Below are 57,671 nucleotides of genomic sequence, written 5' to 3' on the forward strand. Positions count from 1 at the left end.
GATGTTCCACGCCAGACCGAGATCGTGCGTGACCACCAGCGCGGACAGGCCCAGTTCGTCCCTCAGTCGCAGCAGCAGCGCCAGGATCTCGCCGCGCACCGAGGCATCCAGCGAGGCCACCGGCTCGTCCGCCACGATGAGCTCCGGTTCCAGGACCAGCGCGCCCGCGATCACCACGCGCTGGCGCTGACCGCCCGACAGCTCGTGCGGATAGCGCAGGAAGAAACGCTCCGGAGGCCGCAGCCCCGCCCGGGAGAGGGCGTTCGTCACCGCCTCCCGCTCGTCGCCGCCGTACCGGTGGATCCGCAGACCCTCGGCCACCGCGTCGTAGACGGTGTGCCGCGGGTTCAGCGAACCGCTGGGGTCCTGCAGCACCAGCTGCACCCGCTTGCGGTACGCCTTCAGCGCACGGCTCCCGTAGTCGAGCGGCTTGCCGCCGAAGGTGACCTGTCCGCCCGTCGGCCGGACCAGGCCCAGCAGCGAGCGGGCCAGGGTCGTCTTGCCGCACCCCGACTCGCCGACCAGTGCGACGATCTCGCCGGGGCGGATGTCCAGGTCGACCCCGTCCACGGCGCGGGCCGGGTCGGCGCCGTGCCTGCCGGGGAACGTGACCTGGAGCTCGCGCGCACTGAGCAGGTCCGTGGTGGTGGTCATGATGTGCTCCTTGCTTCCTCGGCGCCCTGCGGGGCCGCGGCCCCTTCCGGCCCCACCAGCACGCAGGCGGCCTGCCGCCCGGGCCCCGCCACCCGCAGCACCTGGTCCTGCGTGGTGCAGGAGTCCAGGGCCACCGGGCAGCGCGGATGGAACGTGCAGCCGGCCGGCAGCGCCGACGGGTCGGGCGGATCGCCCGGCAGCCCCCGCGGCGCGAACCGCGAGGCGGGGTCCCCGATCCGCGGGAAGGCGCCCGACAGCGCCTTGCTGTACGGGTGGTGCGCCCGCTCGTAGACCTCGGACGCCGGACCCTGCTCCACGACCCGTCCCGCGTACATCACCGCGAGCCGGTCGCAGGTGTCCGAGAGCACCGCGAGGTCATGGCTGATCATGATCAGCCCGAGGTCCTGCTCGGAGACCAACTGCTCGATCAGCCTCAGGATCTGGGCCTGGATCATCACATCGAGCGCCGTCGTCGGCTCGTCCGCGATGATCAGGCCAGGGTCGCAGGCGAGCGCCATCGCGATCATCACGCGCTGCCGCTGCCCGCCGGAGAGCTCGTGCGGATAGGCGTCCGCCCGGGCGGCGGGCAGGCCCACCTGCTCCAGCAGCTCACCGGCCCGCTTCCGCGCCGCGGCCTGCGTCGTCTTCTTGTGCAGCACGATCGGCTCGGCGATCTGGTCCCCGATGCGGTGCACCGCGTTCAGCGAGTGCATCGCGCCCTGGAAGACGATCGAGGCGCCCGCCCAGCGCACGGCCCTGACCTGGCCCCACTTCATCGCGAGGACGTCCTCGCCGTTCAGCAGGATCTCCCCGGTGACCTTCGTGCCCGCGGGCAGCAGCCGCAGCAGCGCGAGCGCCAGCGTGGACTTCCCGCACCCCGACTCCCCGGCGATGCCGAGCTTCCTGCCCGCGTCGACCTCCAGATTCACCCCGCGGACCGCCTGGGCGCCGCCGGCGTACGTCACCGTGAGATCGCGTACTTCGAGAAGAGGCGTCTTGCGGATGCTCGTCGTGCTCAACGGGCCACCCCCAGCTTGGGATTGAGGACGGACTCGATGGCGCGGCCGCACAGTGTGAACGCCAGGGCCACCAGGGCGATGGCGATGCCGGGCGGCGCCAGGTACCACCAGTCGCCCGCGCTCACCGCACCGGCTTCGCGCGCGTCCTGGAGCATGCCGCCCCAGGAGGTGATGGTCGGGTCGCCGAGGCCGAGGAAGGCCAGGGTGGCCTCCGTCAGGATCGCGCTGGAGATCACCAGCGTGGTCTGGGCGAGCACCAGCGGCATCACGTTCGGCAGGACGTGCCGGAGCATGATGTGCCCGTGCCCGCCGCCCAGCGCGCGGGCCCGCTCGATGTACGGGCGGGACTCCACGGCGAGGGTCTGCGCCCGCACCAGCCGGGCCGTCGTCGGCCAGGTCGTGACGCCGATCGCGATGATGACCGTCCACAGGGAGCGGTCCATCACGGTGGCGAGCGCGATCGCCAGGACGAGGGTCGGCATCACCAGGAACCAGTCGGTGACCCGCATCAGCACCGTCGAGTACCAGCCGCGGAAGTGCCCCGCGACGATCCCGACGACCGTGCCGATGGCCACGCACAGGAACGCGGCCAGCAGCCCCACGGTGAGTGAGACGCGCGCCCCCCAGACCAGCAGGGCGAGGACGCTGCGTCCGAACTGGTCGGTGCCGAGCGGGAATTCCGCGCTCGGCGACTCCAGTGCGCCGCCCGGAGCCTCGGTGACGCTCTGTGCGTCGGGGCCGGTCAGCACGGGCGCGCACACGGCGATGAGCGCGATCAGGACGAGTCCGGCCAGGCCCCACAGGCCGCCCCGGTGGCTGCGGTACTGCCGCCAGAACCGGGCCAGGGAACGCCGCTTGCGGGCCCGTGCCAGTGCGCCCGGGCTCTTGGCCGCCTCGGGCCCGGATTCCTCGGGTGCGGGGGCCTCGGCCCCCGGCGTGGACGCGGGCATGGATTCGGTCGTCATCGGCCCACCCGGGGATCGAGCAGCGGATACAGCAGATCGGCCAGGGTGTTCGCCAGGATCACCGCGGTGGCGAAGACGAAGAACAGCCCCTGGACGAGCGGAAGGTCGGGGACGCTCAGCCCTTGGTAGAAGAGGCCGCCGAGACCCGGCCAGGAGAACACGGTCTCGACCAGGATCTGTCCGGCGACCACGTGGCCCAGGTTGACGAACATCAGGGTGAAGGTCGGGAGCATCGCGTTGGGGACGGCGTGCCGGCGGCGGACCGCGTCGTCGCGCAGCCCTTTCGCACGTGCCGTCGTCAGGTAGTCGCTGCCCATCTCGTCGAGGAGTGAGGAGCGCATCACGAGGAGCGTCTGCGCGTAGCCGACCGCGACCAGGGTGATCACGGGGAGCACCATGTGGTGCGCGACGTCGAGCACGTATGCGAAGCCCGACTCGTTGCCCGACTCCAGGCCGCCCGTCGGGAACATGCCCGGGATCGGGCCGACGCCCACCGAGAAGACGATGATCAGGAGCAGACCGAGCCAGAACGACGGCACGGAGTAGAGCGTGAGCGCGAGCGCGGTGTTGAAGCGGTCGCTCTTGGAACCGTTGCGCCAGGCGGTACGGGTGCCGAGCCAGATTCCCAGCGCGCTGTAGAGGACGTACGCCGTTCCGGTGAGCAGCAGCGTCGCCGGAAGGGCCTCGGTGATCTTGTCCATGACCGGGGCGTGGTACTGGAACGAGGTGCCGAAGTCACCGGTGAGCGCGTCACCCACGTAACTGGTGAACTGCTGCCACATCGGCTGGTCGAGGCCGAACTGATGACGCAGGGACTCGAGCTGCTCGGCGGAGACGCGACGCCCGCCGGTCATCTGCTTCACCGGGTCGCTGGGGATGAGCCGGAAGAGGAAGAAGCTGGTGACCAGTACGGCGAACAGCGAGACGGCCGCGCCGACGATCTTGGCGGCCACGTACTTCAGATAGGCCTTGGTGTTGCGCGCCCGTGGGCCGCGGGCGGCCGGTGTCCCGGCCGGAGCCGGGCCGTCCGTGTCCGCATCCGCCTGTTTCACGAGCGCCGGAGTGCTGTCAGCTGTCATGGGAACTCTCGTTACTCGTGCTGCACTTAGAGGGATCGGCCGACGGGGCCCGGCTGCCCGGGCCCCGCCGCCGATCGCTCTCATCCCGTCCGCGGGAACTACCCGCGGTCGGCGGAACTACTCGCGCTCGTCCGCGGTGGTGCGGCGGCGCCGGGAGAGGAGGAACCCGCCACCGGCGAGGACCACCACGGCGACGACGATGCCGATGACGATCCCCGTGGAACTCGAACCGGAGTCGCTGTCACTGTCACCGCTGGCGGCCGGAACGGCCGACCACCAGCTCCAGTAGCCGTCCTGGCCGTAGATGTTGCCGGCCGCCTCGGGCATGGTCGTGATCGACTTGATCTGGTCGGTGCGGTAGGCCTCGACCGCGTTCGGGTACGCGATGACGCTCATGTACCCGGAGTCGTACAGCCACGACTGCATCTGCCCGACGAGGTCCGCCCGCTTGGCGGGGTCGTACTCGGCGAGCTGCTTCTTGTACAGCCCGTCGTACGTCTTGTCGCAGATGAAGTTGTCCGTGGCCGCGCTCGCCTTGGCCTTGGCCGGCAGAGCGGCGCAGGTGTGGATGCCGAGGACGAAGTCCGGGTCCGGGTTGACGGACCAGCCGTCGAAGGCGAGGTCGTACTCACCGGCGTACCAGGGCACGGAGACGTCGTCGAGGCAGTCGACCTTGAGGCCGACGCCGATCTTGCCCCACCACTCCTTGAGGTACTTGCCGATCGCCTTGTCGTTCGGGTCCGTCGCGTGGCACAGGATGCGCAGGTCGAGCGCCTTGCCGTCCTTGCCGACGCGCTTGCCGCCCTTGAGCTCGTAGCCCGCCTGGTCCAGGAGCTTTCCGGCCTTGGCGGGGTCGTAGGCGAGGCTCTGGCTCGCCGACGGCTGCCAGTTGTACGCCGAGAAGCGCGGCGGGATGTATCCCTGGCCCTCGACGGCGTGCCCCTGGAAGACCTTGTCGATGATCGTCTTGCGGTCGATCGACAGGAACAGCGCCTGGCGGACCTTCTGGTCGAGCAGCGCCTTGTTGCCGTTGCCGAACTTCGTGCCGTCCTTGGTCTGCGCGCCCGGGTTGGTGGCCAGCGCGAAGAAGCGGCGGCCCGGACCCTCGTTGACCTTGATGTTCGCGTCACCCTTGAGCGACGCGGCCTGGGCGGGCGTCAGCGCGGGCGATCCGGCGACGAAGGAGACCTCGCCCTTGCGGAGTGCGGCGACCGCGGCGTCCTGGTCCTTGTACGTCTTGAAGACCAGCTCGTCGAACTTGGGCGTGCCGCGCCAGAAGTCCTTGTTGGCCTTGAGCTTCACGTACTGGTCGACCTTGTAGTCGCTCAGTACGAAGGGGCCGTTGCCCACGATCGGGAAGTCCGTGTCGTTGTTGAACTTCGAGAAGTCCTTGACCTTCTCCCAGACGTGCTTGGGGACGATCGGGACATCGAGCGCGGCCATCGTGGCCTGCGGTTCCTTGAGCTCGATCACCAGCTTCGTCGGGCTGGGGGCCGTCACCTTCTTGAAGTTGGTGACGAAGCTGCCGTTCGCCTGGGCGGCGCCCTCGTCGGTCATGATCTTGTTGAACGTCCAGGCCGCGTCCTCGGCGGTGGCCTGCTGACCGTCCGACCACTTGGAATTCGACCGAATGGTGTAAGTCCACGTCAGCTTGTCGGCCGACGGCTCCCACTTGGTGGCGAGACCCGGGACGGCGTGGTTGTCCTTGGGGTCGTAGTTCGTCAGGAAGTCGTACATGAGCCGGGAGACGCTCGTGCTCAGCAGCTTCTGGGCGAGGAACGGGCTCAGGGAGTCGACGCTCTGCGCGACCGCGACGGTCAGCGTCTTGTTGCCGCTGTCGGCGGCCTGCGCCTGCTGGGGCGCGGCCCCGAGGGGTACGCCCGGCACGATCGACCCGGCTGCGAGAGCAAGGGCGGCGGCGCCGGAGGCCAGGAGGACACGCCGACGTGAGCGTGGCTGGGCTGAGGACGGTGGAACTCTTTCGACCATGGTCAGGGACCTCGCGTCATGACTCGCACGGAGAAGGCGGGTTGATCTGTGGTTCGCCAGCTGGTGAAGCGAAGGTTTATCAGCGGTGGTCGAGCCGCGTCAACGGTCACCGAAACGGCGTGTGGTCTGCGGGAATGCAATGAGGGTCCACATCGCGAGAACGATGTGGACCCTCATTGGTTCAGACCTCTGACGCCTTACTGCTGAGGCGCTGGCGGAGGCTGCGGAGGCTGCTGCTGCCACCCCGCGGGCGGGACGGGACCCTGGAGTTCGGGGTGGGCGGGCTGCCCCGGTTGACCTGGCTGTCCGCCGTACTGCGGCTGCGGCGGCGGACCCGCCTGACCGGTCGTCGGCTGTGCCTGGGAGGGCAGCGACTGCTGCCAGTTCTGCCCGGCGCCGGGGGCCGGCTGCGAGGGGTAGGGCTGCTGCGGCTGGCCGCCGTAGGGCTGTTGCGGGTACGGCTGTCCGGGCTGCTGCGGGTACGGCTGCTGGGGTGCGTACGGCTGCTGTCCGGGTGCCGGTTGGCCCGGCATTTGCTGACCGGGCATCGGAGGGGCGTACTGCGGCGGCGGGTTGCTGCCGTTCGCCGTCCACAGCCCCTGCTGCTGCTGGGCGCGCGCGAAGTCCTCGGCGACGAGGGCCGAGAGGTGGAAGTACGCGTCCCGGGTCTTCGGACGCATCATGTCGAGGTCGACCTCGGCACCGGCCGACAGGTGCTCGTCGAACGGTACGACGACCACGCCGCGGCAGCGCGTCTCGAAGTGCTGGACGATGTCGTCGACCTTGATCATCTTGCCGGTCTCGCGGACCCCGGAGATGACGGTGAGGGACCGCTGGACCAGCTCCGCGTATCCGTGTGCCGACAGCCAGTCCAGCGTGGTGGAGGCGCTTGACGCGCCGTCGACCGACGGGGTCGAGATGATGATCAGCTGGTCGGCGAGGTCCAGCACACCGCGCATCGCGCTGTAGAGCAGACCGGTACCCGAGTCCGTGAGGATGATCGGGTACTGCTTGCCCAGTACCTCGATCGCGCGCCGGTAGTCCTCGTCGTTGAACGTGGTCGAGACCGCCGGGTCCACGTCGTTGGCGATGATCTCCAGGCCGGAGGGCGCCTGCGAGGTGAACCGCCGGATGTCCATGTACGAGTTGAGGTGCGGGATCGCGTGGACCAGGTCGCGGATGGTCGCCCCGGTCTCGCGGCGGACCCGGCGACCCAGCGTGCCGGCGTCGGGGTTGGCGTCGATGGCGAGGATCTTGTCCTGCCGTTCGGTGGCCAGGGTCGCGCCGAGAGCGGTGGTCGTCGTGGTCTTGCCCACGCCGCCCTTGAGGCTGATCACCGCGATCCGGTAGCAGGAGAGCACCGGGGTGCGGATCAGATCGAGCTTGCGCTGCCGCTCGATCTCCTCCTTCTTGCCGCCCAGCTTGAAGCGGGAAGCGCCGGACGGGCCCCGACTGCTCTTCGCCTTCTGCTTGCCCCGGACGAGCCGGTCGGAGGAGAGCTCAACGGCGGCCGTGTAGCCGAGCGGGGCACCCGGCACCGAACGCTCGCGCTGGTCGTGGGTGACCGGCGTGGGCCATGCGCTGCCGGTCCGCGGATCGGCGGGCAGACCCTGCGGCATTTCCTGCGGCGGGAGTTGCTGCGGGTGCTGCTGCGGGTGCTGCTGCTGTGGGTGCTGCTGGAGTTGCTGCGGCTGCTGCGGGGGAATCTGCGCGGGCAGATTAGGGGTGGGCTGAGCCGGCGGCTGGGCACCCTGGGGGAAGCCGTAACCGCCCTGCGGAGCCTGAGGGGCCTGAGGGGGTAGTGCCGCGCCCTGCTGCTGCGGGGGCCACTGGTGTGCCTGGGGTGCTAGAGGCGCCTGAGGCGCTTGCGGTGCCGGGGGCTGCGGGAGCTGCGCCGGAAGCGGGGCACCGGGCAGGGCCTGCTGAGGGTGCGGTTGCTGCGGGAAGCCGTACCCGCCCTGCGGCGCCGAGGCGGCCTGCTGGGGGAAGGCGGGGGCCTGCGGAGCCTGCGGGGCTTGGGGGGCCTGCGGGGCCGCCGGAGCCTGCGGGAATCCGTAGCCGCCCGGTCCTGCGTCGGCCGGGGCCTGCGGAGGCCAGTGGGACGCCGGCTGAGGTGCGGCGGGCTGCGGCGCCGCGGGCTGGAAGGAGGGCGGCAGCGGCGGCAGTCCGCCCGATGCCGGCGCGGGTGTCCAGGGCGCCGGTGCCACGTCCTGCGGGGCGCTGCCCGACGGTACGCCGAGGGGGGCCGCGCCGGTGAGGGCGGCTGGGGGTGCGGTGTCCGACGGTGTCGAGTCCGTGGGCGCGGCGTCGGCGGGCTCGTTGGCCTGCGGGTCGTCGCCGGAGGCGTCGTGGCTCGCGGCACCGTCCACCGGCGGGGTGTCGAAGGGGGCGTCCGCGCCGGGCTCGTGCGGCTCCTCCTCCTCGGCGGAGGGGGTAACGGTGTCGACGGGTGCCTGAGGCGCGTCGGTCGGTGCCGAGGAGGGTTCGGATGCGGAGGAGTCCGGGTCTGCCCCGGCCTCCCCGGAATCGGCCTCCCCGGATTCCCCGGAATCATGCTGCGTGGCCTCCGCGGCAGCATCGGCTCCGCCGTCCGCGGGTTCTCCGCCGGCCACGGGGTCGACACCGGCGGGTCCGGCACCGGCCGCAGGGCCGCCGGCCTCCGCCTCGGCAGGGGCCGCCGCAGCAGCCTCGCGCTCGGCGATCTCCCGCTTCAGCGCGGCGGACGAGAACCGCATGGTCGCGCCGCTCTCCAGATCGCCGCCCCCGAAGGGGTCCGGCGCATCGCTCGCGTCGTCCGCACCCGGCGCCGGGTGACCGACGGCGGCACCGTGGGCCGGTGCCGGTGGCGCCGGAGCCCAGTCGGGTTCGAAACCGCCCCCGGGCGGCAGCCCGGGCACGGACACCGGGGAGCCGCTGGGCGGCGGGGGCGGCGCCAGGTGCGTGCCGGCGCCGCCCGACGAGTCGCCCGGCGCATTCTGCGTGTACCAGGCGGGCGGGGTGTAGTCGATGGTGAACTCACCCGTCATCTCGGCGGGTTCCGCGTCGGACGACTCGTCGACGGGCGTGTTCCAGCCCCCGCGCATCTCGTCCCGATCGCCGTTCACTTTGCCTCCTGGTGTGGTCGAGCACCCTTGTGCCGTGGGGGTGGGGGCGACCGTTCCCGCAGTGCGAACCGCCCGGCTCTCCCCCTGGGACGCGCCTTGCCTGCCCGCTGGTTCTTCTGCCGCGCCCGGACCCACCCTAATCGTCATCGGGCTCACCACGGCAGGCCGTACGGCACCGCGACTGCTGTCCCCTACGTCACGTACTGCCCCCAAGTGGACTGAGTGCGGTCGGGAGTGAGGCATAAAGCGGTCAAACATGCGCATCTACGCAGGTAGATCTGAACAATTCGCACACGTGGTGGTGGGTCGTCAGTCCATTCTGCGGGCGCTGCCCAGCAGTCCCGATTCCGCATCGGTCGGATGGATCATCACGAACCGGCGGTCCTGACGGGTGCACCAGAGGGTGACTCCGTCGGTCAGAGTGGACAGAGCCCGGGTCTCACCGGGCCCCAGGCGCATGAGATGGCCGATCTGTTCCGCTTCGCCGGGAGACACCCGTTGAATGCCGACCAGGGACGACTTCTCCATCAACCCGGACGCCACCGGGCTCAGATACGGCAGCAGCGTCACCACCGACTGCCAAGGACCGGCCGCCACCCGCCCGCGCGGTGGCTTCATGCCGCAGTCCCGCACCACGACGACCGGCGATCCGGCCGAGGGGCCTTGCGGCGGCACCCGTCCCACCTCGTGCAGCGCGATGCCGCAGCCGTCACCGCCCGCCGCCCGCACCAGTCCTTTCCAGGCAGGGGCCCGCCCCGTCTCGACCACGATCCGGGACCCGGTCGCCGCCGCCCGCAGCGCGAGCACCTGTGCTGTCCAGAGCCCACCGATCAGCGTGACGTCGTACGGAGTGGGCCGGTTGATGCCGAGCACGGCGGGGCGTCCCTCGCCGTCCACGCCGATCACCACGCCGTCGTCGCCGACCGGCAGGGCCAGCGAAGCCAGTTGCTCGGGACGGACCGTGTGCCGGGGACGGCGCGGGCCCGTCAGCCCGAACCCCAGTCGCCCACGGCCCCGGACGGGTACGGACATCAGCGGGCACCTCCGAGTGGCAGGGTGGCGAGCACGCCGGGCAGCTGCACGTGGTCGAGTCGCACCAGTGAGGTCTTCACTCCGCGGGCCGTGCGTTCCAACTCGTGTCGCCCCGTCCGGAGTTCTCGCTCGTCGCGACCGGTGACGCGGATGTGCCCGGTGAGGGTGATCTCCTGCCGGTCGCCGTGCCCCAGCGTGAGAGCGAACGTCGTGGCCAGGACCGGGACCGAGGTGAGCAGCGCGACTAGCTGCGGCATCGGGGCGCCACCCCCGCCGAGCTCCGGCCAGCGGCGCACCCAGTACGTGGTGTGGAGCCTGTCGTCGCACTGCCAGGTGCGGGAGGTCTCCCGGGTGCGGCGGGCGGGCGCCCCGTCCAGGCCCGCCCGTGCCGTGGCCGACGGGCTCGCGCAGACGGAGGTGGCGATCGCCGCCCCGAGTTCCTGTTCCGTGAGCACCGTCGCATGCAGCCCTCCACCGGTCAGCCTGCCGGCCAGCTGGTCGGCCGCGCGCACCAGGCACTTCTGCGCACCGGTGAAGCCGCCGCCCCGCGCCCGTACGGCCTCCGGGCAGAGCTCAGGTGCCAGCTTCAGGGCGATCCAGGTGATCCGGACCGCGGGGGAACCCGTACCCGCCTGCAGGGGCGCGTAGCTGCGGGCCGCGACCGACTGCTCCGGCAGATGCGGCGCGGGCGCCGGCTGGGTGTGCTGCACGATCTGCGCCGACTCCAGCCGGATGCCGTCGACGTCCAGTGCGTCCCGCACGAGCGCCAGGGGAAGCGGCCGCGCGGACCGGTCCGGGCGCAGCGCCGTGCCGTCCGCGTCGATCCTGAGCACGGCCGTCAGGTACGTACCGTCGCCGATCATGCCGACCGGTCGCCGGTCGCGTCCCCCGAACGAGTGTGTACGCAGCGCCGGTTCGCACTCGACCACGGGCGCGATGCCCGGTTCGGTTCCGGCAGCCGGTCCCGTCGACGCGGACCTGCGGTTACGGGCCCGCAGCGCGAGGACCGCGTGCAGCAGTGCCGGAAGGGAGCGGCGGTGCCGGCGCACGACGGCGAGCATCACCAGCAGTGCGGCCGCAACCGAGGCCGGGGCCAGCAGCAGCGGATCCACGACCCCGGCGCAGAGCAGCAGCGCCCCCGCGATCTCGCACAGGACGAGTTGGTGCAGCCGGAACGGCCCGAACGATCCGGCCCGTCCGCCCCACCGCACGATGCCCGGACCGCTGCCGTGCACCGAGGTGTCCGGCGCTCCCCGGGGGGATTCCGGAGGCCGTGTGCCCCGGGCCGGAGCCGTCCGCGTCGCGGAAGCCGTCATCGCGGCACCCCCCGTTCATCCGGGTCCGGTGTCTCGCGCCCCGACCCGTGCCATGCCCGTCCCGCCGAGGTCTCCGGCGGGGTGAATCACCCTACCCGGCCCCACGACCCGTGGACCGACAGACGTACCTGGCCTGCAACACCCCTGAATCGACAGGCATAGTAGGAAGCCGGTCCGGCATCGGGGGGTCCGGTACGGGACGCCGGCCGCGGTCGCTCCCGGTGCCGCGCGGTCGGACACGGGAGACGGACGGACTCATGGCATCGCGGCGCGACGACCTCAACGCGTACACCTTCGCGAAGCGGCGCATGGTCGCGGCATTCCTCCAGCCCTCGCCCACCGGCTGCGACGAGGGTGCCCCGCGCCCCCTGCGCGCCGTCCTGCCGGGCCTCGTCGCCGGCGCCCTGCTCCTCGCGGGGTTCGGCGCGTACGGCATGTTCAGGCCGGCCGCCCCCGAGGACTGGGACAGCCCCGGTACCAAGGTGATCGTCGGCAAGACGTCGACCACCCGCTACGTGGTGCTCACCACCGGCAAGGGCGGGAACCGCAGGACACTGCTGCACCCCGTGCTGAACCTCGCCTCGGCCCGGCTGCTGCTGACCCCGCAGAACTACGGCGTCGTTCAGGTCGCCGACGACATCCTCGACGCGGGAAAGCTCCCGCGCGGGCCCGTCCTCGGCATCGCGTACGCCCCCGACCGGCTGCCCGAGGCGAAGGACGCGGGCACCGCCAAGCGCTGGGCCGTCTGCGTACAGCCCGGCAGCGGGAACACCGTGCAGAAGGCCGCCTTCGTCCTCGCCGGACGCGACAACGACCTGACCGAGAACGGCGGCCGGCTCAGCGGCGGCCAGGTGCTCTATGTCAGGGGACAGGACCGGACCCGCTACCTCGTGGACGCCCGCGGCACCAAGTACCGCATCGACGAGACCGCCGCCGACCTCGGCCATCTGACCGGCGCTCTGGTCGGCAGCGCGCAGCCGCAGCCCGTCACCGACGACTGGCTGGCCACGCTGCACGACGGCAGCCCGGTCGCCTTCCCGCGGATCCCCGGCGACGTCGGCGCCCCGGCGCACATCGAGGGACACCTGTCCGCGCAGAAGAACCGCGTCGGCACGGTGCTGCGCACCAGGAACGGAGAGGGCACCGCCTACTACGTCGTCCTCGACGGGGAGGTCCGACCAGTCTCCGAGTTCACCGCCTGGCTGCTGATCAACTCCCCGCAGACCGCACCCCTCGACCTGGTGGGCGAGGCGCGCCCCGCCGGTCTCCAGGACTTCGTCCCCGGCCCCGAGCCCTTCGCCGGCCAGGCCGCGCACTGGCCCGCGCACAGAGTCGTCCGCGTCAACGCCACCGATGAGGGAGCCGCCGGCCGCGACACCGTCTGCAACGTGCTGCGCGGGACGGACGGCACGGGCCGGACGACGCTGAGTACCTGGGCCGGCGCCGCGTACCCCGTCCCCGTCGGCGCCGGCGGCACGAGCACGTACGTGACCCCGGGCAGCGGGCTGCTGTACACCCAGGTGAGGGAAGGGCAGAGCAGCCCGGACGGTTCACTCTTCCTGGTGACGGACACCGGACTGCGGTACGCGGTCCAGGCGAACGGCGACAGCGATGCCGAACGGTCCGGAATCGGCAACGGCGGCGCGAAGGACGCCCCTGGCCGGCAGCCGGAACCCAGCGAGGCACAGATCAGGCTCGGATACGAGACGGTGACGCCCGCCCTCGTCCCGATCGCCTGGTCGGCGTTCCTCGCCAAAGGCCCCCGGCTCGACACCGACAGCGCCCGTCGGCCCCAGGGGTCGTGACACACCCGGGCGGGGCAGCGGAACACCAGTGGACACACGCGGGGGAGAGAGCGCGATGCGGTACCGGATGAGAGGCCTGCTGACGGCGGCCGCCGCGCTGGGCGCCCTCGCGGGGCCGCAGGCCGCCCACGCCGTTCCGGACCCGGGCGGTCTGCACCTTGACGGTGGCGGCGAGTGCGACTTCCCGATGAAGGAGCAGTTCGAGGGACGTCCGTGGCCGCTCCAGCGGGTGCTCCTCGACGAACTGTGGCAGGACACGCGGGGCAAGGGGGTCCGCGTCGCCGTCATCGACACCGGCGTGGACGACACCAACCCTCAGCTCAGGGGCGCCGTGGACGCCTCCGCGGGCATCGACTACACCGACGGCGGCGGGAGCGACGGGACCGTGGACGAGGTCGGTCACGGCACCAAGGTCGCCGGCATCATCGCCGCCCGACCCCGCGGCGGCACCGGCTTCGTCGGCCTGGCCCCCGAGGCCACTGTCATCCCGATCCGTCAGAACGACGGGCGGCACAACGGCAGGGACAGTGCGATGGCCGCCGCGATCGACCACGCGATCGCCCACGGCGCCCAGGTCATCAACATCTCCCAGGACACCACCCGGCCGCTGGCCGACGACTCACTGCTGGGCAGGGCGGTGGCGCGGGCGATCGCCGAGGACGTCGTGATCGTCGCCGCCGCGGGAAACGACGGCATGGACGGCAGACGGAGGAGCACCTACCCCGCCGCCTTCGACGGCGTCCTCGCCGTCGCCGCGTCCGACCGCAACAACGAACGCGCGCCCTTCTCCCAGGCAGGGGACTTCGTGGGGATCGCCGCCCCCGGTGTCGACATCGTCTCCACCGTCCCGGGCAACGGCCAGTGCACCGACAACGGCACCAGCTTCTCCGCGCCGTACGTCGCCGGGGTCGTCGCGCTGATGCGCGCCAAGTACCCGGACTGGACGGCGGCGCAGGTCATCGCCCGTATCGAACAGACGGCGGAGCGCTCCGTCAACGGCCGTGACGCCTTCATCGGATGGGGTGTAGTCGATCCGGTCCGCGCGCTGTCCGGAGACGACGCCCCGCAGGACACCCCCCACCCGGACGCACCGCCCGCCGGGGCCCAGGCTCCCGAGCCCGCGCACCTGGCGATGGCGGAGACCGCGCAGCAACGCAGCAAGCGGTACGCGACCTACGCACTGGCCGCGGCAGCCGTGCTGGTCGCCGCGGTGGCCGGCACCGCGACCGTGGCGCGCGACCTCCGCAGACGCCGCGTTCCACGCCGGAGATGACCCGCACCGAGGCGGCTCCCAGCCGCCGAGGAGTGCCGGGACGAGGCGCCGAAGTGGCTAGGGTGATTGAGGACTTGAGACGGGTGACGGGGGATCAGGGAGCGGCCGGGGGCGCGCTCCGGAGCCGGTGAGGCCACCCCTGCCCCGCATCCCCCAGCGAACCGAGAGAGGACCTCCGCATGACCAACCCCGCGGGCGGTTTCGGACTTGCCGACGAGCCGGTCATCCAGGCCAGGAACAGGATCGTCAAAACCGCAGAGGCGGTCTCCACGCAGTCCAGGGAACTCGCTGACATCCTCGCGACGGCCGGGGCGGGGTGGACCGGCGCCGGCGCCTCGGGATTCACGTCCGCACAGCTCGTGATCAACGAGGACCACGACGAGATCCGCCGGCTGCTGAATGTGCTGCTCCACGCGGTGGGCAGCACCAGGAACCTCAGCAATGCCAATGACGAGGAGGTCCGCGCGGCCTTCAACGCGGTCAGGGCACCGGCCCCGGTGGGCAACGCCTCGGGGCTCAACGGAGTCTGAACCGGTCCTTCCCCCGCAGCCGAGCCAGAGGAGAACCCGGATGGGACACGACCCGCACACCAAGGTCAAGTACGAAAGCGTCCAGGAGATGGCGAACCGCATCCGCGTGGTGTCGCAGAACATCTGCCGCGACCTGGAGGAGATGGACGGCGCGCTCAAGGTGGTCACCGACACCTGGGACGGTGAGGCCCACACCGCGTACGTGATGCTCCAGAACAAGTACCGCGGCAAGGCCGACGACATGAAGGGCCGCCTGGAGCACGTCGCGAGGATCATCGAGAACGGCAAGGACAACTACCGCGCCACGGACCTCAGGGCCTCACGCCTGTTCACCGAGGCGTACTGAACGCACGAGGCACGGGGCCGCGTACGACAAGAGGGGCACGTTCCGGTGAACGTGCCCCTCCCGTGTGCCTCCCCGCCCTACGTCAGGTCGAACTCGCCGTCCCGGGCGCCCAGTACGAACGCACGCCACTCGGCCTCCGTGTACCGCAGCACGGTGTCCGGATCCAGCGAGGACCTCATCGCCACGGCCCCGCCCGGCAGATGCGCGATCTCGACGCGCTCCTCCGCCGCCTCAGTCCCGGGCGCACTCAGCCATTCCACCCCCGAGATGTCGAGTGCGTACAGCTCGTCCTTCTCCGCCTGCGTGCCCATGGTCAGGGTTCCTCTCCGTACGTGGCTCTGCACGGCACCGTACAGGCACCGCCGCGGCCTCAGACCAGGTCGCCGATTCCCCGGCGAACGGCGCCTTTCTGTGCTCCTGTGACGCCGCACGCGCTCCCCGTCTCCGGCTCAGGGCCGCTCCGGGAGCCTTCCGGTCTGCACCAGCGGACTGCCCTGCCGCCGGGTGGCGAAGTACCCCCGCCCCGGCGGCATCGGATGCCCGCGCACCGCGCCGATGAGATCCCCCTCGGCCGCATTGCCGGAGAGCACCACCCCCTGCGCCCCCAGCTCCTTGATCCGTTGCATGAACGCCTCGTACATCGCCCGCGAGGCCCCCGCCGAACTGCGCGCGATGACGAAGCGCACCCCGGTGTCACGGGCGAACGGCAGACAGTCCGCCAACGGGGCCAGGGGACCGCCCGCGCCCGTCGCCACCAGGTCGTAGTCGTCGACGACGACGAAGATCTGCGGACCCGTCCACCAGCTCCGGTCCCGCAACTGCTGCGGAGTCACGTCCGCCGGGGGCTGCCGCCGTGCGAACACACCGGCCAGCGCCTCCATGTGCGTCCGCAGCGCATCCGCCGTCGGCGCGTACTCCAGCACATGGCTCTCCGGCAGCGCGCCGAGCAGCCCGCGCCGGTAGTCCCCGACGACCAGCTTCGCCTCGTCGGGGGCGTACCTCTCCGCGATCTGCTTCGCGATCAGACGCAGCAGATTGGTCTTGCCCGACTCGCTCTCGCCGAAGACCAGGAAGAACGGATCGGTGTCGAAGTCGGCGAACACCGGTTCCAGATCCGTCTCGGCGATCCCGATCGCGATGCCACGGTGCGGGAACTCGAACCCCTTCGGCAACTGCTCCGCGGGCAGCCTGAGCGGCAGCAGCCGTACGGCAGGTGCCGGCGCGCCCGCCCAGTTCGCCCGCACCGTGCCGACGAGCGCGGAGGTCGCGTCGGCGAGGCCCGTCGCATCGGTGACCGAGTCGATGCGCGGCAGCGCGGCCATGAAGTGCAGCTTCTCCACCACCTGCCCGCGGCCCGGCGCCCCGGCCGGCACCCGGCCGGCGACCTTCCGGTCGAACTCGGAGTCCATGACGTCGCCGAGCCGCAGTTCGAGCCGCCCGAGGATCTGGTCCTTGAGCGCGGCGCGCACCTCCATGGAGCGCGCGGTCGACAGCACCACATGGACGCCGTAGCCGAGACCGCGCGCGGCGATGTCCGTGACGACCGGCTCCAGTGACTCGTACTCGGTCCGGAACCCGCCCCAGCCGTCGATGACCAGGAACACGTCCCCCCACGCCTCGCCGGGCAGTTCACCGAGTGCGCGCCTGCGCCGGTACGTGGCGACGGAATCGATGTCCCGGTCGCGGAAGAACTCCTCGCGCCGGCTCAGCACCCCCGCCACCTCCGCGACCGTGCGCCGCACCCGCTCCGGATCCAGGCGCGAGGCGATCTGCCCCACATGCGGCAGCGCCGCCAGCGAGGCCAGCCCGCCACCGCCGAAGTCGAGACCGTAGAACTGCACCTCCTGCGGGGTGTGCGTGAGCGCGAACGACGCGATCAAGGTCCGCAGCAGCGTCGATTTGCCGGACTGCGGCCCTCCGACCACCATCAGATGCCCCGCCGCCCCGGAGAAGTCGCGGTACAGCACCTCGCGCAGCTGCTCGAACGGCTTGTCGACCAGGCCCAGCGGGACCGTCAGCCCGCCGGGCCGGCTGTACTCCGTGGCGGTGAACCCGCGCCCCTCGGCCGGCGCGAGCCCCGGCAGCAGCTGGTCCAGCGCCGGAGCCCGGTCCAGCGGCGGCAGCCACACCTGGTGAGCCGGCACACCCTGACCCTCCAGCCGCCGCACGATCACATCGAGCACGGTGCCGGCCGACGCGTCGTCCCGCGCCGGGGCGGCGGGCAAGGCGGCCCCGCCGATCTCCGCACCCGCCGACGGCACCGGCAGGGCACGGAACAGCGCGGCCCGCCGCACGGCCGGCACCGGCCCCGACGCGGGGGCGGGGCCGCCCGTGCGGTACGCCCCCGACACGTACGCCGCCTTGAACCGCGTCAGCTCCTCCGTACCGGACTTGAGACAGCCCGAGCCCGGCACCGACGGCAGGTGGTACGCGTCCGGCACCCCCAGCACCGTCCGCGACTCGGCGGCCGAGAAGGTCCGCAGCCCGATCCGGTACGAGAGATAGGTGTCCAGTCCGCGCAGCCTGCCCTCCTCCAGCCGCTGCGAGGCCAGCAGCAGATGCACACCCAGCGAACGGCCGATGCGGCCGATCTGGATGAACATGTCGATGAAGTCGGGCTTGGCGGTGAGCAGTTCGGAGAACTCGTCGATCACCAGCACCAGTGAGGCCAGCGGCTCCAGCGCCGCGCCCGCCGCCCGTGCCTTCTCGTAGTCGTGGATGTTGGCGTAGTTGCCCGCCGAGCGCAGCAGCTCCTGCCGGCGCTGGAGTTCCCCGCGGATCGCGTCGCCCATCCGGTCCACGAGGGCCAGGTCGTCGGCCAGGTTGGTGATGACCGCGGCCACGTGCGGCAGCTGCGACATACCGCTGAACGTCGCCCCGCCCTTGAAGTCCGCGAGCACGAAGTTCAGCGTCTCGGACGGGTGCGTGACCGCGAGCCCCAGCACCAGCGTCCGCAGCAGCTCCGACTTGCCGGATCCCGTCGCGCCGACGCACAGCCCGTGCGGCCCCATGCCGCCCTGAGCCGCCTCCTTGAGGTCCAGCATCACCGGCAGTCCGTCCTCGCCGACCCCGATGGGCACCCGCAGCCGTTCGGAGACCGGCCGCGGCCGCCAGGTGCGCGCCACATCGACGGAGTCCGCGTCGCCGAGGTCCAGCAGTTCGGTGAAGTCCAGGTCGGAGAGCAGCGGTTCGCCGTCCTTGCCGCCGCCCGTCCGCAGCGGCGCCAGCTGCCGCGCCAGCGCCTCGGCCGCGGGCAGCGAGATGCCGTCCGGCGCACCCTCGTACACCGCACCCGCCCCCGACTCCACCCGCAACAGACCCGGCTGTGCCATCACGGTGAGCCCGCCGCGGTGAGCGGCCGGCTCACCCCGCACCACCTCGACGAGGGTCACGCCCTGCAGCCCCTCGGGCGCCGCGAGCACCGAGCCGGGCGTCAACCACCCGCCGTCCAGGATCACCATGATGTGCGGCTGGTCAGGCAGGGGCGCGCTCTCGCCGCCGAACCGCGGCCGTCCCTCCAGCCGGCCGCCCAGCAACCGCTCCAGACCGGCCAGGTCCGCCGCGAACAGCCGCTTCGAGCCGGCCCCGTCGACCTGCCCCGGCACCTGCGCGTGCGGCAGCCACTTCGTCCAGTCCCAGCGCGCCACCGCATCCGGCCCCGCCACGACCGCGACCACCAGGTCGTCCGGCGAGTGCAGCGTCACCAGCTGGGCCACCATCGCCCGCGCCACCGACTGCGCCGACTCCGGCAGGCCGCACAACGTCACCCGGGCGAACGCCCGCACCGGGAACGCCACCGGTAACCCGTCCAGTGAGCCGTGCACCGCCAGGAACCGCCGCAGCGCGCCCGCGCACACCGGCTCGGGATCGTCGGCCGGATCGGTGTCCGGCGCCGACAGGGGCGTCGACAGCCCCTGAACCCCGAGCCCGATCCGCACCTGCCCGAAGTCCTGGTCACCGGACCGCCGTTCCCAGACCCGGACGCCCTCTGCGACCACCGACCGAAGCTGTTCGGGGCCGGGGTGCAGATACAACTGCGCGTCACGCTGGGCGCGCGCCGTCCGGCGCACCGTACGCCGGGTATGCGCCAGGTACGTGAGGTAGTCGCGCCGGGCATCCGCCAACTGCCCCTGCGTGCCGCGTCGGTGACGGACCAGCTGGGCGACCACCATGGCGGCCGTCGAGACCAGCATCAGCACACCCATGATCCGCATGAACGGCGGTGCCTGGGGTGAGAAGAAGAAGACCACCGACGAACCCATGCCGAGCGCCGGCAGGACCTGCATCAGCACACCTTCCCGCTGCCCGCGCGGAAGCGGGGGAGGGGCCTTCAACGCCAGCCCTTCCGCGAGCAGTTCCGGTGGCAGGGCCCGCGGCGGACGCTTCACGACGATCTGGCTCACCGGTGCATCAAATCCCTCGGTACGGACGGGCCGGGGGCCGGACGGACCCGCACCGACGCCCCCGTGGCTGCCTACGCCCACGGACTGGCCTCCGCGAGAGGGCGATCCTATGTGCCGGACTCTTGCGGAGATTACGGGATTCACCCTTTCCAGTAGGGTTGCGCGCGCATCGTGCGCAATTGGGGACCAGGGGAGCAGACACGTGAGTACGACGGCAGCGACCGGCTTCTGCCGCGTCACTGTCGTGGCGCCCGACAGCCGGATCGACGTCGCGCTGCCCGAGGACCTCGCCGTCGCCGACGTCTGCCCGGAGGTCCTCCGCCTCACCGGCCGGCCCCAGGCCGTCGCCACTCCCACCGGCTACCACCTCGTACGACGCGACGGCACCGTCCTCGACGGCGCCCGAACCCTCGCCGCCCAGCAGGTGCTCGACGGCGAGATCCTCAGCCTGCGCCCGTTCGCCGAATCGCTCCCGCCCGCCGTGTTCGACGACGTCCCGGACGCCATCGCCTCGGCCGTCAGCCGCGACCGCCACCTGTGGAGCGACGACCTGCTGCGCGGCGCCGGCCCGGCGGGCGCCGCACTGCTGTTCGTACTCATGGGCTTCGTGCTCTGGTTCACCGACCCGGTCCGCCACGACATGCACAGCCTGCCCGGTGTCATCGCGGGCGCCGCCGGAGCGCTGCTCACCGCCTTCGCGGGCGTGCGCTCCCGGGTCTATGCGGACCGCGTCACGGCCGTCGCGCTCGGCGTCGGCGCCCTGCCCCTCGTCCTGATCGCGGGCTCGGGCATCGTCGGCCCGGACGCGGGCCAGGGGCCGGGCAGGCTCCAGCTCCTTCTCGGCTGCGTCGCCGTGCTCGTCGCCGCAGTCGTCCTGGTCGCCGTCACCCCGGGCGGCGACGCCCCGTTCGTCGCAGGGGCCTTCCTCGCCACCGCCGGCACCCTGGCGGCCTTCGCCGCGATCCTCAGCGAGTCCTCGGCCGTCGCGGCGGCCGCCGTCTGCGCCCCGGCCGCCATCGGACTGATCGCCTTCCTGCCCGCCCTCTCGGCCCGCTTCGCACGGCTCCCCATCGGATACGCCCCGCAGCGCACCGACCGGACCGGCTACGACGACCCCCTCGCCGATCCGGACGACGGCCGGCGGGACGCCCCCGTGGACGCCGCGCACATCGCGGAGCGGGCGCGGCGGGGCCACGAGCTCCTGCTCGGCCTCGTCGGAGGCTGCGCGGCCCTCGTCGCCGCGTCCGCCGCGGTGCTCGGCTTCTCCGGCGACGCCTGGGGACAGCTCCTCGCCCTGGCCACAGGGCTTGCCATGCTGCTGCGCGCCCGGCTCTTCCGCTACACCTCGCAGGTCGTCTGCGTACTCGCGGCGGGCCTCGGAGCCCTCGCCCTGCTGATCCTCGGCCTCGCGCTGAATCCGCCCGCCGACCCGGCGACGGCGGTCGCCGTTCGTACGGTCTGGCTCTCCGCGGCCGTCACCGCCGGTGCGGCCCTGCTGGCAGCGGCGGGCCTGATCGTTCCCCGCAAGGGCCTCTCCCCCTTCTGGGGCAGGGCCCTGGACCTGACGGAGAGCGCGCTCCTGCTCTCCCTGGTCCCGCTCTGCCTGGCGGTCCTCGACGTCTTCGCGCGCGCCAGGGCCCTCACGGGCTGAGGCCAGTCGGGGCCGCTCCGAACGGCTGGTAGTCTGGCCGTGGCCGTTTGTGTACGCGTTCCCGGTTGACTCTGGGAGCTGCGCTCATCGGACCTTCGCTCCCGAGTCACTCAAGCTCCCCTGAGATCAAGACCAGGGGCACTCGTGGGCGCATCGAACACCAAGAGGAGTACCGCGTGCCGCTCGACGCCGCTACGAAGAAGCAGATCATGACCGAGTTCGCGCAGAAGGAGGGCGACACCGGTTCCCCCGAGGTTCAGGTCGCCATGCTTTCGCGCCGGATCTCGGACCTGACGGAGCACCTCAAGACGCACAAGCACGACCACCACTCCCGTCGTGGTCTGCTGATCCTGGTCGGCCAGCGTCGCCGCCTCCTGCAGTACCTGGCCAAGAAGGACATCCAGCGCTTCCGTGCGCTCGTCGACCGCCTCGGCATCCGCCGTGGCGCGGCCGGCGGCGCCAAGTAAGGACGCTGTGAAAGGGAGCGGTTCCCACTTCTAGGGGGCCGCTCCCTTTGCCGTACGTGCGGTACCGGGGGCAACCTCAGTAACCTGGACGTGCACAACAACAGACGAGGAGAGGCGCGCCGCACGGCCGCCGCCGGTCCTCGGTAGTGGCCCCCGGGACAACGCCCGGGAGCTTCGATCGAAGACCGGCCCCGCACACACGGTGCGCCTCTCCGCACCGTCCTGCGCCACACGGGCGTCAGGACGAAAGACGACGAGTATGGAGAAATCACTAGTGGAGAACGAGACCCACTACGCCGAGGCCGTTATCGACAACGGAACCTTCGGCACCCGCACCATCCGCTTCGAGACGGGCCGCCTGGCCAAGCAGGCCGCCGGCTCCGCCGTCGCGTACCTGGACGACGACACCATGGTGCTGTCGGCCACCACCGCTTCCAAGCGGCCCAAGGACCAGCTCGACTTCTTCCCCCTCACGGTGGACGTCGAGGAGCGGCAGTACGCCGCAGGCAAGATCCCCGGCTCCTTCTTCCGCCGGGAGGGCCGCCCCTCCGAGGACGCGATCCTCACCTGCCGCCTGATCGACCGCCCGCTGCGCCCCTCCTTCAAGAAGGGCCTGCGCAACGAGATCCAGATCGTCGAGACGATCATGGCGCTCAACCCCGACCACCTGTACGACGTGGTCGCGATCAACGCCGCCTCCGCTTCCACGATCCTGGCGGGCCTGCCCTTCTCCGGCCCCATCGGCGCCACCCGCGTCGCCCTGATCAAGGGCCAGTGGGTCGCGTTCCCGACGCACACCGAGCTCGAGGACGCAGTCTTCGACATGGTCGTCGCCGGTCGTGTCCTCGAGGACGGCGACGTCGCGATCATGATGGTCGAGGCCGAGGCCACCGAGAAGACCATCCAGCTCGTCCAGGACGGTGCCGAGGCCCCGACCGAAGAGGTCGTCGCCGCCGGTCTGGAAGCCGCGAAGCCCTTCATCAAGGCGCTCTGCAAGGCCCAGTCCGACCTCGCCGCCAAGGCCGCCAAGCCCACCGGTGAGTTCCCGGTCTTCCTCGACTACCAGGACGACGTCCTGGAGGCCCTCTCCAAGGCCGTCAGCACCGAGCTCGCCAAGGCGCTCACCATCGCCGGCAAGCAGGAGCGCGAGGCGGAGCTGGACCGCATCAAGGAGATCGCGGGCGAGAAGCTCCTCCCGGCCTTCGAGGGCCGCGAGAAGGAGATCTCCGGTGCCTACCGCGCGCTGACCAAGAAGCTGGTCCGCGAGCGCGTCATCAAGGACAAGGTCCGCATCGACGGCCGTGGCGTCACGGACATCCGTACGCTCGCCGCCGAGGTCGAGGCCATCCCGCGCGTGCACGGCTCGGCGCTCTTCGAGCGTGGCGAGACCCAGATCCTGGGCGTCACCACCCTCAACATGCTCCGGATGGAGCAGCAGCTGGACACCCTTTCCCCGGTGACCCGCAAGCGCTACATGCACAACTACAACTTCCCGCCGTACTCCGTCGGTGAGACCGGCCGCGTGGGCTCGCCCAAGCGCCGCGAGATCGGCCACGGTGCGCTCGCCGAGCGCGCCATCGTGCCGGTGCTGCCGTCGCGCGAGGAGTTCCCCTACGCGATCCGCCAGGTCTCCGAGGCGCTGGGCTCCAACGGCTCGACGTCCATGGGCTCGGTCTGCGCCTCCACCATGTCCCTGCTGAACGCCGGTGTGCCCCTCAAGGCCGCCGTCGCCGGCATCGCCATGGGCCTGATCTCGCAGGAGATCGACGGCAAGACCCACTACGTCGCCCTCACCGACATCCTCGGTGCCGAGGACGCGTTCGGTGACATGGACTTCAAGGTCGCCGGTACGAAGCAGTTCGTGACCGCGCTCCAGCTCGACACCAAGCTCGACGGCATCCCCGCCTCGGTCCTGGCCGCCGCGCTGAAGCAGGCCCGTGACGCACGCCTCCACATCCTCGACGTGATGAACGAGGCCATCGACGTCCCGGACGAGATGTCCCCGAACGCCCCCCGGATCATCACCGTCAAGATCCCGGTGGACAAGATCGGTGAGGTCATCGGCCCCAAGGGCAAGATGATCAACCAGATCCAGGAGGACACCGGCGCCGACATCACGATCGAGGACGACGGCACCATCTACATCGGTGCCCAGCAGGGCTCGCAGGCCGAGGCCGCGCGCGCCACGATCAACGCGATCGCCAACCCGACCATGCCGGAGGTCGGCGAGCGCTACCTGGGTACGGTCGTCAAGACCACCACCTTCGGTGCGTTCGTCTCCCTGATGCCCGGCAAGGACGGCCTGCTGCACATCTCGCAGATCCGCAAGCTCGCCGGTGGCAAGCGCGTGGAGAACGTCGAGGACGTGCTCGGCGTCGGGTCCAAGGTCCAGGTCGAGATCGCGGAGATCGACTCCCGCGGCAAGCTCTCCCTCATCCCCGTCATCGAGGGCGAAGAGGACGAGAAGAAGGACGACACCGACAAGTGACGTCCCGTAGTTCCGTGACGACGGCCCGCCCCTCCTCGGAGGGGCGGGCCGTCGCCCGTACCCAAACGCTTCTCAAGGGCACCAACGGCATCGGCACGGTCCGCCGCACGGTCCTGCCCGGTGGCCTGCGCATCGTCACCGAGACCCTGCCCTCCGTACGCTCCGCCACCTTCGGTATCTGGGCCAACGTCGGATCACGCGACGAGACCCCGGCCCTGAACGGCGCGACGCACTACCTCGAACATCTCCTCTTCAAGGGCACGGCCAAGCGCAGTGCCCTCGACATCTCGTCCGCGATCGACGCGGTCGGCGGCGAGATGAACGCCTTCACGGCGAAGGAGTACACCTGCTACTACGCGCGGGTCCTCGACACGGACCTGCCGCTGGCCATCGACGTCGTCTGCGACATGCTGACCGGCTCCCTGATCGCCTCCGAGGACGTCGACGCCGAGCGCGGCGTCATCCTCGAAGAGATCGCGATGACGGAGGACGACCCGGGCGACTGCGTGCACGACCTGTTCGCGCACACCATGCTCGGCGACACCCCGCTCGGCCGCCCGGTCCTCGGCACCGTCGACACGATCAACGCCCTGAACCGCGGCCAGATCGCCCGCTTCTACAAGAAGCACTACGACCCCACGCACCTGGTCGTCGCCGCAGCCGGCAACGTCGACCACGCCACGGTCGTACGCCAGGTCCGCAAGGCCTTCGAGCGCGCCGGGGCACTGTCCCGCACCGACGCCGTCCCGACGGCGCCGCGCGAGGGCTCCCGCACGCTGCGCACCGCGGGCCGGGTCGAAGTGCAGAACCGCAAGACCGAGCAGGCCCACGTGGTCCTCGGCGTGCCGGGGCTGGCCCGCACCGACGAGCGCCGCTGGGCGCTCGGCGTACTCAACACCGCCCTCGGCGGCGGCATGAGCTCCCGCCTCTTCCAGGAGGTACGGGAGAAGCGCGGCCTCGCCTACAGCGTCTACTCGTACACCTCGGGCTTCGCGGACTGCGGACTCTTCGGCGTGTACGCGGGCTGCCGGCCCAGCCAGGTCCACGACGTCCTCAGGATCTGCCGCGACGAGCTCGACCGTGTCGCGTCGGACGGACTCGACGACGAGGAGATCAGCCGCGCGATCGGCCAGCTCTCCGGCTCCACCGTCCTCGGCCTGGAGGACACCGGCGCACTGATGAACCGGATCGGCAAGAGCGAACTGTGCTGGGGTGAGCAGATGTCGGTCGACGACATGCTGGCCCGCATCGCGCAGGTGACACCGGACGACGTCCGCTCGGTGGCGGGCGAGGTCCTCGGACACCGCCCCTCGCTCTCCGTCATCGGCCCGCTCAAGGACAAGCAGGCCGGCCGCCTCGACGAAGCGGTCTCCTAATCCCTTTGTAAGGAAGCAGAGCAATGAGCAAGCTGCGCGTAGCCGTTCTCGGCGCCGGGGGCCGTATCGGCTCCGAGGCGGTACGAGCGGTCGAGGCCGCCGACGACATGGACCTGGTGGCCGCACTCGGCCGCGGCGACAAGCTGGAGACCCTCGCGGAATCCGGTACCCAGGTCGTCGTCGAGCTCACCACTCCCACGTCGGTGATGGACAACCTCGACTTCTGCGTCCGGCACGGCATCCACGCCGTGGTCGGCACCACCGGCTGGACCGACGAACGGCTCGCGCAGCTGAACACCTGGCTCTCCGGCTCGCCGGAGACCGGTGTGCTCATCGCGCCGAACTTCTCCATCGGCGCGGTGCTCACCATGAAGTTCGCGCAGCAGGCCGCCCGGTACTTCGAGTCGGTCGAGGTCATCGAGCTGCACCACCCCAACAAGGCCGACGCCCCCTCCGGCACTGCGGCCCGTACCGCCCAGCTGATCGCCGAGGCCCGCCGCGAGGCGGGCTGCGCACCCCAGCCGGACGCCACCGCGACGGCACTGGACGGGGCGCGAGGCGCCGACGTGGACGGCATCCCGGTCCACTCGGTACGGCTCCGCGGCCTCCTGGCCCACCAGGAGGTGCTGCTCGGAGGTGAGGGCGAGACCCTCACCATCCGGCACGACTCCCTGCACCACAGCAGCTTCATGCCGGGCATCCTGCTCGGAGCACGCCGCGTGGTGACCACGCCGGGCCTCACGTTCGGCCTGGAAAACTTCCTCGACCTGAACTGACTGAGCCCACCGCCATGCGCGCAAAGATCACTTACCTCGTCACCGCTGCCGTCCTGGTCTTCTACTTCGTCCTGGTCGGCAGCCGAGGTGTCCTGCTCATCAAGCACGGCACGCTGCTGACGGTGACCTTCGGGGTCGCCGTGCTGATCCTTCCGGTGATCGGCATCTGGTTCCTCTGGAAGAACACCCAGTTCGTCCGGAGGGCGAACGCCCTGGCCGCCGAGCTCGACGCCGAGGGCGGCCTGCCCGTCGACGACCTGGCCCGTACCCCGAGTGGGCGTATCGACCGGGACTCCGCCGACGCGGTGTTCGCCCGCCGCCGGGAGGAGACGGAGGACACGCCGGACGACTGGCGCTGCTGGTTCCGCCTCGCTGTCGCCTACCAGGACGCCCGGGACACACCCAGGGCCAGGAAGGCCATGCAGCGGGCCATCGCCCTCCACAGAGGCCGCACACCGGCCTCGGCGGCCCCGTCCGGCAACTAGCAGTTCCCGCACACGACGAGACCGTCCGGCGTTCCTCGCGAACGCCGGACGGTCTCGTCGTCTCCGCTGGGGGCAGGCGGGCCCTCAGTGCTGCCGGTACTCGTCCCCCCACGCCTCGATCGTGTCGGCGGCCCTGTCGAACGCCTCACCGCGCGCCAGGAAGTCCGCGTTGGAGTCCGTGAGCAGCGGCGGCACCGCGTCCCCACCCTTGCGCACGACGATCAGCGCCTGGCCCTGCACCGTGCGCGGGAACCCGAGCCACTTGACCGGCTGCTGCACGGTACGCACCGCGGCGGCGCGGTTCCACGGCACGGTCGTCGTCCGGAAGAAACCCACCCGGCGCACGCCGTGCCGGCTCACCCAGGCGCCGATCCGCAGCATCCGCAGGGCACAGATGATCACCGCGAGGGCCAGGGCGAGACACGCGCCGGCCCCGGGCATCGCCCCGGCGAACGCCGTGATCATCCCGGCGAACAGGATGAACGAGGCAAGCAGCAGCAGACCGGCCGCTGCCGCGACACGCCAGGGCCCGGGGCGGTAGGGGCGCCGCCAGCTGTCGTGGTCGTCGAACGGCAGCGCGGCATCCTCAGCGCTCGCGTCAAATGCGCGGTCGGCCGTCAGAAAGGGCAGGGGCACGACTGATCCTCACTCACAAGCACGCTCGATTGCTGTGCCCGGTGAGGCTACCGAGGAGCCTGCCGACCGGGCCACCCCAGGGGGCCCGGTCGAGTCAGCGCCCCTGTGCCGCCTCGGCCTGCTGATGGTGCAACGGCGACTGTTCGGGAGCCAGAGAGGGCAGGCCGAGCAGCAGCGATCCGGCGAGTCCGGCGACCACGGCGAGCCCCGTGAGGGTGCGGCCCGCCTTCTCGGAGAGGGAGGGGCGCTCCCGCGGGGGCGGTGTGACGTTACTGCGGAATCGGTCGGCCTCGGCCACGAACGAGAACGGGACGGATTCACGCCGGCGGAACATGAGGTAACTCTCCTTGAACTCTGATTCGGGTGGTGCTAATGAGTCAGACGCACGGGAAGCCCGATCGGTGCCCCGAATCGCCGGATTGGCCGAAGAAATCCCAGGACGGGCGGTGCGGACCGCGTTGTCAGTGGCGGCCCGTAGAGTGGGCGCCGCCCGAGCGACGCCATTGGAAGGACCCCCGCCGGTGACCGAGACCCCCGAGCCCGCAAAGCCCAGCTTCCGCAGCGATGTCACCGTTGACCTGGTGAAACATGCCGCCGGTGATTCCGATGTGCTGTTCGCCGCCCGTGTTTCCACGGCCGGTGAGCAGTCCCTCGAAGAGGTCACCAAGGACCCTGAGCGCTCCAAGGGGCTCATCAACTACCTGATGCGGGACCGGCACGGAAGCCCGTTCGAGCACAACTCGATGACCTTCTTCATCAGCGCCCCGATCTTCGTGTTCCGCGAGTTCATGCGGCACCGCGTGGGCTGGTCGTACAACGAGGAATCGGGCCGCTACCGGGAGCTGGAGCCGGTCTTCTACGTCCCGGGGGAGTCCCGCAAGCTGGTCCAGCAGGGCCGCCCCGGCAAGTACGAGTTCGTCGAGGGCACCGAGGCGCAGGCGGAGCTCACCGGCCGTGTCATGGAGGACTCGTACCGCCAGGCGTACGAGGCCTACCAGGAGATGCTGGCGGCAGGAGTGGCCCGCGAGGTGGCCCGTGCGGTCCTCCCGGTCGGCCTGTTCTCCTCGATGTACGCCACGTGCAACGCCCGCTCGCTGATGCACTTCCTCGGCCTGCGTACGCAGCACGAGCTCGCGAAGGTTCCGTCCTTCCCGCAGCGCGAGATCGAGATGGTCGGCGAGCAGATGGAGGCGCACTGGGCACAGCTCATGCCGCTCACCCATGCAGCCTTCAACAAAAACGGACGCGTTGCCCCGTAAGCGGTGTCCGTATTGCGGCGTTTCGTGAAGTTCATCTAGGCTGATCAAACGGACCCGGCACTGCTTGAACCCCCGAGCAGGCAGTGCCGGGCTCCTCTTGCTTGTCCCCCCGAGGGGACACCGGGCGCCGAGCAACGAGTAGCGTGGTACCCATGGCTCCGATCTCCACTCCGCAGACCCCCTTCGGGCGGGTCCTCACCGCTATGGTCACGCCCTTCACGGCGGACGGCGCACTCGACCTCGACGGCGCCCAGCGGCTCGCCACCCACCTGGTGGACGCAGGCAACGACGGCCTGATCATCAACGGCACCACCGGCGAGTCCCCGACCACCAGCGACGCGGAGAAAGACCAGCTCGTACGGGCTGTGCTGGAGGCGGTCGGAGACCGGGCGCACGTCGTCGCCGGTATCGGCACCAACGACACCCGCCACAGCGTCGAGCTCGCCCGCACGGCCGAACGCACTGGCGCCCACGGCCTCCTCGCGGTCACCCCGTACTACAACAAGCCGCCGCAGGAGGGCCTCCTCCGCCACTTCACGGCGATCGCGGACGCCACCGGTCTGCCGGTGATGCTCTACGACATTCCCGGCCGCAGCGGTGTGCCGATCGACACAGAGACCCTCGTCCGGCTGGCAGACCATCCGCGCATCGTGGCCAACAAGGACGCCAAGGGCGACCTCGGCCGCGCGAGCTGGGCCATCGCACAGTCCGGCCTGGCCTGGTACTCGGGCGACGACATGCTGAACCTGCCGCTCCTGTCGGTCGGCGCGGTCGGCTTCGTCTCCGTCGTCGGCCATGTCGTCACCCCGGACCTGCGCGCCCTCATCGAGGCCTACCTCGGCGGAGACGTACAGAAGGCCACGGAGATCCACCAGAAGCTGCTGCCTGTGTTCACGGGCATGTTCCGTACACAGGGCGTGATCACCACCAAGGCCGCACTGACCCTCCAGGGCCTCCCGGCGGGCCCGCTGCGCCTCCCCCTGGTGGAGCTCAGCGCACAGGAAACGGCACAGCTCAAGATCGATCTCGCCGCCGGTGGGGTACAGCTGTAACCACAGACTTCACAACTGAATACGCGAAGAACACTCGCAAGAGGGCTACACGGCACCACCCCAAGACAACAGCAAGTGCACGAATGACATGCGCGCCACGTGCCCAAGCGGTACGTGGCGTGCGTGGTAAGGAGAGTCTTTTGAGTCATCCGCATCCTGAACTCGGCACCCCGCCGAAGCTCCCGAAGGGCGGCCTACGGGTCACCCCGCTGGGCGGCCTCGGCGAAATCGGCCGCAACATGACGGTCTTCGAGTACGGCGGCCGCCTGCTCATCGTCGACTGCGGCGTTCTCTTCCCGGAGGAGGAGCAGCCCGGAATCGACCTGATCCTTCCGGACTTCACCACCATCCGGGACCGCCTCGACGACGTCGAGGGCATTGTCCTGACGCACGGACACGAGGACCACATCGGTGGTGTCCCGTATCTGCTGCGCCTGAAGCCGGACATCCCGCTCATCGGCTCCAAGCTGACCCTCGCGCTCATCGAGGCGAAGCTTCAGGAGCACCGGATTCGTCCGTACACCCTTGAGGTCAAGGAGGGGCAGCGCGAGCGCCTCGGAGTCTTCGACTGCGAGTTCATCGCGGTCAACCACTCCATCCCCGACGCTCTCGCGGTCGCCATCCGTACGCCCGCGGGCATGGCCGTCGCCACCGGCGACTTCAAGATGGACCAGCTGCCGCTGGACGGCCGGCTCACCGACCTGCACGCGTTCGCCCGGCTGAGCGAGGAAGGCATCGACCTTCTGCTCTCCGACTCGACGAACGCGGAGGTGCCGGGCTTCGTACCGCCGGAGCGGGACATCTCCAACGTCCTGCGCACGGTCTTCGCCAACGCGCAGAAGCGCATCATCGTGGCGAGCTTCGCGAGCCATGTGCACCGCATCCAGCAGATCCTCGACACGGCCCACGAGTACGGCCGCCGGGTCGCCTTCGTCGGGCGATCGATGGTCCGGAACATGGGCATCGCCCGTGACCTGGGCTATCTGAAGGTTCCCGCGGGCCTGGTCGTCGACGTGAAGACCCTCGACGACCTGCCGGACGACGAGGTCGTGCTGGTCTGCACGGGCTCGCAGGGCGAGCCGATGGCGGCCCTGTCCCGGATGGCCAACCGCGACCACCAGATCCGCATCGTCCAGGGCGACACCGTCATCCTGGCCTCGTCGCTGATCCCGGGTAACGAGAACGCGGTCTACCGCGTGATCAACGGCCTGACCCGCTGGGGCGCCAACGTCGTCCACAAGGGCAACGCCAAGGTCCACGTCTCGGGTCACGCCTCGGCCGGCGAGCTGCTGTACTTCTACAACATCTGCAAGCCGAAGAACCTGATGCCGGTTCACGGCGAATGGCGCCACCTGCGGGCCAACGCGGAACTGGGCGCCCTCACCGGCGTCCCGAAGGACCACATCGTCATCGCCGAGGACGGCGTGGTCGTCGACCTGATCGACGGCAAGGCCAAGATCGTCGGCAAGGTCCAGGCCGGCTATGTGTACGTCGACGGCCTCTCGGTCGGCGATGTCACCGAGACCTCTCTCAAGGACCGCCGCATCCTCGGTGACGAGGGGATCATCTCCGTCTTCATCGTGGTCGACAGCTCCTCCGGCAAGATCGTGGGCGGCCCCCACATCCAGGCCCGGGGCTCCGGCATCGACGACTCGGCGTTCAGCGCGGTCGTCCCGAAGGTCGAAGAGGCTCTCAACAAGTCGGCGCAGGACGGCGTCATGGAGCCCCACCAGCTCCAGCAGCTGGTCCGCCGCACGGTGGGCAAGTGGGTCTCCGACACCTACCGTCGGCGTCCGATGATCCTCCCCGTCGTCGTCGAGGTCTGACCCCGACGGGTGTGAACTCTGGAGCGGGGCCCCCGATTTGCATCGGGGCGCCCCGCTCCAGTACGTTTACGTCTCCGCCTCACCGGGAAGCACCGCGCACACGTGTGCGCTGGGAGTCCCACGGAGGGCGGAATTCCGACTCAGAACTTCTGATAAAGTCGGGTCCGCCGAAAGGCAAGGCCACTTCAACGGCCATCAGAATTCAAATCCGGACCGGAAACGGGATGGAATGGGTCTGGTAAGGTTGAGCTCGCTGGAAAGGGAAAGCGCGAAAGCGAAGAACTGGAAAGCGAAAATGCGAGGCCCGCTTCGACCGGGAATCGGACACGAAAGAGTCTGATAGAGTCGGAAACGCAAGACCGAAGGGAAGCGCCCGGAGGAAAGCCCGAGAGGGTGAGTACAAAGGAAGCGTCCGTTCCTTGAGAACTCAACAGCGTGCCAAAAGTCAACGCCAGATATGTTGATACCCCGACCTGCTTCGGCAGGTTCGAGGTTCCTTTGAAAAGTCCTAACAGGTCTCTGGCCTGGTAGGCAATGCACACAGCGAGGATTCAGTGGACGATCGGTCATATTCCGACCTGGTCGTTCCGCTCTCGTGGTGTCTACCCGATTACGGGAAAACATTCACGGAGAGTTTGATCCTGGCTCAGGACGAACGCTGGCGGCGTGCTTAACACATGCAAGTCGAACGATGAAGCCCTTCGGGGTGGATTAGTGGCGAACGGGTGAGTAACACGTGGGCAATCTGCCCTTCACTCTGGGACAAGCCCTGGAAACGGGGTCTAATACCGGATAACACTTTCCCTCTCATGGGGGAAGGTTAAAAGCTCCGGCGGTGAAGGATGAGCCCGCGGCCTATCAGCTAGTTGGTGGGGTAATGGCCTACCAAGGCGACGACGGGTAGCCGGCCTGAGAGGGCGACCGGCCACACTGGGACTGAGACACGGCCCAGACTCCTACGGGAGGCAGCAGTGGGGAATATTGCACAATGGGCGAAAGCCTGATGCAGCGACGCCGCGTGAGGGATGACGGCCTTCGGGTTGTAAACCTCTTTCAGCAGGGAAGAAGCGAAAGTGACGGTACCTGCAGAAGAAGCGCCGGCTAACTACGTGCCAGCAGCCGCGGTAATACGTAGGGCGCAAGCGTTGTCCGGAATTATTGGGCGTAAAGAGCTCGTAGGCGGCTTGTTGCGTCGGTTGTGAAAGCCCGGGGCTTAACCCCGGGTCTGCAGTCGATACGGGCAGGCTAGAGTGTGGTAGGGGAGATCGGAATTCCTGGTGTAGCGGTGAAATGCGCAGATATCAGGAGGAACACCGGTGGCGAAGGCGGATCTCTGGGCCATTACTGACGCTGAGGAGCGAAAGCGTGGGGAGCGAACAGGATTAGATACCCTGGTAGTCCACGCCGTAAACGTTGGGAACTAGGTGTTGGCGACATTCCACGTCGTCGGTGCCGCAGCTAACGCATTAAGTTCCCCGCCTGGGGAGTACGGCCGCAAGGCTAAAACTCAAAGGAATTGACGGGGGCCCGCACAAGCAGCGGAGCATGTGGCTTAATTCGACGCAACGCGAAGAACCTTACCAAGGCTTGACATATACCGGAAAGCATCAGAGATGGTGCCCCCCTTGTGGTCGGTATACAGGTGGTGCATGGCTGTCGTCAGCTCGTGTCGTGAGATGTTGGGTTAAGTCCCGCAACGAGCGCAACCCTTGTTCTGTGTTGCCAGCATGCCCTTCGGGGTGATGGGGACTCACAGGAGACTGCCGGGGTCAACTCGGAGGAAGGTGGGGACGACGTCAAGTCATCATGCCCCTTATGTCTTGGGCTGCACACGTGCTACAATGGCCGGTACAATGAGCTGCGATGCCGCGAGGCGGAGCGAATCTCAAAAAGCCGGTCTCAGTTCGGATTGGGGTCTGCAACTCGACCCCATGAAGTCGGAGTTGCTAGTAATCGCAGATCAGCATTGCTGCGGTGAATACGTTCCCGGGCCTTGTACACACCGCCCGTCACGTCACGAAAGTCGGTAACACCCGAAGCCGGTGGCCCAACCCCTTGTGGGAGGGAGCTGTCGAAGGTGGGACTGGCGATTGGGACGAAGTCGTAACAAGGTAGCCGTACCGGAAGGTGCGGCTGGATCACCTCCTTTCTAAGGAGCATCTAGATTCCGCAAGGAATCCAGAGCCACTACGCCGGCAAATGTTCGGCGGTGGTCAGCTCATGGGTGGAACGTTGACTATTCGGCACGACAGGTTGTTTTCACTAGTACTGCTTCGGCGTGGAACGTGAGGGTGATCGGTCGGGTCGGGCACGCTGTTGGGTATCTGAAGGTACGGCCGTAAAGGTCGTCCTTCGGTTGCCGGCCCCAGTGAACTCGCCTGTAAGGGTGGGGTGATGGGTGGCTGGTCGTTGTTTGAGAACTGCACAGTGGACGCGAGCATCTGTGGCCAAGTTTTTAAGGGCGCACGGTGGATGCCTTGGCACCAGGAACCGATGAAGGACGTGGGAGGCCACGATAGGCCCCGGGGAGCTGTCAACCAAGCTTTGATCCGGGGGTGTCCGAATGGGGAAACCCGGCAGTCGTCATGGGCTGTCACCCACTGCTGAACACATAGGCAGTGTGGAGGGAACGAGGGGAAGTGAAACATCTCAGTACCCTCAGGAAGAGAAAACAACCGTGATTCCGGGAGTAGTGGCGAGCGAAACTGGATCAGGCCAAACCGTATGCGTGTGATACCCGGCAGGGGTTGCGCATGCGGGGTTGTGGGATCTCTTTTTCACGGTCTGCCGGCTGTGAGACGAGTCAGAAACCGTTGATGTAGGCGAAGGACATGCGAAAGGTCCGGCGTAGAGGGTAAGACCCCCGTAGCTGAAACATTAACGGCTCGTTTAAGAGACACCCAAGTAGCACGGGGCCCGAGAAATCCCGTGTGAATCTGGCGGGACCACCCGTTAAGCCTAAATATTCCCTGGTGACCGATAGCGGATAGTACCGTGAGGGAATGGTGAAAAGTACCGCGGGAGCGGAGTGAAATAGTACCTGAAACCGTGTGCCTACAAGCCGTGGGAGCGTCGCGCATCGAGCTTGCTCGGTGCGTCGTGACTGCGTGCCTTTTGAAGAATGAGCCTGCGAGTTTGCGGTGTGTTGCGAGGTTAACCCGTGTGGGGAAGCCGTAGCGAAAGCGAGTCCGAATAGGGCGATTTAGTAGCGCGCTCAAGACCCGAAGCGGAGTGATCTAGCCATGGGCAGGTTGAAGCGGAGGTAAGACTTCGTGGAGGACCGAACCCACCAGGGTTGAAAACCTGGGGGATGACCTGTGGTTAGGGGTGAAAGGCCAATCAAACTCCGTGATAGCTGGTTCTCCCCGAAATGCATTTAGGTGCAGCGTCGTGTGTTTCTTGCCGGAGGTAGAGCACTGGATAGGCGATGGGCCCTACCGGGTTACTGACCTTAGCCAAACTCCGAATGCCGGTAAGTGAGAGCACGGCAGTGAGACTGTGGGGGATAAGCTCCATGGTCGAGAGGGAAACAGCCCAGAGCATCGACTAAGGCCCCTAAGCGTACGCTAAGTGGGAAAGGATGTGGAGTCGCAGAGACAACCAGGAGGTTGGCTTAGAAGCAGCCACCCTTGAAAGAGTGCGTAATAGCTCACTGGTCAAGTGATTCCGCGCCGACAATGTAGCGGGGCTCAAGCGTACCGCCGAAGTCGTGTCATTCACACATATAGGGCCAACGCCTGTGTGGATGGGTAGGGGAGCGTCGTGTGCCGGGTGAAGCAGCCGCGGAAGCGAGTTGTGGACGGTTCACGAGTGAGAATGCAGGCATGAGTAGCGATACACACGTGAGAAACGTGTGCGCCGATTGACTAAGGGTTCCTGGGTCAAGCTGATCTGCCCAGGGTAAGTCGGGACCTAAGGCGAGGCCGACAGGCGTAGTCGATGGACAACCGGTTGATATTCCGGTACCCGCTTTGAAACGCCCAATACTGAATCAGGCGATGCTAAGTCCGTGAAGCCGGCCCGATCTCTTCGGAGTTGAGGGTAGTGGTGGAGCCGACGAACCAGACTTGTACTAGGTAAGCGATGGGGTGACGCAGGAAGGTAGTCCAGCCCGGGCGGTGGTAGTCCCGGGGTAAGGGTGTAGGCCGTGTGGTAGGTAAATCCGTCACACATTAAGGCTGAGACCTGATGCCGAGCCGATTGTGGTGAAGTGGATGATCCTATGCTGTCGAGAAAAGCCTCTAGCGAGTTTCATGGCGGCCCGTACCCTAAACCGACTCAGGTGGTCAGGTAGAGAATACCGAGGCGTTCGGGTGAACTATGGTTAAGGAACTCGGCAAAATGCCCCCGTAACTTCGGGAGAAGGGGGGCCATCACTGGTGATCCGATTTACTCGGTGAGCTGGGGGTGGCCGCAGAGACCAGCGAGAAGCGACTGTTTACTAAAAACACAGGTCCGTGCGAAGCCGTAAGGCGATGTATACGGACTGACGCCTGCCCGGTGCTGGAACGTTAAGGGGACCGGTTAGCTGACTTTCGGGTCGGCGAAGCTGAGAACTTAAGCGCCAGTAAACGGCGGTGGTAACTATAACCATCCTAAGGTAGCGAAATTCCTTGTCGGGTAAGTTCCGACCTGCACGAATGGCGTAACGACTTCTCGACTGTCTCAACCATAGGCCCGGTGAAATTGCACTACGAGTAAAGATGCTCGTTTCGCGCAGCAGGACGGAAAGACCCCGGGACCTTTACTATAGTTTGATATTGGTGTTCGGTTCGGCTTGTGTAGGATAGGTGGGAGACTTTGAAGCGGCCACGCCAGTGGTTGTGGAGTCGTCGTTGAAATACCACTCTGGTCGTGCTGGATGTCTAACCTGGGTCCGTGATCCGGATCAGGGACAGTGTCTGATGGGTAGTTTAACTGGGGCGGTTGCCTCCTAAAGAGTAACGGAGGCGCCCAAAGGTTCCCTCAGCCTGGTTGGCAATCAGGTGTTGAGTGTAAGTGCACAAGGGAGCTTGACTGTGAGACCGACGGGTCGAGCAGGGACGAAAGTCGGGACTAGTGATCCGGCAGTGGCTTGTGGAAGCGCTGTCGCTCAACGGATAAAAGGTACCCCGGGGATAACAGGCTGATCTTCCCCAAGAGTCCATATCGACGGGATGGTTTGGCACCTCGATGTCGGCTCGTCGCATCCTGGGGCTGGAGTCGGTCCCAAGGGTTGGGCTGTTCGCCCATTAAAGCGGTACGCGAGCTGGGTTTAGAACGTCGTGAGACAGTTCGGTCCCTATCCGCTGTGCGCGTAGGAATATTGAGAAGGGCTGTCCCTAGTACGAGAGGACCGGGACGGACGAACCTCTGGTGTGCCAGTTGTCCTGCCAAGGGCATGGCTGGTTGGCTACGTTCGGAAAGGATAACCGCTGAAAGCATCTAAGCGGGAAGCCTGCTTCGAGATGAGTATTCCCACCCTCTTGAAGGGTTAAGGCTCCCAGTAGACGACTGGGTTGATAGGCCAGATGTGGAAGCCCGGTAACGGGTGGAGCTGACTGGTACTAATAGGCCGAGGGCTTGTCCTCAGTTGCTCGCGTCCACTGTGTTAGTTCTGAAATAACGAACGGCCGTGTTTTGTTCCGGTGTTGGTTAATTTCATAGTGTTTCGGTGGTCATTGCGTTAGGGAAACGCCCGGTTACATTCCGAACCCGGAAGCTAAGCCTTTCAGCGCCGATGGTACTGCAGGGGGGACCCTGTGGGAGAGTAGGACGCCGCCGAACTCCTTTTATGAAAAGCCCCGTGCCCTTGTGGCACGGGGCTTTTCTGCGTTCCCGACCAGGCCGCCGGCGTACCGGGGCGGGGGAGTGCGTGGCTGGTCAAGGGGGTGGGCGGCTCTCGGAACACTCCCTGGTGGGCGGCATGGTGACGGTGCGGCAGATGGTTTTGCATACCCCCTGATTCAGGGTATGCTTTAGCTCGTTGCCGCAGGGCAGCAAGGCCCCAATAGCTCAGTCGGTAGAGCGTCTCCATGGTAAGGAGAAGGTCTGCGGTTCGATTCCGCATTGGGGCTCAGACAGAGGAAAGGCCCCCGCCGGATGGCGGGGGCCTTTCTCGTTTCCGGGGGCGTCCCGGGCCGTTCGGAGTCGATGCGAGTTATACAGCGGCCTGCGGCTCGGGGACGCGCATCGCGAGGATGGCCATGTCGTCCGACGCCGGCTCGGCGGCGAATCGCTCCACAGCCCGCAGAATGCGTGCCGCGACCGCGCCGGCTGTCAGCCCCGTGCAGTTGGCCAGGACGTCCGCCAGGCCGTCGTCACCGAGCATGCGGGCGCCCTCGCGGCGTTCGGTGACGCCGTCCGTCACGCACAGCAGGACGTCGCCCGGCTCCAGGGTCACCGTCTGCTCGTACAGCTCCAGGTCCTCGATGACACCCAGCAGCGGCTGCGGTTCTGCCGCCGCCTCGACCGAGCCGTCCTGGCGCAGGCGCAACGGCAACGGATGGCCCGCGCACACCACCTTCAGGAGGGCGCTGCCATCCTCCTGCGGCCACAACTCCCCGTACAGCAGGGTCAGGAAACGACTGCGGGCGCCCTCGTCCAGGATGGCGGCGTTCAGACGCTCCAGGACGGCGGGGCCGCCGAAGCCCTCGCGGGCGAGCAGGCGCAAGGCATGACGAGCCAGGCCCGTGACGGCCGCGGCCTCCGGACCCGTACCGCAGACGTCGCCGATGGCGAAACCGTAGGCGCCGTCGCGGATCGGGAAGACGTCGTAGAAGTCGCCGCCCACCTCGTTGCCCTCACCGGCTGCACGGTAGATGACCTCGATCTCCACATTGGGGACATCGGGCAGGCCCGGAGGCAGCAGGCTGCGCTGGAGGGACTGGCTGATGGCCGTGCGCTCCGAGTAGAGACGGGCGTTGTCCAGCGCCAGGGCGGCCCGGCGGGAGAGGTCCTCGGCCAGCTCCAGGATCTCCTGGCGGAAGTGGTCGTCGGACGGCTTGCCGAGCGTGAGCATGCCGATGACCCGGTTACGGGCGACCAGAGGAAGGACCACGGTCTCCCCGCCCACTGCGGCGGCGGTGGCGAGTGTCGTACGGATGCCCGCGCCGAGCCCGCCGGGGTCACCGAGGCCGATACTGCGCATCGATGTGCGCAGGGCGGCCTGATGGGCGGCCTCCGACGGTGCGGACCAGACGCGGGCGCCAGGTGTCGGCACCGGGTCCGGCGGGGAGATCTTGGAGAGCAGGGCCTTGAGGCCGTCGATGCGCTCCTCGTCCTCGTGCAGTACGTACGAGAGGTACGGGTCCGAGGACTGGTCGGCGATCGTGTAGACGGCACACCAGGTGGCCAGGGTGGGGACGGTCATCTGTGCCATCAGGGCGAGCGTCTGGTCCCGGTCGAGCGTGCCGGCCAACAGGTCGGACGCCTCGACGAGGAAGGAGAGCGAACCGCGGCGCAGCCGTTCGAGCTCTCCCAGACGGGCGGACTCGACGGCCAGGGCGATGCGGTCGGCGGCGAACTGGAGGCGCAGGGCCTCCTCGTTGGAGTACCGGCCTGCGGCCTCGGTCGCGACACCCAGAGAGCCCGTGAGCCGGCCCTCGACCTTCAGCGGGACTGTGACCACCGAGCGCATGCCCGTGTCGACGAGCAGCGGGACGGCACCTGGCACCGCATCGAGGTCCTCATGGACGGCAGGCATGCGGGCGGAGCCGTACCGTCCGGTGCCGGCCTCGACGGGGACGCGGGCGAAGCGCTGCCGGGCGGAGGGCAGGCCGGTTGTGGCGCGTACTTCCAGTTCGGTCTCGTCGTCCGTTGCCAGCAGCAGGAACGCCGCGTCGGCGTCGAGCATGTCGCGGGCCCGTTCGACGGTTCGCTGGAGCAGCCCGTCGAGGTCGTCGGGGGCGGGGGAGCCGATGAAGACCTCGAAGGGGTCTGTCGTACGGCTCTCCGTGTTCGCGTCGGAGACGGGAGTGCGCACCGGTGACTGGAGTACGGCCCGCTCGTAGTCGCGCACCAGCAGGCACACCGTCGAGGGTTCGCCCCGGGTGTCCCGGACGCGCAGGTGGGAGCCGTAGACCGGGATCGTGCGGCCGTCGGCGCCGCGCATGCCGTAGCTGCCCTCCCAGCGCGAGAGGCGCAGCGCGTCGGCGATGCCGGTGTTGGTGCCCGGGGTCTGCGGCCAGGCGGTGAAGTCGGTGAACTGCTTGCCGGTGACCTGCTCCGCCGTGTGCCCGAAGAGATACGAGGCGTCGTCGTTCCACGCCGCGATGGAGCCCGCGCTGTCGATCTGGACGACGGCGACCCTGACCCGTTCGTCGGTGACGGGGAGCAGGTCGACGGGGAGCAGTGGGCCCGCGGAGCGGATGCCCACCGGTCGGTCGGGGAGATCGAGCTGGAACCAGACATGTTTGTGCGTGGGGGAGTACTCGACTCCCCAGCGGGAAGCGAGTGCCGCGCACAGGAGGAGGCCGCGGCCGCCCTCCCGGTCGGGACTGCCGAAGTCCAGCCCGGTGGACTGGAGCGGGATCTCCCGCTCCGGGTAGTGGTCGGAGACCTCGACCCGGACACCGTCCTCCGTGCGCAGGCACAGCACGTCCGCCGCTGTGCCCGCATGGACCACCGCATTGGTGACGAGCTCGCTGGTGAGGACGACGGCGTCGTCGACGACGTCGGTGTATCCCCACCCCTGGAGCGTGTCCCGGACAAAGGCGCGGGCCGTCGCGACGGAGCGCCCGACCGGGTCGAAGGTCGCAGCCGCGCGCGCCGTGATCACAGCACTCCCCATATGGTGTCTCGTCGCTTCCCCGAGTCCTGTGCCCGTTTCTCGCCGCTTCGATTCGCCTTGCCAGGCTAGACGCTTCGTGCAGGTGCCGGATACACGAGGGCCGGGTTCGGGCAAGGACGGACAGGAACAGACCCGTGACCGGACAAGTGTTGGCTTCCTCATGGAGGGATGTGGGACAACCATGGGAGGTTCCACCCCGACCGGTTCCGGCCTGGTACGTTTCAACGATTTGACGTCCACATGGTCACCCGTCGACGGTGGTCTGTGGCGGTGAGCCATAGAGGTTCTGGGCAAGCTCTCGGACAAGGCCCGAGCGATTCGGTCAACCCCTGCGGGAGGGACACGGTGGAGTCTGACGTGGCGGCGCGGGGAACAGGTACGCGCAGTAAAGGCGGACAGTCCGTGAAGAAGCAGCGCAATGGAACCGTCGAAGTCGACGCCGCGGCACTCAACAGACTGCTCTCCGGTCTGGTGGCCATGCGGGACGGCAACTTCCGCAGGCGGGTGACCGTCTCGGGCGACGGTGTCATGGCCGAGCTGGCGGCGGTCTTCAACGAGGTCGCCGACCGCAACGTGCATCTCACCGGTGAGCTCGCACGCGTGCGGCGTGTGGTCGGCCGGGAGGGCAAGCTCACCGAGCGGCTGGAGACGGGGGCCTGTGAGGGCTCCTGGGCAGCCGCGATCGACGCGTCCAACGAGCTGGTCGATGATCTCGCACGCCCGGTCTCGGAGGTCGGGCGGGTGCTGTCGGCGGTGGCCGACGGAGATCTTGAGCAGCGGATGGAGCTGCGTTCGCACACGGCGGACGAGACGGTGCGGCCGCTGCGCGGCGAGTTCCTGAAGGTCGCCCGGACGGTCAACAACCTGGTCGACCAGCTGTCGGCGTTCACCGAGCAGGTGACACGCGTCGCGGTCGAGGTGGGGACCGAGGGCAAGCTGGGCGGCCAGGCCCAGGTGCGCGGGATGTCCGGGTCCTGGAAGGACCTCACGGACTCCGTGAACACCATGGCGTACCGGCTGACCGCGCAGGTGCGCGACATCGCCCTGGTGACGACGGCGGTCGCCAAGGGCGATCTGTCGCGGAAGGTCACCGTCCACGTGGCCGGCGAGATGGCTCAGCTGAAGAACACCGTCAACACGATGGTCGACCAGCTGTCCTCGTTCTCCTCCGAGGTGACCCGGGTCGCCCGTGAGGTGGGTACCGAGGGAGAGCTGGGCGGCCAGGCGACCGTGCCGGGCGTGGCCGGGGTCTGGAAGGACCTGACCGACTCCGTCAACACGATGGCGGGCAACCTCACCTCCCAGGTGCGCGGCATCGCGGAGGTGACGACGGCGGTCGCCAACGGTGACCTGTCGCAGAAGGTCCGGGTGAGCGCGCGCGGCGAGGTCGCCCAGCTCGCCGAGACGATCAACCAGATGACCGAGACGCTCCGCACCTTCGCGGACGAGGTCACGCGCGTGGCCAGCGAGGTCGGTGGCGAGGGGCTGCTCGGCGGCCAGGCGCAGGTACCGGGCGCGGCGGGGACCTGGAAGGATCTCACCGACTCGGTGAACACCGTCTTCCGCAATCTGACGACCCAGGTGCGCGACATCGCCCAGGTGACCACCGCGGTCGCCAGTGGTGACATGTCGCAGAAGGTCACCGTCGACGTGGCCGGCGAGATGCTGGAACTGAAGAACACCGTCAACACGATGGTCGACCAGCTTCAGTCCTTCGGTTCGGAAGTGACCCGGGTGGCCCGGGAGGTCGGCGTCGAGGGCCGCCTCGGCGGCCAGGCCGAGGTGCCGGGTGCGGCGGGTACCTGGAAGGACCTCACGGACTCCGTGAACACGGCGTTCCGGAACCTGACGGGTCAGGTGCGCGACATCGCCCAGGTGACCACCGCGGTCGCCAACGGTGATCTGTCGCAGAAGGTCACCGTCGACGTGGCCGGCGAGATGCTGGAACTGAAGAACACCGTCAACACGATGGTGGCGCAGCTGTCCTCGTTCGCCGACCAGGTCACGCGGATGGCGCGGGACGTGGGCACGGAGGGCCGCCTCGGCGGTCAGGCGCGGGTCGACGGTGTCTCCGGTACGTGGAAGGAGCTCACCGACTCCGTCAACTTCATGGCGGGGAACCTGACCTCCCAGGTGCGCCAGATCGCGCAGGTGACCACGGCGGTGGCGCGGGGCGACCTGTCGCAGAAGATCGACGTGGACGCGCGCGGCGAGATCCTGGAGCTGAAGAACACCATCAACACGATGGTCGACCAGCTCTCCGCCTTCGCCGAGCAGGTGACCCGGGTGGCGCGCGAGGTGGGCACGGACGGGCGCCTCGGCGGCCAGGCGCAGGTGCCCGGCGTGGCCGGTGTGTGGCGTGATCTGACCGATTCGGTGAACGGCATGGCCGGGAACCTCACCGCTCAGGTCCGTAACATCGCGCAGGTCGCCACGGCGGTGGCGCGCGGTGACCTGTCGCAGAAGATCGACGTGGACGCGCGCGGCGAGATCCTGGAGCTGAAGAACACCCTCAACACGATGGTCGACCAGCTGTCGAACTTCGCCGAGCAGGTGACGCGGGTCGCCCGCGAGGTGGGCACGGAGGGCATCCTCGGCGGTCAGGCCGAGGTGCAGGGTGTGTCCGGTACGTGGAAGGACCTCACCCAGTCCGTCAACGGCATGGCGAACAACCTGACGCTCCAGGTCCGCAACATCGCCGAGGTCACCACCGCGGTCGCCAACGGTGACCTCTCCAAGAAGATCACCGTCGACGCCAAGGGCGAGATCCTCGAACTGGTGACGACGGTCAACACGATGGTCGACCAGCTGATGAACTTCGGTGACGAGGTGACTCGGGTGGCCCGCGAGGTGGGCACCGAGGGCATCCTCGGCGGCCAGGCGCGGGTGCGCGGCGCGACGGGCATCTGGAAGGACCTCAGCGAGAACGTCAACCTGATGGCCAACAACCTGACCAGTCAGGTGCGGAACATCTCCCGCGTCTCGTCCGCGGTGGCCAACGGCGACCTGACGAAGAAGGTCACCGTCGAAGCGCGCGGTGAGGTCGCCGAGCTGGCCGACACCGTCAACACGATGGTGACGACCCTGTCGTCGTTCGCCGACGAGGTGACGCGAGTCGCCCGTGAGGTGGGCACGGAGGGTGAACTGGGAGGCCAGGCGCGTGTCCCCGGGGTCTCCGGTACGTGGAAGGACCTCACCGAGTCCGTGAACTCGATGGCGTCCAACCTGACCGGTCAGGTGCGCCAGATCGCCACCGTCACCACGGCCATCGCCGAGGGCGATCTCACCAAGAAGATCGACATCGACGCGCGTGGTGAGATCCAGGAGCTGAAGAACACCATCAACACGATGGTCGACCGGCTGTCCTCATTCGCCGAGCAGGTGACGCGGGTGGCCCGCGAGGTGGGCACCGAAGGCCAGCTGGGCGGTCAGGCGCGGGTGCGTGACGTGGACGGCACCTGGCGCGACCTCACCGAGTCGGTGAATGAGATGGCCGGAAACCTGACCCGTCAGGTGCGTGCCATCGCGGCCGTCGCCACCGCGGTGACCCGCGGCGATCTCAATCTCAAGATCGATGTGGACGCCGCCGGGGAGATCCAGTCCCTCCAGGACAACATCAACACCATGATCGCGAACCTGCGCGACACCACCGCCACGAACAAGGAGCAGGACTGGCTGAAGGGCAATCTCGCCCGGATCTCCGGTCTGATGCAGGGGCGGCGTGATCTGGACGACGTGGCCTCGCTGATCATGAGCGAGCTGACCCCGGTCGTCTCCGCGCAGCACGGCGCCTTCTTCCTCGCCATGTCGACCGGGGACGCCGACGCCCTGGGGGCGGACGGTGACAAGGAGGGTTCGTACGAGCTCCGGATGCGGGGCAGCTACGGCTACTCCGCCGGCTCCATGCCGACGTCCTTCCGGCCCGGTGAGACTCTCATCGGTACGGCGGCCGAGGAGAAGCGGACGATCCAGGTGGACAACGTGCCGCCGGGGTACCTGAAGATCTCCTCCGGTCTCGGCGAGGCGCCGCCCGCGCATGTGATCGTGCTGCCGGTGCTCTTCGAGGGGAAGGTCCTCGGGGTGATCGAACTGGCCTCCTTCCAGCCGTTCACCCACATCCAGCGGGACTTCCTCAACCAGCTCGCCGAGATGATCGCCACCAGCGTCAACACGATCAGCGTCAACACGACGACCGAGAAGCTGCTGGAGCAGTCGCAGGAGCTCACGGAGCAATTGCGCGACCGGTCGCAGGAGTTGGAGAACAGGCAGAAGGCCCTCCAGGCGTCCAATGCCGAACTGGAGGAGAAGGCCGAGCTGCTGGCCCAGCAGAACCGCGACATCGAGGTCAAGAACACCGAGATCGAGGAGGCGCGGCAGGTCCTGGAGGAACGCGCCGAGCAGCTCGCCGTCTCCATGCGTTACAAGTCGGAGTTCCTGGCGAACATGTCGCACGAGTTGCGGACACCGCTCAACTCGCTGCTCATTCTGGCCAAACTCCTGGCGGACAACGCCGAGGGCAATCTGTCGCCGAAGCAGGTGGAATTCGCCGAGACGATCCACGGGGCCGGTTCGGATCTGCTCCAGCTGATCAACGACATCCTCGATCTGTCGAAGGTCGAGGCGGGCAAGATGGACGTCAGCCCGACCCGGATCGCCCTGGTTCAGCTGGTCGACTACGTGGAGGCGACGTTCCGGCCGCTGACCGCGGAAAAGGGGCTGGATTTCTCCGTACGGGTGTCGCCGGAACTTCCGGCCACGCTGCACACCGACGAACAGCGGCTGCTTCAGGTGCTGCGCAATCTGCTCTCCAACGCAGTGAAGTTCACCGACGGCGGCGCCGTCGAGCTGGTGATCCGGCATGCCGGTGCCGAGGTGCCGAACGCCATTCGTGAGCAGCTGCTGGAAGCCGGTTCACTGCGGGATTCCGACGCCGATCTGATCGCCTTCTCGGTGACCGACACCGGTATCGGCATCGCGTCGAGCAAGATGCTGGTGATCTTCGAGGCGTTCAAGCAGGCGGACGGGACGACCAGCCGCAAGTACGGCGGTACCGGTCTCGGTCTCTCCATCAGCCGGGAGATCGCGCGGCTGCTGGGTGGCGAGATCCATGCGGCGAGTGAGCCCGGCCGCGGCTCGACGTTCACGCTGTACCTGCCGCTGCACCCGAGCGAACTCCCGCCCCAGGGTTACCCGCAGATCGGCCCCGGACCCATCGAGATGCACGGTGCGGCGGTCGAGAGCGGCCGGATCCCCGAGGCCGGCCTGGGGATGGGGCAGGGCTCCGGACCCGGCTTCCAGACCTTCGGGGAGGCCTCCGGGATGCCGGGGAGCGCACACGACCAGGGTGGCGCGGCTGGGCTGTTGAGGCGTCGGCGCAAGGCGCTGGGCGGTGCGAAGCAGCAGCCCGCGCTGCCGCCCCGGGCGGCCTCCTCGGCGGAGCGGCAGTCCTCGCAGGAGCCGTGGACGCTCGGCGGCCAGGAGGAGCCGGCGATCCGCAGGACGTTCCGGTTCGGCGGCGAGAAGGTGTTGATCGTCGACGACGACATCCGTAACGTCTTCGCGCTCACCAGCGTGCTGGAGCAGCACGGGCTGGCTGTTCTGTACGCGGAGAACGGGCGCGAGGGGATCGAAGTCCTGGAGCAGCACGACGATGTGACGGTCGTCCTGATGGACATCATGATGCCGGAGATGGACGGCTACGCGACGACGTCGGCGATCCGCAGGATGCCGCAGTTCGCCGGTCTGCCGATCATCGCGCTGACCGCCAAGGCGATGAAGGGCGACCGCGAGAAGGCGATCGAGTCCGGAGCATCCGACTACGTCACCAAGCCGGTCGACCCTGATCATCTTCTATCGGTTATGGAGCAGTGGATGCGCGGAGAGTGATCGGAAATTGAGCGAATCAATCGTGTTTTGTTGACTGGTCGTGTCGGAAGGGGTGTGGGAGCGCGGTTTCCGGGGAACCTTCTGGTCTCCCACCGCGTTTTCCCTGTGTGCACAGTGACATCGCGGTGACAGGGTGTGGTGACGGGCGGGGTGCGGCTACCATGACCGGCACAAGGACGGACGGCGTAAGGGAGCCGTCCCCTGGGGCGGCGCCCGGTGCAATTCCGGGGCGAGGAGGACGGGCCATGGTGCAGAAGGCCAAGATCCTCCTGGTCGATGACCGGCCGGAGAATCTGCTGGCGCTGGAGGCCATCCTCTCTGCGCTCGATCAGACACTGGTTCGGGCATCGTCAGGGGAGGAGGCGCTCAAAGCGCTGCTCACGGACGACTTCGCGGTCATTCTGCTGGACGTCCAGATGCCGGGCATGGACGGTTTCGAAACCGCGGCGCACATCAAGCGGCGGGAGCGGACCCGGGACATCCCGATCATCTTTCTCACCGCGATCAACCACGGTCCGCACCACACCTTCCGGGGTTATGCGGCCGGCGCGGTGGACTACATCTCGAAGCCGTTCGACCCCTGGGTGCTGCGGGCCAAGGTCTCGGTCTTCGTCGAGCTGTACATGAAGAACTGCCAGTTGCGTGAGCAGGCGGCGCTGCTGCGGCTCCAGTTGGAGGGCAGCGGTCACGGGGGTGCGAACCACGAGAAGGAGCCCGCCGGACTGCTGGCCGAGCTCTCGGCACGGCTCGCGGCCGTGGAGGAGCAGGCCGAGGCCCTCTCCAAGCAGCTCGACGACGAGTCGGCGGACGCCGGAGCCGTGGCCACCGCCGCTCACCTCGAACGGAAGCTGACCGGGCTGCGCCGGGCGCTGGACGCCCTGGAGCCCGGCACCAGCGGCGGACCCGCGCCCCTTCCCACGTAGCCCGGCCGTCGAACGTACTGCCCCTCTCCGCCAGGCCCTTTCGGCTCGGCGAGGCGTCAACTGGGCTGAGGGTGCGGGCGTTCGGCGGTGGCGTCCCGGTGCGGACGTCCCCCGGCCGGCGCGTGGTCCACGTCCGGACCCGGTGAGGGCGCGTCAGTTTGCGGCCGTCGTACGGCGACACGGTCGGGTGAACCGGCACGCGCACGTGTTCACTGCCGCAGACACCGGTAACCTCGGCCCCATGGCCTCACGTACGTCCGGCAAGGGTTCCCAGGGCACGGCGGGCACCGCGAAGCGCGTCGGCGGTGGCCCGGGTGCGGCGAAGAAGGCCGCGCCCGCCAAGAAGACCGCGGCGAAGAAGACCGCGCCCGCCAAGAAGGCACCGGCGAAGAAGGCGGTGGCCAAGAAGGCCGCCGCGCCCAAACCGGCGCCGTCGCCCACCGGTGGTGTGTACCGCCTGGTGCGCGCCGTCTGGCTCGGTGTGGCCCACGCCGTCGGCGCGCTGTTCCGGGGCATAGGGCGCGGTGCCAAGGGGCTCGACCCCGCTCACCGCAAGGACGGCGTCGCGCTGCTGCTGCTCGGCCTCGCACTGATCGTCGCCGCAGGCACCTGGTCGAATCTCCGCGGTCCCGTCGGCGACCTCGTCGAGATGCTCGTCACCGGAGCCTTCGGCCGGCTCGACCTCCTCGTGCCGATACTGCTGGGCTCCGTCGCCGTGCGGCTGATCCTGTATCCGGAGAAGCCCGAGGCCAACGGCCGCATCGTCATCGGGCTCTCCGCGCTTGTCATCGGGGTGCTCGGGCAGGTCCACATCGCGTGCGGATCGCCGGGACGCGAGGAAGGCACCGAGGCCATGCAGGACGCGGGCGGCCTCATCGGCTGGGCCGCCTCCAAACCGCTGATCTTCACCATGGGCGAGGTGCTCGCGGTACCGCTGCTCCTGCTCCTGACCGTCTTCGGACTGCTGGTCGTGACGGCGACCCCGGTGAACGCCATTCCGCAGCGGCTGCGGCTGCTCGGTTCCAAGCTGGGAATCATCGATCCGGTGTACGACCCGGAGGCGCTGGACGAGGACGACGAGCGGTACGACGAGCAGTGGCGTGAGTCGCTGCCCGCCGGTTCGCGTCGTTCCTCCGTCCGCCGTTCCGAGGCGCCCGAGGAGTACGACCCCGACCGGGCGGAGACCGACGCGCTCTCCAAGCGCCGCAGGCCGCGCAGGCCCTCCGTGCAGCCGGCGATGAACCGCACCATGGACGCCGTGGACGTCGCCGCCGCCGCAGCCGCCGCGCTCGACGGGGCGGTGCTCAACGGCATGCCGCCCTCGCCGGTCGTCGCCGACCTCACCCAGGGCGTCTCGGTGGACCGTGAGCGTGCCGGCACCCCGGTGCCCGGTGCCAGGGAGGCGGAGCCGGGCCGGAGGCCGGGGGAGAAGGCGTCCTCGCCCGCCGGGGGCGTGCCCGACCTGACCAAGCCGGCCCCCGACCGCTCGCAGTCGCAGCCGCTCCCGCCCCGCGCCGAGCAGCTCCAGCTCTCCGGCGACATCACCTACTCGCTGCCCTCGCTCGACCTGCTGGAGCGAGGCGGCCCCGGCAAGACCCGCAGCGCCGCCAACGACGCGATCGTCGCGTCGCTGACCAACGTCTTCACCGAATTCAAGGTCGACGCCGCCGTCACCGGTTTCACCCGCGGTCCCACGGTGACGCGGTACGAGGTGGAGCTCGGGCCCGCCGTGAAGGTCGAGCGGATCACGGCGCTCGCCAAGAACATCGCGTACGCCGTCGCCAGCCCCGACGTCCGGATCATCTCCCCGATCCCGGGGAAGTCGGCGGTCGGCATCGAGATCCCCAACTCCGACCGGGAGATGGTCAACCTCGGCGACGTGCTGCGGCTCGCGGACGCGGCGGAGGACGACCACCCCATGCTGGTCGCGCTCGGCAAGAACGTCGAGGGCGGGTACGAAATGGCCAACCTCGCGAAGATGCCGCACGTCCTGGTGGCCGGTGCCACCGGCTCCGGTAAGTCCTCCTGCATCAACTGCCTCATCACCTCGGTGATGGTGCGGGCCACGCCGGAGGACGTCCGCATGGTGCTGGTCGACCCCAAGCGCGTCGAGCTGACCGCGTACGAGGGCATTCCGCATCTGATCACGCCGATCATCACCAACCCCAAGAAGGCCGCCGAGGCCCTCCAGTGGGTGGTGCGCGAGATGGACCTGCGCTACGACGACCTCGCCGCGTTCGGCTACCGGCACATCGACGACTTCAACCACGCCGTGCGCACCGGCAAGCTCAAGACGCCGGAGGGCAGCGAGCGGGAGCTGTCGCCGTACCCGTATCTGCTGGTGATCGTCGACGAGCTGGCCGACCTCATGATGGTGGCCCCCCGGGACGTCGAGGACTCGATCGTCCGCATCACCCAGTTGGCCCGCGCGGCCGGTATCCATCTGGTGCTCGCCACCCAGCGCCCCTCGGTGGACGTCGTCACCGGTCTGATCAAGGCGAACGTGCCCTCCCGGCTCGCCTTCGCGACCTCGTCGCTGGCCGACAGCCGTGTCATCCTCGACCAGCCCGGAGCCGAGAAACTCATCGGAAAGGGTGACGGACTGTTCCTGCCGATGGGGGCGAACAAGCCGACCCGTATGCAGGGCGCCTTCGTCACCGAGGACGAGGTCGCGGCGGTCGTCCAGCACTGCAAGGACCAGATGGCCCCCGTCTTCCGCGACGACGTGGTGGTCGGGACGAAGCAGAAGAAGGAGATCGACGAGGACATCGGCGACGACCTGGATCTGCTCTGTCAGGCCGCTGAGCTGGTCGTCTCCACCCAGTTCGGGTCCACCTCGATGCTCCAGCGCAAACTGCGGGTGGGCTTCGCGAAGGCCGGCCGGCTGATGGACCTGATGGAGTCGCGGAACATCGTCGGCCCCAGCGAGGGCTCCAAGGCGCGCGACGTCATGGTGAAACCGGACGAGCTCGACGGGGTGTTGGCACTGATCCGTGGGGAAACCGGTTCGTAAGGGTTTTGAGGGCAACCGTTTCGCCGGGCCGTACGTCAAGTTGAAGGGAGGGACAGCAGGATGTTCCTTCCCGGGGCGGTACGGCGAATCCGACTCTGTTCGAATCTGATGGCGTACAAAGTCCTCCCTCCCGGTTGCCCCACTCTTTCGTACCCCCCCTAGACTGAACACCCAGCAGGTGGCTCACGCTCGAAAGGCGCCCCCGTGTCCATCGGCAACTCCCCCGAAGACGACCGGCCTTCGATCGGTCGAGTGCTCCAGCAGGCTCGTATCGCCGCAGGTCTCACGGTCGAAGAGGTCAGCACGTCCACCCGGGTGCGCATCCCCATCGTGCACGCGATCGAGGAGGACGACTTCTCCCGCTGCGGCGGCGACGTGTACGCCCGCGGCCATATCCGAACGCTCGCACGTGCCGTAGGCACCGATCCCGAACCGCTGGTCTCGCAGTACGACGCCGAGCACGGCGGCCGTCCCGCGCCCACACCGGCGGCACCGCTGTTCGAAGCCGAGCGGATCCGTTCCGAACCCCGGCGGCCCAACTGGACCGCGGCCATGGTCGCGGCCATCGTCGCCGTGGTCGGATTCGTCGGCTTCACCTTCTTCAAGGGCGGTGACGAGCCCTCGACCGCCGGCCAGGTCGCCGAAGGCCCGACGTCCGACAAGATCAAGCCCAAGCCGGCGTCCAGCAAGCCCGTCGATCCCAAGCCGGCCCCCTCGGACAGTGCCATCGCGGCAGCGCCCCAGGACAAGGTGACGGTCAAGCTCAGCGCGAGCCAGGGCAAGAGCTGGATCTCCGCCAAGGACCACAACGGCCGGTCCCTCTTCGACGGAACCCTCCAGCAGGGCGAGACGAAGACCTTCCAGGACAAGGAGCGGGTCGACCTCGTCCTCGGTGACGCCGGATCGATCGAGCTCTTCGTCAACGGCAAGAAGGTCGAGGACCAGTTCCAGCCCGGACAGGTGGAGCGGCTCTCGTACACCAAGGGCGATCCCGAGGTCGGCTGACCTCGCGATCCGACCGTTCACACAGAGGCGGCGAGCCCCGGCCATCGTGCCGGGGCTCGCCGCCTCTGTTACTCCCTGTAACGGTCGAACCCTGCGCGGCGGGGCCAGTGCTGGGACAAAGTAGTCTTGAGCCCATGCCCGAACGCCGTACCGTCGCCCTTGTCACTCTTGGCTGCGCCCGTAACGAGGTGGACTCGGAGGAGCTCGCAGGCCGCTTGGCAGCGGACGGCTGGGAGCTCGTCGAGGATGCCTCCGATGCCGATGTCGCCGTGGTCAACACCTGTGGATTCGTCGAGGCCGCCAAGAAGGACTCCGTCGATGCCCTGCTCGAAGCCAATGATCTGAAGGACCACGGCCGGACCCAGGCCGTCGTCGCCGTCGGCTGCATGGCCGAGCGCTACGGCAAGGACCTCGCCGAGGCCCTGCCGGAAGCGGACGGAGTCCTCGGATTCGACGACTACGCAGACATCTCGGACCGCCTCCAGACCATCCTCAACGGCGGCATCCACGCCTCCCACACCCCCCGCGACCGTCGCAAGCTGCTGCCCATCAGCCCGGCCGACCGCCAGGACGCAGCCGTCGCCCTCCCCGGCCACGCCCAGGAGGCCGCACCCGCCCCCGCCGACCTTCCGGAGGGAGTCGCGCCGGTCTCCGGTCCGCGGGCGCCTCTGCGCCGCAGGCTGGGCACCAGCCCCGTCGCCTCCGTGAAGCTGGCCTCGGGCTGCGACCGCCGCTGCTCCTTCTGCGCCATCCCTTCCTTCCGCGGCTCCTTCATCTCGCGTCGGCCCTCGGACGTCCTGGGCGAGACGCGCTGGCTGGCCGAGCAGGGCGTGAAGGAGGTCATGCTGGTCTCCGAGAACAACACCTCGTACGGCAAGGACCTCGGCGACATCCGCCTCCTGGAGACGCTCCTTCCGGAGCTCGCGGATGTCGAGGGCATCGAGCGGATCCGGGTCAGCTATCTGCAGCCCGCCGAGATGCGGCCGGGTCTGATCGACGTCCTGACCTCGACGCCGAAGGTCGCGCCCTACTTCGACCTGTCGTTCCAGCACTCGGCCCCCGGCGTGCTGCGCGCGATGCGGCGCTTCGGCGACACCGACAGCTTCCTGGAGCTCCTGCACACCATCCGGAGCAAGGCACCGCAGGCCGGCGCGCGCTCCAACTTCATCGTGGGCTTCCCCGGCGAGACCGAGGCGGACCTCGCGGAGCTTGAACGGTTCCTCACCGGTGCCCGCCTCGACGCCATCGGCGTCTTCGGCTACTCCGACGAGGACGGCACCGAGGCGGTCGGGTACGAGAACAAGCTGGACGCCGACACCATCGCCGAGCGGCTGGCGCACATCTCGCAGCTGGCCGAGGAGCTGACCTCGCAGCGGGCCGAGGAGCGCGTCGGCGAGACGCTCCAGGTGCTGATCGAGTCGGTCGAGGCCACCGAGGACGAGTCGCGCGCCGTGGGCCGTGCCGCCCATCAGGCGCCCGAAACGGACGGTCAGGTGCTCTTCACCGCACGCGAGGGACTTGTCCCGGGCCGTATGGTCGAGGCAAAGGTAGTGGGCACCGAAGGCGTGGACCTGGTGGTCGAGTGCTGTGAACTTGCGGAGGTAGCCAGATGACCGGAGCACCGGCATCCGCGGCAGGTGGTACCGGCGCGACGCCGGTCCGCGGCGGAAAACTGGGTGCTGCGGCCGTCAACCAGGCCAGCCTGTGGAACATCGCCAATCTGCTCACCATGGCGCGGCTGGTGCTGGTCCCCGGGTTCGTCGTGCTGCTGCTTCACGACGGCGGATACGACCCGGCCTGGCGTTCCATCGCCTGGGCCGCGTTCGCCATCGCGATGATCACCGACGTGTTCGACGGGCATCTGGCGCGTAAGTACAACCTGGTCACCGACTTCGGGAAGATCGCCGACCCGATCGCGGACAAGGCGATCATGGGTGCGGCGCTGATCTGTCTGTCGTACCTCGGTGATCTTCCCTGGTGGGTCACGGGCGTGATCCTCTTCCGCGAGCTCGGCATCACGGTGCTGCGGTTCTGGGTGATTCGGCACGGCGTGATTCCGGCCAGTCGCGGCGGGAAGATGAAGACGCTGGCCCAGGGGACCGCTGTCGGGATGTACGTCCTGGCGCTGACCGGTCCACTGGCCACGATGCGCTTCTGGGTGATGACGGTGGCCGTCGTGCTGACGGTCGTCACCGGCCTGGACTACGTCCGCCAGGCCGTCGTGCTGCGGCGTCAGGGAATCGCGGAGGAGAAGACGGCCGCCGCCCAGGAGACTGCCGAGAACGCTGAGGCGGCTCTGGAGAGCGCCAAGGGCGAGCGGCAGGCGTCCAGGCGTGCCGAGACCGCCGAGGCCGCCTCCGAGGGTGCCAGGGGCCCGGAGCGGGTCGCCGGGAACCGTGGTGCCGCGGAGGCCGAGCGGTGACAGCCGCGGCCCAGGTGCTGCGGCTGCTCGTCGAGCGGGGCGAGACCCTCGCCGTGGCCGAGTCGTTGACCGGTGGCCTGGTCGCGGCGGAGCTGACGTCCGTACCCGGTGCCTCGCAGGCGTTCCGAGGGTCGGTGACTGCCTATGCGACCCCCCTCAAGAGTGAAGTCCTGGGCGTGGACGAGGACCTACTGGCGGCGCGAGGGGCAGTGGACGCCGAGGTCGCGCGCCAGATGGCGGCAGGCGTACGCCGGGCGCTCGGCGCGGACTGGGGGGTGGCGACAACCGGTGTCGCGGGCCCCGATCCTCAGGACGGCCAACAGGTCGGAACGGTCTTCGTCGCAGTCTGCGGCCCCTGTGACGCCGGGAAAGTGACCGCGCTGCGGTTGAACGGCGGACGGGCGGACATCCGTAGAGAGAGCGTACGGAGCGTGCTCGAACTGCTCTCCGGCGAACTCGGCGGGTACGCGAGCGCACAGGATACGGAACACAACGGGGGGAATTGATGTTTGCAGCCCTGAGTGAACACGACATCGCTCCCCGCACGGCCGCAGCGCTAGGCGGTACGGTGGGGCGTGAAGGATGCGGCTACGCGGTCCGAGGAGGGAGCCACCGATGATTCTGCTCCGTCGCCTGCTTGGTGACGTGCTGCGTCGGCAGCGCCAGCGCCAAGGCCGTACTCTGCGCGAAGTCTCCTCGTCCGCCCGAGTTTCGCTCGGCTATCTCTCCGAGGTGGAGCGGGGGCAGAAGGAGGCATCCTCCGAACTGCTCTCCGCCATTTGCGACGCGCTTGATGTACGGATGTCCGAGCTCATGCGTGAAGTGAGCGATGAACTGTCCCTGGCTGAACTGGCCGAGTCGGCAGCAGCCAGTGATCCGGTACCTGTACCGGTGCGCCCCATGCTCAATTCCGTCTCCGTTTCGTCGGTGACGGGTGTACCGACGGGGCGGGTGACCATCAAGGCGCCTGCGGAAGCGGTGGATGTCGTCGCCGCCTGACCCGCTCGGTTCAGTGTGAAACCGGAGCCCCGGTCCTCCCCTCAGGGGGCGGGCCGGGGCTTCTGTGTGTCCGGGTGAGGTGCGAGGGGTGCGGCGGAGGGGGTGTTGATGGGCTTTCGGCGGGCAGGCGCATGGATGAGACCGGGGAACGATCTCTTCGAGCACTTCCCCGGATGACTGTTTTGCTTCGTTTGTGCCATCGTGGTTGGTGCTGAACGGAACGGATACCAGATCGGAGACGTGCATGTCTGTGGTGAAGAGCCCGCTGTCCGAGACCGACCTCAAGTCCGTGGGTGATGCGCTCCAGGGCGCCCTGGTGGACCTCGTCGACCTCTCCCTGGTGGCCAAGCAGGTCCACTGGAACGTGGTGGGGCCTCGGTTCAGGTCTGTGCATCTTCAGCTCGACGAGGTCGTCGACACCGCCCGCCAGCACTCCGACACGGTGGCCGAACGAGCCTCCGCGCTGGGTGTCAATCCGGACGGGCGGTCGGGGACGATCGCCAGGACCACGGCCATCGATTCCGTGCCTGCGGGCTGGGTCAAGGACGTCGACGCGGTACGGACCCTGGTGGATGCCCTGAGCGTGGTGATCGGCCGGATGCGCGAGCGGATCGAGGTGACGGGTGACCCCGACCCCGTCAGCCAGGACATCCTCATCGCGCTCACCGCGGACCTCGAGAAGCACGCCTGGATGTTCCAGGCGGAGAGCGCCTGACCGGGGTCTCTCCCGCTCGGCAGGTTTCCGCCTGGCCGGGGCCCACTCCAACCGGCCTGCCCGGGATCGGGCAGAGGCCGGTACGTACGACGCAAGGAGCTGTGATGACCGACGAAGGCGCGAAGGACAAGATCGCAGGCAAGGCCAAGGAAGCCATGGGCAAGATGACCGGCAACAAGCGCATGGAGTCCGAGGGCAAGGCGGACCAGGCGAAGGGCAAGGCCAAGGGCGCCGTGGGTGAGGCGCGGGAGCGCGCCGAGGGCGTCAAGGACTCCTTGACCCGCGACGACAAGGACTGAACGGCAGTCGGCGGAGCCCCCACCGGAAGCGGTGGGGGCTCCGCTCTGGACCGGGCTCCGCTGCGGGGACACGCAATCCGGCAGGCGGGAGTGCGAGGGTGCGCGCGGCGTGTGCGCCGGTACTGCGCCGGTGCGCTCTCCCGCAGGGTGATCGGGCCGGACTAAGGTCTTCCGTTCGGATCAGGACGGATTCCGCGAAGCCGGCATGCTCCGAACGACAGGCCCCGGGGTTCGCCCGAAGGAGGCAGCCATGGTGCGGCGGTGGGTACCGGCGCTCGTGCTCGGCGGTGTGTGGTGGTGGGCCGTGCTGCGGCTGGTGCTGGAGCCTGCGCAGGCGGGGCCGGTCGAGGGGGCGGTGGCGGCGGGGGGATGGGGGCTCAGCCTCCTGCCCGTGCACGTGGCCGAGACGGCCCGGCCGACCGGGATCTTCGACGCGGGCACGGGTCTGCTGCGGCGGTGCGCCGAGGGCGTGCGTGAGGTGGGCCGTACCTGGCAGTCGCTGATATCGCGGTCACCGATATCCGGCTCGTCGGTACCGGGCCCGTCGATATCCGGCTCGTGGTGGCGCGAGGCCGGCCGGTCCTGGCGCGTGTCGGCCCTCTCCGGTCGTGCGAAGCGCCCGTCCTCGCGTACGGGCGGCCGGTCCTGGTCCGTCGGCAGGACGTGGCGCGCTACCAGGGCATGGCGACGCCGCCGTTCGGGCGGAGGATCTGGCCGGTCATGAAGGCCGACGCGTCCGATGCCAGATGCAGCACCGTGTGCGCGACGTCGGCGGACTCCCCGACCCTGCCCAGCGGCGAAAGGCGCGCCATCGTGGCCTCGGCCCGGTGCTGCTGCTCCGCGTCGTGGCGGGCGGTCATGGGGGTGCGGATCCAGCCGGGCGCGACCGCGTTGACCCGGATGCCATGAGGCCCCAGCTCGGTCGCCAGCGTCTTGGTCAGCTGGACCACGGCAGCCTTGGCCGCGCCGTAGCAGAGCAGGCCGGGGCTCGCGGAGTCGACCGCGCCCGACGCCATCGTGATCAGCGAGCCGGGGGCGCCGCGCGCGATCATCCCGCGGGCCGTTTCCTGGCAGGCGTACAGGACCCCCTTGAAATTGACCGAGAGCACACGGTCGAGGTCCTCGTCCGCGGTCTCCAGGACGCTGCTCGTATGCATGATCCCGGCAACGGCGGCCAGGATGTCCAGATCGCCGGCGGCCGCGACCGCGGCCCGGACCTGGTTGCGGTCGGTGACATCGAGCGGATGGGTGTGGGCTTCGCCACCTGCGGCTGCGATCAGACCGAGGGTCTCCAGGAGGCCCTTCTCGTCGAGATCGGCGCAGTGGACGCAGGCGCCCGCCTCCGCGAGCAGGATGGCGGCGGCGCGCCCGATTCCGCCGGCGGCGCCGGTGACGAACGCGGAGCGGCCGGTGAGGTCGTACGCGGCGAGAGGCATGACCGGACCGTACGACTGGTTCTGACGGGTCGTCAACTACGGTGAGGTAATGGGTTGTCCACCAAGGTGCGGGCAATGGGTCGTCTCTATGGGGTGGGTCCCGATTGGCATCGGGGGCACCAGTAGGTGGGGCGGGTGTCCTGCTCCGACGCGCGGATCGGTGTCCCGCAGCGCAGACAGGGGCGGTGGGTCCGGCCGTAGACCCAGAGGTTCTCGCTCGGGCGGCGGGCGCGGGGAGCCGGAGTGGTGGTCCGGGGGCGGGCACCGACGGTGGTGGTGCGGACCGGACGGTCGCGGTTGGCTTCCAGGAGCTGTTTGGCCGTGGTGACCAGGAGGGCAGCCGTGGATTCGGACAGTCGGCCGATGGGGAGCCAGGGGGTGGCGCGGGCCAGGAAGCAGAGCTCGCACTTGTAGATGTTGCCGATGCCGGCCAGATTGCGCTGGTCCAGGAGAGCCTCGCCGAGGGGGCGGGCGGGATCGGTGAGCAGATTGCGCAGCGCTGTGTCGGCGTTCCAGTCCGGGCCCAGCAGGTCCGGGCCGAGGTGGCCGACGACCTTCTCCTCGTCCCTGGTGCGCAGGAGTTCGAGAACGGGGAGGCGGTAGCCGACGGCGGTGTGCGCGGTGTTGGCCAGGACGGCGCGGATCTGGTGGGCGGGGCCGCCGCGCCAGCGT

Annotated in this window: 39 protein-coding genes, 1 tRNA gene and 3 rRNA genes (2 of these 43 running past the window's edge); 28 read left to right on the forward strand and 15 right to left on the reverse strand. The window is 68.8% G+C overall.

All coding sequences use genetic code 11. The features are described 5' to 3' along the window. From SH922_RS29830 to eccE, 8 genes are all read right to left on the reverse strand, one after another. Nucleotides 1–654, reverse strand: partial view of an ABC transporter ATP-binding protein gene (locus SH922_RS29830; protein ID WP_393061249.1) — the 5' portion only. 351 nt of this gene lie to the left of the window's left edge; only the first 654 of its 1,005 coding nucleotides appear in the window; the start codon lies at nt 652–654; its stop codon lies beyond the left edge, outside the window. Continuing rightward, nucleotides 651–1,673: an ABC transporter ATP-binding protein gene (locus SH922_RS29835; RefSeq protein ID WP_393061251.1), complete on the reverse strand. Its 1,023-nt coding sequence runs from the start codon at nt 1,671–1,673 to the stop codon at nt 651–653. The genes SH922_RS29830 and SH922_RS29835 overlap by 4 nt, the downstream gene beginning before the upstream one ends. Beyond that, nucleotides 1,670–2,638, reverse strand: coding sequence for an ABC transporter permease (locus SH922_RS29840; protein ID WP_393061253.1), 969 nt, complete (start codon nt 2,636–2,638; stop codon nt 1,670–1,672). The genes SH922_RS29835 and SH922_RS29840 overlap by 4 nt, the downstream gene beginning before the upstream one ends. Next, nucleotides 2,635–3,717: an ABC transporter permease gene (locus tag SH922_RS29845; RefSeq protein WP_393061255.1), complete on the reverse strand. Its 1,083-nt coding sequence runs from the start codon at nt 3,715–3,717 to the stop codon at nt 2,635–2,637. Before SH922_RS29845 ends, SH922_RS29840 begins: the two co-directional genes overlap by 4 nt. Before the next feature lie 117 nt (nt 3,718–3,834). Next, nucleotides 3,835–5,706: an ABC transporter substrate-binding protein gene (locus SH922_RS29850; protein WP_393061257.1), complete on the reverse strand. Its 1,872-nt coding sequence runs from the start codon at nt 5,704–5,706 to the stop codon at nt 3,835–3,837. 197 nt (nt 5,707–5,903) lie between these two features. Further along, nucleotides 5,904–8,810, reverse strand: coding sequence for an SCO5717 family growth-regulating ATPase (locus SH922_RS29855; RefSeq protein ID WP_393061259.1), 2,907 nt, complete (start codon nt 8,808–8,810; stop codon nt 5,904–5,906). Nucleotides 8,811–9,119: 309 nt separating this feature from the next. Further along, nucleotides 9,120–9,842: a hypothetical protein gene (locus tag SH922_RS29860; RefSeq protein WP_393061261.1), complete on the reverse strand. Its 723-nt coding sequence runs from the start codon at nt 9,840–9,842 to the stop codon at nt 9,120–9,122. Further along, on the reverse strand, nt 9,842–11,158 hold the full coding sequence (gene eccE, locus SH922_RS29865; RefSeq protein ID WP_393061263.1) for a type VII secretion protein EccE: 1,317 nt from the start codon (nt 11,156–11,158) through the stop codon (nt 9,842–9,844). Before eccE ends, SH922_RS29860 begins: the two co-directional genes overlap by 1 nt. A 257-nt stretch (nt 11,159–11,415) precedes the next feature. Here eccE and eccB point away from each other — a divergent pair, with 257 nt between their 5' ends. From eccB to SH922_RS29885, 4 genes are all read left to right on the forward strand, one after another. After that, a complete protein-coding gene (gene eccB, locus SH922_RS29870) occupies nt 11,416–12,963 on the forward strand; it encodes a type VII secretion protein EccB (RefSeq protein WP_393061265.1) in 1,548 nt (515 codons plus the stop codon). A gap of 55 nt (nt 12,964–13,018) precedes the next feature. Next, nucleotides 13,019–14,236 carry a type VII secretion-associated serine protease mycosin gene (gene mycP / locus SH922_RS29875; protein ID WP_393061267.1) on the forward strand — a complete coding sequence of 406 codons (1,218 nt, stop codon included), beginning with the start codon at nt 13,019–13,021 and terminating at the stop codon, nt 14,234–14,236. Nucleotides 14,237–14,415: 179 nt separating this feature from the next. Next, a complete protein-coding gene (locus SH922_RS29880) occupies nt 14,416–14,766 on the forward strand; it encodes a hypothetical protein (protein ID WP_393061269.1) in 351 nt (116 codons plus the stop codon). Between the two features lie 40 nt (nt 14,767–14,806). Beyond that, nucleotides 14,807–15,112 (forward strand): WXG100 family type VII secretion target, encoded by a 306-nt coding sequence (locus SH922_RS29885; RefSeq protein WP_362556462.1) that lies wholly within the window; start codon nt 14,807–14,809, stop codon nt 15,110–15,112. Between the two features lie 77 nt (nt 15,113–15,189). Here SH922_RS29885 and SH922_RS29890 read toward each other — a convergent pair whose 3' ends face one another. Both SH922_RS29890 and eccCa read right to left on the reverse strand, forming a co-directional pair. Continuing rightward, nucleotides 15,190–15,423 carry a DUF397 domain-containing protein gene (locus SH922_RS29890; RefSeq protein ID WP_393061271.1) on the reverse strand — a complete coding sequence of 78 codons (234 nt, stop codon included), beginning with the start codon at nt 15,421–15,423 and terminating at the stop codon, nt 15,190–15,192. Nucleotides 15,424–15,561: 138 nt separating this feature from the next. Next, complete coding sequence (gene eccCa / locus SH922_RS29895) at nt 15,562–19,515, reverse strand: type VII secretion protein EccCa (RefSeq protein WP_393061273.1); 3,954 nt, start codon at nt 19,513–19,515, stop codon at nt 15,562–15,564. A gap of 202 nt (nt 19,516–19,717) precedes the next feature. Between eccCa and eccD the strand changes: the two genes are divergently transcribed. From eccD to SH922_RS29925, 6 genes are all read left to right on the forward strand, one after another. After that, nucleotides 19,718–21,166: a type VII secretion integral membrane protein EccD gene (eccD, locus tag SH922_RS29900; RefSeq protein ID WP_393061275.1), complete on the forward strand. Its 1,449-nt coding sequence runs from the start codon at nt 19,718–19,720 to the stop codon at nt 21,164–21,166. Nucleotides 21,167–21,342: 176 nt separating this feature from the next. Next, nucleotides 21,343–21,633: a 30S ribosomal protein S15 gene (rpsO, locus tag SH922_RS29905; RefSeq protein WP_018551846.1), complete on the forward strand. Its 291-nt coding sequence runs from the start codon at nt 21,343–21,345 to the stop codon at nt 21,631–21,633. 274 nt (nt 21,634–21,907) lie between these two features. Beyond that, on the forward strand, nt 21,908–24,121 hold the full coding sequence (locus tag SH922_RS29910; protein WP_393063731.1) for a polyribonucleotide nucleotidyltransferase: 2,214 nt from the start codon (nt 21,908–21,910) through the stop codon (nt 24,119–24,121). After that, nucleotides 24,118–25,497, forward strand: coding sequence for a M16 family metallopeptidase (locus SH922_RS29915; protein ID WP_393061277.1), 1,380 nt, complete (start codon nt 24,118–24,120; stop codon nt 25,495–25,497). The genes SH922_RS29910 and SH922_RS29915 overlap by 4 nt, the downstream gene beginning before the upstream one ends. A gap of 23 nt (nt 25,498–25,520) precedes the next feature. Further along, nucleotides 25,521–26,273: a 4-hydroxy-tetrahydrodipicolinate reductase gene (gene dapB, locus SH922_RS29920; protein ID WP_393061279.1), complete on the forward strand. Its 753-nt coding sequence runs from the start codon at nt 25,521–25,523 to the stop codon at nt 26,271–26,273. 14 nt (nt 26,274–26,287) lie between these two features. Continuing rightward, nucleotides 26,288–26,758, forward strand: coding sequence for a hypothetical protein (locus SH922_RS29925; protein ID WP_393061281.1), 471 nt, complete (start codon nt 26,288–26,290; stop codon nt 26,756–26,758). 84 nt (nt 26,759–26,842) lie between these two features. Here the strand turns inward: SH922_RS29925 and SH922_RS29930 are convergent, their stop codons facing one another. Beyond that, a complete protein-coding gene (locus SH922_RS29930; RefSeq protein ID WP_393061283.1) occupies nt 26,843–27,394 on the reverse strand; it encodes a hypothetical protein in 552 nt (183 codons plus the stop codon). A gap of 94 nt (nt 27,395–27,488) precedes the next feature. Further along, nucleotides 27,489–27,728 carry a hypothetical protein gene (locus SH922_RS29935; protein WP_393061285.1) on the reverse strand — a complete coding sequence of 80 codons (240 nt, stop codon included), beginning with the start codon at nt 27,726–27,728 and terminating at the stop codon, nt 27,489–27,491. Between the two features lie 187 nt (nt 27,729–27,915). Here SH922_RS29935 and thyX point away from each other — a divergent pair, with 187 nt between their 5' ends. The 7 genes from thyX to SH922_RS29970 all read left to right on the forward strand — a co-directional run bounded on the left by thyX (nt 27,916) and on the right by SH922_RS29970 (nt 37,587). Further along, the gene (thyX, locus tag SH922_RS29940; RefSeq protein WP_393061287.1) at nt 27,916–28,653 is read left to right on the forward strand and encodes an FAD-dependent thymidylate synthase; all 738 of its coding nucleotides are present in this window, start codon (nt 27,916–27,918) and stop codon (nt 28,651–28,653) included. Nucleotides 28,654–28,805: 152 nt separating this feature from the next. Then, a complete protein-coding gene (dapA, locus tag SH922_RS29945; RefSeq protein ID WP_393061289.1) occupies nt 28,806–29,705 on the forward strand; it encodes a 4-hydroxy-tetrahydrodipicolinate synthase in 900 nt (299 codons plus the stop codon). 140 nt (nt 29,706–29,845) lie between these two features. Beyond that, nucleotides 29,846–31,531, forward strand: coding sequence for a ribonuclease J (locus SH922_RS29950; RefSeq protein WP_362556482.1), 1,686 nt, complete (start codon nt 29,846–29,848; stop codon nt 31,529–31,531). Nucleotides 31,532–32,154: 623 nt separating this feature from the next. Beyond that, nucleotides 32,155–33,680, forward strand: a 16S ribosomal RNA gene (locus SH922_RS29955). Nucleotides 33,681–33,976: 296 nt separating this feature from the next. Further along, nucleotides 33,977–37,101 (forward strand): 23S ribosomal RNA (locus SH922_RS29960). Nucleotides 37,102–37,180: 79 nt separating this feature from the next. Continuing rightward, nucleotides 37,181–37,297, forward strand: a 5S ribosomal RNA gene (rrf, locus tag SH922_RS29965). Together the 16S, 23S and 5S rRNA genes with 1 tRNA gene alongside form the textbook arrangement of a ribosomal RNA operon. A gap of 217 nt (nt 37,298–37,514) precedes the next feature. Further along, nucleotides 37,515–37,587 (forward strand) — tRNA-Thr (locus SH922_RS29970). 83 nt (nt 37,588–37,670) lie between these two features. Here SH922_RS29970 and SH922_RS29975 read toward each other — a convergent pair. Next, nucleotides 37,671–40,289, reverse strand: a complete 2,619-nt coding sequence (locus tag SH922_RS29975; RefSeq protein ID WP_393061291.1) for a SpoIIE family protein phosphatase — start codon at nt 40,287–40,289, stop codon at nt 37,671–37,673. A 414-nt stretch (nt 40,290–40,703) separates the two neighbouring features. Between SH922_RS29975 and SH922_RS29980 the strand changes: the two genes are divergently transcribed. The 11 genes from SH922_RS29980 to SH922_RS30030 all read left to right on the forward strand — a co-directional run bounded on the left by SH922_RS29980 (nt 40,704) and on the right by SH922_RS30030 (nt 56,287). After that, on the forward strand, nt 40,704–46,187 hold the full coding sequence (locus tag SH922_RS29980; protein ID WP_393061293.1) for a HAMP domain-containing protein: 5,484 nt from the start codon (nt 40,704–40,706) through the stop codon (nt 46,185–46,187). A 245-nt stretch (nt 46,188–46,432) separates the two neighbouring features. Then, nucleotides 46,433–47,110 carry a two-component system response regulator gene (locus SH922_RS29985; protein WP_393061295.1) on the forward strand — a complete coding sequence of 226 codons (678 nt, stop codon included), beginning with the start codon at nt 46,433–46,435 and terminating at the stop codon, nt 47,108–47,110. Nucleotides 47,111–47,351: 241 nt separating this feature from the next. Beyond that, on the forward strand, nt 47,352–50,123 hold the full coding sequence (locus SH922_RS29990) for a DNA translocase FtsK (RefSeq protein WP_393061297.1): 2,772 nt from the start codon (nt 47,352–47,354) through the stop codon (nt 50,121–50,123). 204 nt (nt 50,124–50,327) lie between these two features. Next, complete coding sequence (locus SH922_RS29995) at nt 50,328–51,128, forward strand: helix-turn-helix domain-containing protein (protein ID WP_393061299.1); 801 nt, start codon at nt 50,328–50,330, stop codon at nt 51,126–51,128. Nucleotides 51,129–51,262: 134 nt separating this feature from the next. Then, nucleotides 51,263–52,741, forward strand: coding sequence for a 30S ribosomal protein S12 methylthiotransferase RimO (gene rimO / locus SH922_RS30000; protein ID WP_393061301.1), 1,479 nt, complete (start codon nt 51,263–51,265; stop codon nt 52,739–52,741). Beyond that, nucleotides 52,738–53,550: a CDP-diacylglycerol--glycerol-3-phosphate 3-phosphatidyltransferase gene (gene pgsA / locus SH922_RS30005; protein WP_393061303.1), complete on the forward strand. Its 813-nt coding sequence runs from the start codon at nt 52,738–52,740 to the stop codon at nt 53,548–53,550. The genes rimO and pgsA overlap by 4 nt, the downstream gene beginning before the upstream one ends. Beyond that, nucleotides 53,547–54,056 carry a CinA family protein gene (locus tag SH922_RS30010; protein WP_393061305.1) on the forward strand — a complete coding sequence of 170 codons (510 nt, stop codon included), beginning with the start codon at nt 53,547–53,549 and terminating at the stop codon, nt 54,054–54,056. Before pgsA ends, SH922_RS30010 begins: the two co-directional genes overlap by 4 nt. A 109-nt stretch (nt 54,057–54,165) precedes the next feature. Beyond that, entirely contained in the window at nt 54,166–54,549 is a 384-nt protein-coding gene (locus SH922_RS30015) for a helix-turn-helix domain-containing protein (protein WP_148021270.1), read from the forward strand. Between the two features lie 244 nt (nt 54,550–54,793). Further along, the gene (locus SH922_RS30020) at nt 54,794–55,264 is read left to right on the forward strand and encodes a DNA starvation/stationary phase protection protein (RefSeq protein ID WP_362549239.1); all 471 of its coding nucleotides are present in this window, start codon (nt 54,794–54,796) and stop codon (nt 55,262–55,264) included. Between the two features lie 104 nt (nt 55,265–55,368). Further along, the gene (locus SH922_RS30025) at nt 55,369–55,563 is read left to right on the forward strand and encodes a CsbD family protein (RefSeq protein WP_393061308.1); all 195 of its coding nucleotides are present in this window, start codon (nt 55,369–55,371) and stop codon (nt 55,561–55,563) included. 250 nt (nt 55,564–55,813) lie between these two features. Then, entirely contained in the window at nt 55,814–56,287 is a 474-nt protein-coding gene (locus SH922_RS30030; RefSeq protein WP_393063842.1) for a hypothetical protein, read from the forward strand. Here the strand turns inward: SH922_RS30030 and SH922_RS30035 are convergent. Both SH922_RS30035 and SH922_RS30040 read right to left on the reverse strand, forming a co-directional pair. Continuing rightward, on the reverse strand, nt 56,235–56,999 hold the full coding sequence (locus tag SH922_RS30035) for an SDR family NAD(P)-dependent oxidoreductase (RefSeq protein ID WP_393061310.1): 765 nt from the start codon (nt 56,997–56,999) through the stop codon (nt 56,235–56,237). The genes SH922_RS30030 and SH922_RS30035 overlap by 53 nt on opposite strands. 86 nt (nt 57,000–57,085) lie before the next feature. Beyond that, nucleotides 57,086–57,671, reverse strand: the 3' portion of a protein-coding gene (locus SH922_RS30040; RefSeq protein WP_393061312.1) for a DNA-formamidopyrimidine glycosylase family protein. The gene runs 239 nt beyond the window's last position; 586 of the gene's 825 nt are visible here — the last part of the coding sequence; its start codon lies off the right edge, out of view; the stop codon is at nt 57,086–57,088.

This window comes from Streptomyces sp. LN549, from assembly GCF_043203805.1.
Lineage (GTDB): Bacteria > Actinomycetota > Actinomycetes > Streptomycetales > Streptomycetaceae > Streptomyces.

Excerpts from the sequence above, each read along its gene's own strand:
- SH922_RS29840 (WP_393061253.1), bottom strand. The coding sequence starts at position 2,638 with ATGACGACCGAATCCATGCCCGCGTCCACGCCGGGGGCCGAGGCCCCC.
- SH922_RS29845 (WP_393061255.1), bottom strand. The coding sequence starts at position 3,717 with ATGACAGCTGACAGCACTCCGGCGCTCGTGAAACAGGCGGATGCGGAC.
- SH922_RS29850 (WP_393061257.1), bottom strand. The coding sequence starts at position 5,706 with ATGGTCGAAAGAGTTCCACCGTCCTCAGCCCAGCCACGCTCACGTCGG.
- SH922_RS29860 (WP_393061261.1), bottom strand. The coding sequence starts at position 9,842 with ATGTCCGTACCCGTCCGGGGCCGTGGGCGACTGGGGTTCGGGCTGACG.
- eccE (WP_393061263.1), bottom strand. The coding sequence starts at position 11,158 with ATGACGGCTTCCGCGACGCGGACGGCTCCGGCCCGGGGCACACGGCCT.
- eccB (WP_393061265.1), top strand. The coding sequence starts at position 11,416 with ATGGCATCGCGGCGCGACGACCTCAACGCGTACACCTTCGCGAAGCGG.
- mycP (WP_393061267.1), top strand. The coding sequence starts at position 13,019 with ATGCGGTACCGGATGAGAGGCCTGCTGACGGCGGCCGCCGCGCTGGGC.
- SH922_RS29880 (WP_393061269.1), top strand. The coding sequence starts at position 14,416 with ATGACCAACCCCGCGGGCGGTTTCGGACTTGCCGACGAGCCGGTCATC.
- SH922_RS29885 (WP_362556462.1), top strand. The coding sequence starts at position 14,807 with ATGGGACACGACCCGCACACCAAGGTCAAGTACGAAAGCGTCCAGGAG.
- SH922_RS29890 (WP_393061271.1), bottom strand. The coding sequence starts at position 15,423 with ATGGGCACGCAGGCGGAGAAGGACGAGCTGTACGCACTCGACATCTCG.
- dapB (WP_393061279.1), top strand. The coding sequence starts at position 25,521 with ATGAGCAAGCTGCGCGTAGCCGTTCTCGGCGCCGGGGGCCGTATCGGC.
- SH922_RS29925 (WP_393061281.1), top strand. The coding sequence starts at position 26,288 with ATGCGCGCAAAGATCACTTACCTCGTCACCGCTGCCGTCCTGGTCTTC.
- SH922_RS29935 (WP_393061285.1), bottom strand. The coding sequence starts at position 27,728 with ATGTTCCGCCGGCGTGAATCCGTCCCGTTCTCGTTCGTGGCCGAGGCC.
- dapA (WP_393061289.1), top strand. The coding sequence starts at position 28,806 with ATGGCTCCGATCTCCACTCCGCAGACCCCCTTCGGGCGGGTCCTCACC.
- SH922_RS29985 (WP_393061295.1), top strand. The coding sequence starts at position 46,433 with ATGGTGCAGAAGGCCAAGATCCTCCTGGTCGATGACCGGCCGGAGAAT.
- SH922_RS29990 (WP_393061297.1), top strand. The coding sequence starts at position 47,352 with ATGGCCTCACGTACGTCCGGCAAGGGTTCCCAGGGCACGGCGGGCACC.
- rimO (WP_393061301.1), top strand. The coding sequence starts at position 51,263 with ATGCCCGAACGCCGTACCGTCGCCCTTGTCACTCTTGGCTGCGCCCGT.
- pgsA (WP_393061303.1), top strand. The coding sequence starts at position 52,738 with ATGACCGGAGCACCGGCATCCGCGGCAGGTGGTACCGGCGCGACGCCG.
- SH922_RS30015 (WP_148021270.1), top strand. The coding sequence starts at position 54,166 with ATGATTCTGCTCCGTCGCCTGCTTGGTGACGTGCTGCGTCGGCAGCGC.
- SH922_RS30020 (WP_362549239.1), top strand. The coding sequence starts at position 54,794 with ATGTCTGTGGTGAAGAGCCCGCTGTCCGAGACCGACCTCAAGTCCGTG.
- SH922_RS30025 (WP_393061308.1), top strand. The coding sequence starts at position 55,369 with ATGACCGACGAAGGCGCGAAGGACAAGATCGCAGGCAAGGCCAAGGAA.
- SH922_RS30030 (WP_393063842.1), top strand. The coding sequence starts at position 55,814 with ATGGTGCGGCGGTGGGTACCGGCGCTCGTGCTCGGCGGTGTGTGGTGG.
- SH922_RS30035 (WP_393061310.1), bottom strand. The coding sequence starts at position 56,999 with ATGCCTCTCGCCGCGTACGACCTCACCGGCCGCTCCGCGTTCGTCACC.